The organism is Actinoplanes sp. NPDC089786, assembly GCF_040684855.1.
In the GTDB taxonomy this organism is placed as follows: domain Bacteria; phylum Actinomycetota; class Actinomycetes; order Mycobacteriales; family Micromonosporaceae; genus Actinoplanes.
The window spans coordinates 57,672-114,628 of record NZ_JBFBGU010000026.1; the positions used below are offsets into that span (position 1 = coordinate 57,672).

The following is a 56,957-nucleotide window of genomic DNA, read 5'->3' on the forward strand; positions in this document are numbered from 1 at the left end:
GACGGCCACCGCCGACGCCGCCGCGCCGGATGCCGTCCCGACGCCGGCCGAGGAGCGCAAGCCGGCGAGCCGCGGATCCGACCCGTTACGCGAGCTTCAGTCCCTGGTCGGTCTGGACGGCGTGAAGCAGGAGGTCACGTCACTGATCAACCTGAACAAGATGTCCAAGCGGCGCCAGGAGGCCGGCCTGTCCGCTCCGCCGATGGCCAGGCACCTGGTCTTCGCCGGCGCGCCCGGCACCGGCAAGACCACCATCGCCCGGCTGTACGGCAAGATCCTCGCCGAGCTGGGCGTGCTGAAGAAGGGACACCTCATCGAGGTGGCCCGGGCGGACCTGGTCGCCCAGATCATCGGCGGCACCGCGATCAAGACCACCGACGCGTTCAACTCGGCCCTGGGCGGCGTGCTCTTCATCGACGAGGCGTACACGCTGAGCAACAGCAGTGGCGGGAACGGCCCGGACTTCGGCCGCGAGGCCATCGACACGCTGGTCAAGCTGATGGAGGATCACCGCGAGGACGTGGTGGTCATCGCGGCCGGCTACTCCGCGGACATGGAGCGCTTCCTGCAGGCCAACCCGGGCCTCGAGTCCCGCTTCAGCCGGACCATCGAGTTCAGCAACTACAGCCCGTCCGAGCTGGTGACGATCGTGGAGAACCAGTGCGATCGGCACGACTACCAGCTGGACGCGGCCGCGGCGGCGGCGTTGCTGACCTACTTCGACCGGATCCCGAAGGACGGCACCTTCGGCAACGGCCGCGAGGCGCGCAAGGTGTTCGAGCGGATGGCCGACATGCAGGCGTCCCGGTTGGCCTCGGCGCCGGGCGTGAGCACCGCCGAACTCGCCCTGCTCACCGCCGAGGACCTGCCGGTGGCGGTCGGCAGGGCGACGTAGAGGACATGGGGAATCACCGGTGCGCCGACAAGGCCGTGCACAACCTGCTCGGTCTTCACATTCTCGGCCGGCTCGCCCCGGCCGACCAGGCACGAACCCGGCGCCATCTGGACGAGTGCACAGCCTGCTCCGCGGACGTCGTCGAGCTGGCCGGGATCACGTCCTACCTGAACCTGCTGTCGCCCGATGACATCGCTGAGATCCTGGCCGCGGACGCCGCGCTCCGGAACGGATGAATCGCGGCGGCCGGCCGCACAGGCCTGAGCCGCACGGGCTCAGGACAGCGGGCCGGCCACCGCGGCCGCCGGTGACGGGAACCGGCGGCCGCGTCACGGGCGTGTCAGGTCATGGCAGCGGAACCAGGGTCAAATTCATCCGTTCCGCGTACGCGTTGAGCCACTTCTCCACGGGTGGGCTCGACGGTGCCACCCAGGGCTCGTCGCCGCTCTTCGGCACGACCAGCGGGCCGACGGCCAGGCTGTGCATGAAGTCGCCGGTCTCGATCGCCCGGGCGGTGTTGAACGGGAACAGCCAGCACCACTCGTGCTCGATCGGGCTGTCCGGATCGAGCAGGGCCAGCGGGTGCCCGCCCTCCTCGATCTGCCGGAGTGTCGCGGTGGCCTGGGCGCGTGCCGCGTCGACGTCCATGACGGTCCTCTCCCTGTGTGTGTTGGCGTGCATGTCGGGCGGCCGGTAGGGAAGCCGCCGGCCGATCCAGGAACAGCCCGGTGAGCGGGTCGTAGTAACGCGAGCGGTCGTACTGCAGGCCGGTCTCCGCGTCGTGGTAACGGCCTCCGGCCCACAGCGCGGCGGTGTCCGGGTCGGTCGCGCCGGGCCGCACGGCACGCAAGGCGCCGTCCACGATCTGGGCGACCGGGCCGGCCAGCTTCGGGTGGTACTCCCACGTCGAGGTGATGGCCTCGCCGCCGCGCTTGCGCCGGTTCTGTTCGACGAGCCGGTCGCCGGACCAGACGAACTCGATCTCCTCCAGTACCGTGCCTTTCGCGCCGTGCCGTTGTTTGGCCAACCGCCGGCCGAACGCGTCGTACCGATAGCTCCAGCGATCACCGCCCGGTGTTGTGACGCCGATCAGCCGATCGCGGTGATCCCAGGTCAACATCCATTCGCCGGCCCCGTCGGTCCGGGTGACCGGCCGGCCAAGGGCGTCGAGCGTGTAGCGTGCCCCTCCACTGTCCGGCCCGTTCGCTTGGTCGGTCGCACCGTGCACGGACGTCAACCAGTCGACGTCGATGCTCTGACCCGCCGCCGCCAGCACCACGGGCCGGCCGGAATCGTCGTAGGTCCATTCTGTCCTGGCCCCGGATGGGCAGGTGCGGGCGCTGAGCAGGCCGAACCGGTCGCCGTAGGAGGTGGTGACGGTCCGGCCGTTCACCGTCTCCGCGATGACGCGGCCGAGCGCGTCCCGCTCGAGCCGGATCTCCGAGTCGGCATCGGTGGCCGCCACGACGCGACCGGCACCGTCGTACTCCAGCCGGGTCGCGGCGTCGCCCGTGCGTCGTTCGACGATCTGACCCAGCAGGTCGTAGCTGTAGACGGTGACCGCACCGGCCGCGTCGGTGTGCCGCACGACCTGACCAGCGGCGTCATAGCCGTAACGCTGGGTGCGGCCACCGAAATCGGTCTCCTCGACCAACCGGCCGTTCGGGTCGTACGTGTACCGCCACGTCTCGCCCTCCGGGTTGGTGATCGAGGTGAGGCGCAGCTCGGTGTCGTAGCCGTACACGGTGCGGTTGCCCTCGTCGTCGATCATGGCCGTAACCAGGTCGAACGCGCCGTACTCGCGCACGGTCCGGCGCCCGTCGGCGTCGACGGACTCGACCAGGTTGCCCTCCCCGTCGTAGTGGTACTCCTCGAAGCCGCCGTCCGGGTTCTCCCGCCAGGCCAGCTCGCCCCCGATCGTCCAGCCGAGATCGGTGAAGCCCTCGTTGTTCTCGATGACGACGACGCGGCCGAGGCTGTCGTACTCGTAGCGGGTGTGGCCGTCACCCGACCTCATCGAGATGACCTGCCGCGCCGCATTGCGAACCGTGGCCGCCGGGCCGGCCTGGAGGACGGTCCACGGACCGTTCGCGGCGAGCCGCTCGGACCGCACCACCTCACCGGTGGCATCCGTCTCGGCCCGCAGCAGACCGTCGGCGTCGAACTCCCGGGTGCGGGTGGCCCCGGCTTCGGCGGCGGTGACCTGGAGACCCTCAAGAGCGAGGCCGGTGAGATGCGGTTGTCCGCGGTGACACCGGCGCCGCCGTCGACGGCGGTGTCCGTGCTCGTGTCGGTGCGGCCGTCGGCGCCGTCGCCGGCGCCGTCGTCGGTGCCGTCCAGGAAGGACGAGAGGTTCGGGCCGGCCTCGCCGTCGGTCGGCGCGTCGGCATTGCCGTCGTCGGCGGTCGGGGGCGAGGCGTCGGGTAGGTCGCCAGGCCCGCTGGTGTCGATGAACACGACGAGGCCGTCGGGTCCGAAGGGTGGGATGACTCTTTGGTCGCGTGCTTGGGGGTCGGTGAAGGCGATCTTGCCGTCGGGGTTCTTGGTGACGGTGATCATGTGGAAGGGGTCGCCGGCCTGGTTGTTGCCGGTGCGGTAGGCGACGATGCCGGTGCTGCCGGGGGTGAGGGCGCCGATCTGGTTGAGTGGTCCGCGCCAGCCTTCGAAGGCGAGGACTTCTCGGCCGGGGTAGGAGCGTTCGACGTCGCCGAGGGTCCGTGGTGTGGAGGTGGGTGGGATGTCGAGGAGTCGGCCGGAGCGTTGGTTCTCGTCCAGTGATTCGGCGTAGCGGGTGCTGTCCGGGTTGGTCGTGTCGTGTCGCGCGGCACCGAACATGGCAGCCAGATCGGGACCGCTGCGGACCATGTCCAACATCGGAATGTTGACGATCGCGGTATAGGTCTGCATGCTCGACCCGGCGCCGTAATAGTCCTGCGGAGGGTCGTTCAACCCCAGTTGCTGATCCAGGGGCACACCCTGGCGCTCGAGGATCTGCTGGGTCAGCCAGGCCAGACTCTGGTTCCCGCTGAAGCTGTGATTCATGTACGGGAAGATGACCGGATTGAGCCGCTCGTTCATCAACAGCAGCTGCATCACCAGGTTGATGTTGAGTCGCGCGTTGGCGTCCGTGAAGAAGTGTCCGATGTGCAGCTTGCGGACGGTTTCCGCGATCAGCCAGATCCGATCGGCGTCCGTCGTCGTGTGCCGGATGTCGCGATAGTAGTCGTCGAAGATCGTGTTGATGAGTGCCGGCGCTTCGGTGGCCGTGTAGTTGCTTTCGTACTGATAATCCGTTTGATCGCCATACGTGATGCGGTTCTGCGGATCGGCGGACTCGACGTCCGACCTTGCCACCAGGGGCCGCCCGGCGACCGAGGTGTTCGGCACGCTCGACGAAGGCGTCGCATACATGGGAGCGGCGGTGGAGTAGACGTCGTTGCCCTCGGGATCGGGCTCGCCCGTCCACTCGTGCGGAATCGGGGTGTAGCGAACAACCGCCTCGTGCATCGCGGCGTAGACGTTCGCGTTGAGACGTCTCACCGGCCGCGACGTGAACAGATACTCGTCGTACGCCTCGACCATGCTTTGCTGGTAACCGGGCTCCTGGTCGTTGTCGTACATGTCACCCGGGTCGGCCGACTCCGCCGCGATGTGGTGGTGGTCCGGATCGATGTAGAGCATCCACCACTGGTTCTGAGGAATTGCCCGGCTCGATCGACTCGATGTTCCGGCCTGTGACGACGATCCGGATCCGCGGCCTCGCCGGTGTCCTCGTCCGTGCCGGGGCATGCCGCCGGCGACGTTGCGGTTGCTGGTGGTGAGGATTGTGCGGGGTGTGTCGCCCTGGGCGCCGGCGTTGTTGACCTCGGAGAGCTGGGGGCCGACCGGTTGGCCCTTGTCGTACGCCTGCCATCTGCCGCCGGGGACGGGTTTGACGACGAGGTTGGCGTAGTCGCCGTTCTGCAGCCGGAAGGGCTTCAGCTCGTATGGCTCGTAGGCGGTCAGATGCTCGGGCTTGGACTGACCCAGGGGAACGGTCATGTCCGGAGTGAGTTCCAGCTGGGCGCCGAGGTCGAGGAATCCCTCTCCACGCGGCTGTCGATCGGGGAGCGGCTGAAGGACCTGCTGAACGTCCCGCAGCGCGAGATTCTCGGCCGAGGCGGTCTGTCCGAGCGGTGGTAGCGTCCCGTTGCCGTGGCCGGACTCCCAGTTCATGGCGTGCAGGGAGGTGGGGGCGGCCGGCCGGCCGCCCGGCGACTGTCCCGGAGTCTGTGGTCCGTGCGGCGACGGCGGGAGAGGCACGGCCGGGAGCTGAGAGGGGCCGTCCTGGAAGCTGGGACGCTGCTGTCCGATCGGATCCAGCGGGTTCAAGGACGGCTGGGCGGGCTTGCAGGCGGCAAGCCCGAGCGGATCGGCGAGCGTGAGCGGGTCGCTGACGTAGGCACCGGGGTCGAGTCCGCTGGCGAGGCCGAGCGGGTCGGGACTGAGGTAACGAGCGATGGCCGGGTCGTAGTACCGGAAGCGGTTGTAGTGCAGGCCGGTCTCACGGTCGAGATACTGACCCGGGAAGCGCAGAGGGGTGGCCCCGGCGTCGCTGGTCCGGCCCCACAGATCGCCTCGTGCCCACCAGCTCAGCCGGCCGTCGGTCTCGACCAGATGCGTTGGCGTCCCGATCACGTCGGTGACGATCGTGCGAAGGCCGTCCTTGTCGGTCTGTGCCACCGGGGCGGTCCCGTCCGGCCGGTATTCCCACGTGACCGTCCCGTCCGCGCCGGTCTCCTCGAGGAGGAGGTCACCGCTCCAGGCGAACCGCACGTCTTCGACAACCGTGCCGTCGTCGGCCAGACGATGCTTGGTGACGCGGCGGCCGAAACCGTCGTAGCCATACCGCCACCGATCCCCGGCGAGGGTGACCGCCTGCACGAGGCGGTTCTCCGCGTCCCACGTGAAGAGCCAGCGGCCGGTGGTGTCGATGCGGGCGGTCAGGCGGCCCTTTTCGTCGTACTCGAAGCGTGCGTCCGCGATCGCAGCAGTAGGGTGCCGTCGAATTCCCACGCGTTGCCGCCGGCGCCGGTCAGCTTGCCGGTGTTGTCGTATTCGTAACGCTCCAGCGGCGCCCCGTCGAGATCGTGCGGTTGCCGGTGTCGTACCCGTAGCGCTGGGTACGCCCGTCGAAGTCCGTCTCGGTGGCGAGCCGGCCGGCCTCGTCGTAGGAGTAGCGCCACACCAGGCCGGCCGCGTTCGTGATCGCCACCAGCCGGCCGTCCGCGTCGTACTCGGCCGGCCCGTCCGCGTCGATGATCTCCACCCGATTCCCTCCGCCACCGTCCGGCAACACCACCGATCAACGTGGCACAGCGGAACGCGACGGCAGGGAGGGCGGGCGACGCGTACCCCGTCTCGCGGGTTATCCCTCGCGGGCCGGCCATCGGTGGCCATGCGCCGGTGTCACGTCACGGCACAGGGCTGACCGTCACCCTGCCTGTTACTCGTCCGGAGGCTTTCCCGATGTGAGCCCGCGCTGTCATGCGACAGGAGGGAAGATCTTTAAAACGCTGTCTGTGGGTACGGGGGGTGGTATGCCGTTGCCGACAGGACGAGGAGGCAGGTGACGCTATGACCGCATTGCTGGCCGTTGTCATGGTGATCGCGCTAGGCACCTGGATTCCGCTGGCTCAGCTCGTGCCCGGGACCCCGGAACGGTCCCGGATCTTCTATCTAGCCCTCGGCAACGTCGTCTTCGCCGGCCTGGCCCTGCTGGTGAGCGGGGCCGGCATCACCTTCGGCTGGCGCACGTTTTGGCTGCCGCTGGCCGGCGGCATGGTTTGGGCGGCAGGCAACTACTGCGTCTTCCGGGCGTCGAGGACGATCGGGCTCGCCGTCGCCGCCGGCATCTGGACGCCGCTCAACATCGTTGTCGCGTTCGGCTGGGGTGCATTGCTGTTCGGCGAGCTCGATGGATTCTCCGGAGCACGGTTCGCCGTGCTGGGCGGCGCCTTCCTGGTCGTTGTCGCCGGAGTACTGCTGATCGCCGGCTCCCGGAACGACTCTTCCAAGCCACGTCCGATTGCGGCGCGGGTCGGCCTGCTGTGGGCCGTCGGGGCCGGAATCCTCTGGGGTAGCTACTTCGTGCCGGCCCAGTGGGCTGCTGTTCCGTCCCAGGTGAGCAACTTCCCGCTCGCGCTGGGGATTCTGGTCGGAGCCGTGGCCTTGGCCTTCCCGGCCGGCGAGCCGGTCAAGCTGGGCCTGCGCGCCGCGAGCGCTCAGGTCGGTGCCGGCGGCCTCTTCGGCCTCGGCAACCTCCTCCTGCTCGCCCTGGTGGCCCGGGTGGGCACCGGCACGGGCTTCACCATCGCCCAGCTCAGCCTTGCGGTCAACGCCGCCATCGGCATCTGGGTCTTACACGTCCCCGAACCGGGCACCCGCCAGGCCCGAAGGGTACTGACCGGCATCGCGGTCGCCGGGATAGGAGGCTGCGTCATCGCCGCGATGCGTTAGCTCGTCGATGACCCATCACGCTTGACGCTTCGTGACGGACCGCTGCATAACGACGATCGTTAACTGACCTGCGGGCTGTCACTGTGAATGGAGGCGGCGAACTCGGTGAGCAGTTCGATGAGCTGCTTTCTCTGGCCCTCTTTGGCCTGCAGGCGGTTGATGAAAACGAAAGCTGACATGGTCTTTTCTCCCTGCTGCGAGGAAGGACTCGGCCGAGCCAGGCGAGCGACGGTCCACGAAGGAGCCTGAGTCGTGGGCGATCCGACGTATCGCGTGCCGGGCTGATGGCCCGTCCTCATCTGGTTTACATGTTAACCAGATCTTAGGGCCGGTGTTCGGGTGGCTGGCCCTGGAGTGACCTTCCTCACGGAAGCTTTCAAGTGGCCTCTGCGACCGGGGTTGAGCACCGTGAGGTAGATCGGCTCACGGCACAGCCTCCCCAGCACGACGGGGCTTCGTCGAGCTCGTTTCTAGCTCCGGGAATCACGGGAAACTGCCGGAATCGCGTGTCGGTCCAGCCGGCCGGTGCTTTGATGACGTTGTGCCGCTTCGGCGTCGACTCGGCGCATTGAGTCGTCGCCGGACGGCCATACGGGCAGTTTCAGGGGTGGGTAATGTCGATAGGTGCTGGTGAGGCGCCAGCCGACGGCCGCCGGCTCACTGACGGTGCCGCGCAGGTGCTTTACGAGAATGAACGTACGGTTGTGACCCGTGTTGTGCTGCCGGCCGGAAATACGGTGGTCCGTAAAGAGGCGCTGGGCCCGGACGGCGAGCTCCGGATGTGTCATGAGCGGGCGATGTTGCGGCGGCTGGCCGGGCTGGAGCAGGTGGCGAAGCTCGTCGACGACGGAGCCGCGGATGATGACGCGATCCAGCTCGTTGACCTGGATGGCGTAGCACTGGATTCGCTCCTGGGGCCCGAGCCGCTGGGTCTGGCTGAGTTGCTGACCCTCGCGGTCGACCTGGCTGAGGTACTCGCGGCGGTCCACGGCCGCGGTGTTGTGCACAAGGACGTCAATCCCAGCAACATCCTGCTGGCGGGAATGCCCCGCCGGCCTTCGCTGATCGATTTCGATCTTGCGACCACCTTCGCCGAGGAGCGCCCGGGGTTCCTGCACCCGGACCAGATTGCGGGGACACTGGTTTACCTTGCTCCGGAGCAGACGGGTCGTACCGGCCGATCGGTGGACCACCGAGCCGATCTCTACTCGTTGGGCGCGACGCTGTACGAGTTGGCGACGGGCGTACCCCCGTTTGGGTCCGAGGATCCGCTGCGCTTGATACATGATCATTTGGTCCGGAATCCGGTTCGGCCGGACCAGGTCAATCCCGCCCTGCCGGCCGGCCTGTCGGATCTTCTGCTGCGATTACTGGACAAGGAGCCTGACCGTCGCTATCAGAGTGCGGCCGGCCTGGCGCATGATCTGGTCCGTATGCGTGACGAGTTCGGTCGCGGTGAGCAGAGCGGGTTCCCGCTGGGCGAGCGAGATTTCCCGCTGCGGCTCGCGGCGCCGTCAGGGTTGGTCGGGCGAGATGCCGAGATCGCCACCTTGGGGGAGGCGTTCGAGGACGCGCTGATCGGCAACTGTCGCGGTGTACTGGTGAGCGGTGTTCCCGGCGTGGGCAAGAGCAGCCTGATCGACGAGTTGCGGCCGATAGCGTCCGCCTGTGGCGGCTGGTTCGTATCGGGAAAGTTCGACCAGTACCGCGATGATCCTGAATCTGACGGATTGCAGCAGTCTCTCCGCCGGCTGTGCCAGTTACTTCTGGCGGAGCCGGAGAGTGATGTTCTCGCCCTGAGAGCCAGTTTTGATGCGGCATTGGGGGCCAATGTCGCGTTGCTTGCCGCGACCGTGCCGGAGTTCGCGTTGCTCGTGGGGCACGACGCCGCGACGGCCCCCGCCGCGTCGAACGTCCGGGCGAATCGCGATCAGATGGTGCAGGCGGTCTTGGACTTTCTGTATGCGGTGGCCGCTTCCGGCCAGCCGGTAGCGCTGGTCCTGGACGATCTGCAGTGGGCCGGCCCGGCGGCGACCGCGCTGGTCGACGCGGTGTTCACCGAACCCGAACGTGGCGGGCTGCTGTTGGTGGGCGCTTATCGTGACGGCGAGGTCGACGTCACGCATCCGTTGACGACGATGCTGTCGCGCTTGAAGCAGCCTGGCACCGCGGTGAGACACATACGGTTGCACAACCTGCCCGTCGATGATCTCGGCGCCTTGTTGACCGAGATGCTCCGGCTGGCGCCGGAGAGGGCAGCCGAACTCGCCCAGGTCGTGGCCGCGCGTACCGGTGGGAATCCGTACGACAGTCTGGAACTGCTGAACGCCTTGCGCCGTGAGGGAGCCTTGATTCCCGGAGCAGAGGGTTGGCTGTGGGACCCGGCCGCGGTGCAGCGGCATCTCGGTCAAGCCGATGTGGTGGAGCTGCTGAGCGCCCGGATCAACGCTCTCCCGGCCGAAACCGGCGCCGCTCTGGAGACCATGGCCTGCCTCGGCGGAGACATGGCACCGGACCTGCTCGCTGCGGCGTGCGGTCGGTCCGGTGAGGCCCTGTCCGCGACGTTGCTGCCGGCGCTCGAGGACGGCCTGCTCATGATGGAGCAGAGCAGTGGTGCGGTGCGATTTCGTCACGACCGGGTTCAACAGGCGGCTTCGGCCCGCCTCGCCCCGCGGCTGCGCCCGGGGTTCCGGGTTCAGCTTGGCCGCCGACTTGCCGCCGTACCGCAACTACGCGGCATCGCGGCCAAACAGTACCTGCCCGCGATCGACCTGGTGATCGACCATGAGGAACGCCGACGGGTGGTCGGACTGTTCCGCGAGACGGCGCTCGATCTGCGAATACACCAACCGGCGATGGCTGAGCGTCTGTTGAGGGCCGCGGTGTCATTGCTGGGGACAGACCCCGTCGGCGTGGACGATCGCTCGCTGGCGACGGTCGAGACCGAGTGGCATGCGGCATTGTTCGTCCTTGGCGACCTCGACCAGGCCGACGACGTCTACCGATCGATTGAACAGCACTGTGTTGATCCGCTGGAGCGCGTCGCCGCAGCCGGCGTGCAGATCGCCAGCCTGAGCAATCGCAACCGTCATGCCGAGGCGTTGGAGCTGGGCATGAACCTGCTCGCGCGCTTGGGGTTGCCGGTCCCTGGGCCGGACGAGATGGGCGCCACGATCGGGCGTGGTGTGGCCGCGCTGACCGCGTGGGCCGCCGACGACGCCAGGGCTGACGACCGGCACAGGCCGGAGACGAAGGACCCCATCGTCTTGGCAATTAGTGCCCTGATGAACAGCGTCAAGCAACCGGCGTTCCTCGGAAGCCCGTCGATCCTGGCCTGGCTTCTGGTGGAGGCGCAGCGCTTGTGGGTTGCGCACGGACCCTGCGAGGCGCTGACGTCCGTTCTCAGCGGCGCCGGCTTCATCACGGCCTCAGCTGGACAGGACTACCGCACCGGATATTCCGTCGGGCGCTATCTGATCGCGATGAGCGAGACCCATGGCTACGAAATAGGCGGCGCCCAAGCCAGGTTGATGTCCGTGGCGAACGCGGCGCACTGGTTCGAGCCGTTGGAGGACGTACTGCGCGACGCACGCCGAACGCGTGCGAACATGGTCCGCCTCGGTGACCTGCAGTCTGCCGGCATTACCTATACCTTGACCATTCTGGCCATGTTCGACAGCATGCCGACTCTGGCCGAACTGCTCGCCGAGGTGGAGGCCGGGCTGGCGTTCAGCCATCGAACCGGCAACCAGTCGGTGGCCGAGTTGCTGACGATGGCGCAGCAGGTGATACAGCCGCTACACGGAGATGACGACAGCCTTGTTCGGACGGTTCCAGCCGAACCGCCCGCCGAGATCGAGGCCAATGGCGCCGCCCGGGCGACGTTCCATCTCTATGCGGCGATCGTGTCCGTCATTGCCGGAGATTTTTCGCGTCTGGACCAGCACGTCGCCGTAACGTCGAAGGCGATGCCGATGTTTCCGGGCATGTATCCCAACGCGGTCTATCACCTGTTACACGGCTTGGCCTTGGCGAATCGAGTGGTGGGCGCGGCGTCGACCGAACGGACCGCCCTGCTGGCCGAACTGGACGCCAGCCGGCAATGGCTTGCCGCACGGGCGATGGACGCACCGGCCAATTTCACTCACCTGTCCCGGCTCCTCGACGCGGAGCGGGCCGGGGCGGTCGGTGACACGTTAGGTGCCATTTCGGCATTCGACGCGGCCCTTCGCGAGCCGGGCACTCACCCGCGACCGTGGCATCGAGCATTGATCGGAGAACGGGCCGGACTGTTCCACCTCGCCCACGGGCTGGAACACACGGGGCGGGCACTGCTCGCCGAGGCGCGACAGGGCTATGCCGCGTGGGGCGCGGTGGCGAAGGCCCGCAGCCTCGATCGGCAGTACCCGTTCCTGGCCCAGCGACCCGCGAACCGGCCCGAGCCGCAACGCGGGCGGACCATCGAGACGCGGCGCAGCAGCGGTTTTTCCAGCGAGTCCGTCGACCTGCTCGGCGTGCTGGACGCGTCGCGTGCGCTCAGCTCCGAGACCGACCTCCGGGGGCTCCGGGCGCGTGTCAGTGACGTGCTCAGCGCGATGACCGGAGCGACCTCCGTACAGGTCGTCTCGCGCGACGACGATTCCCGGAACTGGTACATGGCCGACCCCGTCGGGGAACCGAGCGCCACCGAGCCGGTCGCCGGACAGGCAACCTCCTCTTCCGGGAAGGCGGCCGAAGAGGGCACCGCACGGCCTCTGTTGCCGATGTCATTGGTGCGCTACGCCGAACGTACTCGCGAACCTTTGCTGGTCGAGGATGCGACACGAGATGGTCGTTTTTCGCGTGACCCCTACCTGCAGGACGCCGCCTGTTGCTCCGTGATGGTGGTGCCTATATTGGCGCAGGGCGAGCCACGGGCCATGTTGCTCCTGGAGAACCGGCTCACCCGCAGCGCCTTCACCACCGCGCGTCTGGACGCGGTGCGCCTGATCGCTGGGCAACTCTCGGTATCGATTGAGAACGCCCTGCTCTACGCCCGCCTGGAACGCAAGGTAGCCGAGAGGACCGAGGAACTCGCCCGGGCCAATGAGCGCCTCGAACGGATGTCCCACACCGACGCCCTGACCGGCCTGCCCAACCGTCGCCGCCTGGACGACATTCTGGAAGCCGAATGGCAGCGCGCGCTGCGGGACAAGTCACCGCTGGCTGTCGCCATGATCGACATCGACCAGTTCAAACTGTACAACGACCACTATGGCCATCCCGCCGGCGATCGTTGCCTGCACCAGGTCGCCTCCACTCTGGCCGGCAGCGTCCGGTGTACCGATCACGTTGCCCGCTATGGTGGCGAAGAATTCTGCATCGTCATGCCGGGCGCCACCCTCTGCGGCGCGGTCGCGGCTGCGGAAAGGACACGGATCGCTGTGGAAGAGCTCGCTGAACCACACACGGTTTCGACCCATGGCACCGTCACTATCAGCATCGGAATCGCGTTGGCGAGACCGGACGGTTACCAGACACCGGGCGATCTTGTCCGCCGCGCCGATCAATTCCTTTATCAAGCCAAAGAGAACGGGCGCAATCGGACCGTCAGCGAAAACGGGCCGGGTTAGGCCGCGCGGACCTCGCTCGCATCCACGAGCTTGTCGACGACGTCCTCGGCGTGGGCATGGGCGTCGTACGCAGGGAAAGTTGGTCCCATGCCCGAGCAATGGAGACGCCGTGGAGGCTTTGTGGAGACGCCCGGCCGAGACTAACGGCACTTGACCCGTACGCATGTCGCAGGAGGGCCCGATGTACCACGACGAAGAGACTCCGCTTTCGGACGCCGACTTCGTGCCGGTGCCCGATCGCGGCAGCCGGCGTGTGGGGATGCTGGCCACGCTGCGCAGCCCAGGGGCCGCTGGGAGGGTGCAGCGGGGCTTCGACGACAGGCGGCCCGGCTGGCTGGATGACCCCGCATTCGTACCGGCCGACGTTACCCCGCGTGGGCTCGCCGGGTCCCACGGTGCGGTCCTGGACGTCAACCGGCCCGAGCTCGGCGCGAACTTCGACTCGCCCGAGTTCGGCGCCCGTAGCGACCACGCCGACTGGGACGACGAGATCGACGAGCCGTTCGACCACCGGAGGGGGATGGGTCGCGGTACTCGACCGCGTGGCCGCGGCCGTCGTTCTCTGTCCAGCCGGGTTCTGTCGGGGCGATGACGTGGTCCGGGCGTTCTTAGCCCCCTGACCCGTAGCACCAGCGATCTCCATGTTGGCGGCCTCGCCGCCCGCGGAGCAGGTCACGCGGCCGTCCGTCTAGGGAAGTGCGGCGATCTGCCGGGTCGTGCACGTGAGGGTTCGGGCTGGGTTCAGAGCCGTGCCCGGGCACGGAGACGCAGGTTCTCCGGAAAGACGCCGAAGGCCATGCGCTCTCGGACGGGGCCGGCCGAGTGGTCCTCTTCGAGATCGAACCCGCGGGCCAGCACCGAGGTCGCGATCGTCGCTTCGATCAGGGCCAGGTTGCGGCCCGGGCAGAACCGAGGTCCGTTGCCGAACGGTGCGAACGGCAGCGCCTCGGCCGGCAGCTGCCCGTCAAGCCAGCGCTGCGGGCGGAAAGCCTCCGGGTCGGGGAAACGCTCGGTGTCGCGGAGGGCGCCGTAGCTGAGCAGCGCGAAGATGGTCAGTCCCTCCGGGAGGAACAGCTTGGTGCCGTCGCGAGTGGTCAGGGTCAGATCCCGCGTCGGCTCGACGACCTGGTACGGCGCGACCGGGCGGAGCCGGAGTGCCTCGTTGACCGTCGCCTCGGCGTACTTGAGCCGGCCGATCGTTGCCGGGTCGGTGGGCAGTTGCTGATCGCCGAGCACTTCGTCAGCCTCGGCGCGGACCTTCGCCGCGATGTCGGGATTCGCCGCCAGGTAATGCAGGGCCCATGCGGCTGCCGCCGAGGTGGTGTCTTCGCCGGCGAAGAGCATGGTCAGCACGTTGCCGAAGACCTCCTTCTCGGTGATCTGCGGTTCGTCTTCCAGCGGCTGGACCAGCGCCTCCAGGAAGTTCGCCGGTTCCGCACCGGTCGCCATGCGAACCCGGGCCTTGGCGTAGCTTTGCAGCACCACCGCCTCAATCTCCCGGACCGTCTCGTCTAGCCGGCGATCCTGCGGCAGCTTGACGTACCGCCAGTACGGTACGGGCGCGCCAAGCCGTCGGCCGAATGCCGGGAACAGGGTCGGAGTCCGGCTGTGCAGGCCGTCGCCGGTGCTCTCCAGCGAGTTCAGATCGTGGCCCATGGCCAGCCCGGCCGTGACGTCGAGGGTGTAGCGCATCATCAGGTCCAGCACGTCGATCGGCCCTGCGGTGGCCGCGGCGCTCTCCCACTGCCGAACCAGTCGCCCGGTCACCTTGGTGATCGTGGTGAAGTACTGACGCAGGTACGCGGCGTTGAGGCTGCGCGTCGCCACCTTGCGCAGCCGCCGCCACCGTTCACCTTCGGCGGTGAACACTCCGTGCGGAGCTATCTCATCGATCACGGTCGCCATCACGGCGCTGCGCCGGAAGTCATCGGGCCGGCGGCGCAGCACCACATCGATGATCGCCGGATCGGCGGTGGCCACCGCGTCCAAGCCGGGCAGGCGAAACCGGTAGGTGAGGCCGTACGTGTCCGCCCACGACTCCAGCACCCGATGCGAAACGTTCCCGCGGACGAATTCCGGTAAGTTGCCGACCAAGGGCAGGGGGCGGGGTCCACTCAGGGCGCTCACAGTCACGGGCATCTCGTAAGCTTCCCGAACACGGGACAGAAGATGCCCATTCATGTGCCTGATCGGTCTCAGATGTGTCCGTATGGACCGACCGGCGGTCCCTCCACGAGCATCACACATCACATCTGGGTCGATGCAACCATGCTGCCGCCCAGAGTCGTCAACGGGACATGACCTTTATCGATCCCGTGCCGACAGTTGTGGTTACTCCGTGAGTCGGCGCGGTGCAGTGATCGCCGGCGTCGCCCTCGCCGTAGTGTCCGGTCTGACGGTCCCGGCCACCGCGGCGAATGCGACGGCCGAGACCGTCCCGGCGACGACCATCGGGCCTGCGGCGGTGCCGCCGGTGCAGCCCGCGAACCCCGTCGACCCGGGGATCCCTGGCCGTTTCGGCACCTTCGAGGGCGAGTACGACCTGCCCGAAGTTTCCATACCGGAGTTGGCGAAGCCGGTCGAGATGCGGGCGTTGGTGATCGCGCCGAAGGGTGTGCGCACGAAGCGACCGATGGTCGTGTTCCTGCATGGCCGGCAGGACGCCTGCTACACGCCCGGCGAGGACGAGTACGTGGCTGGCTGGCCGTGCCCGCACGGTTCCTTGCCGGTTCCCAGCCATCGTGGTTTCCGGTCCATGCAGCAGTTGCTCGCCTCGCAGGGATATCTGACCGTGTCGATCGCGGCGAACGGTGTCAACGCCCAGGACGGGCTCGACGACTTCGGGGCGCAGGCCCGGTCCTCGCTGATCCGGTTGCACCTCGGTAAGTGGGCCGACTGGGCCGGCGGGGGCGCCAACCAGACCCCGGCCGTTGTCCGCCAGGCGCCGCCGGCCGACCTGTCCCGGGTGATGGTGATCGGTCACTCGCGCGGCGGCGAGGGCGCGAACCGGGCGGTGATGGACAGCCTCACACCGCCGCCACCGAGCGTCGACGGATATCGGGGCAAGGTTCGCTGGACAATCCGCGGCCTGGTCGGCATCGGGCCCACCAACGGCGGGCAGAACCCGGTCCCCGACGTGCCCTCCATGATCATGCTGGGTGGCTGCGACGGCGACGCCACCCTGACAGGGCAGATCTACGTGGACGCCACCCGCGGGGTGAGCAGCGGCCGGGCCCTGCACAGCGCCCTGTACGTGATCGGCGCGAACCACAACTTCTACAACAGTGAGTGGACTCCGGGGCAGTCGGCTGCGCCGTCCGACGACGACTGGTGGGACGCCGACGATCCGGTCTGCGGACCGGGGCGGCCGACGCGGTTGACCGCGGGACAGCAGCAACAGGTCGGTGCCACCTACGTCGCGGCCGCGGCAAGGGTGTTTCTCGAGGATGACGACGCGGTACTGCCGCTGATCGACGGCTCGGGTGTCTCCGCGCCGTCGGCCGGCCCGGCCCGCGTGCTGAGCCATGCCATCGGAGCGGCCCGGACACCGGTGATCATCCCTGACCCGGCGGTGCTGCGAGTGGATGGGGCGCGGCTGTGCGAGCAGGTCAACGACAACGACGAGAGCAAGGCCTGCCTGCCGTACCGGGCGGAGGACGGTTTCGGGTCGCCGCACTTCACCGGGTTCAACTACATGAACGTCGAGCCCGGCCGGTGGGCGGTCCGGATAGACCCCGGCAAGCTGGCCGTGCTGACTCCGGAACACGCCGCCGAGGTTGGCGGTGAGCTGGCGATGCGGTTGATCGTGCCGCCGAACACCACGGGCAACAGGTTCGGGATCGCGGTCATCGACCGCTCCGGACGCCGTGCGGACCTGGGCGAGGTGCGCGTCGACGGCCTGCCCGGTACCACGAACACGTTCAGCCACTGGGCGCGTGAGGTCCGCGTACCCCTGCGGGATGTGTCGTCGATCGCCAAGTTGGAGATCCATCCACGCGGATCAGCCACCGGCTGGTTGCTCGACGCGTGGGGCCGTCGGCCGGGCACGCCGGACCCGCAGACCCGGGGGCTGCCGCGGATCGACGTGGGCTCCGCCCGGGTGAAGGAGGGCGACTCCGGAACCACCACGATTGACCTGAAGCTCACGGTGACCGGCTCTGGTGCGGGTCAGGTGCGGGTGTTCATCAACAACATGGCCTCCACGGTGCTGACGGTCAAGCCGGGCGACCGGCGGCTGACCGTTCCGTTCAGCGTGCCCGCCAACACCCGGTTCGGGGATGACACCCTCGTGTTGCTCCATGCCAAGGCGGTCCGCGGACTCGTCGTCGGCAACTACTTCGCCACGTCGGTGATCGAGAACGACGACCCGGCCCCGACGGTCGTGGTGGACCCGGCCTCCGAAGTCACCGAGGGCGCGACCATGCGCTGGCAGATCAAGCTTTCCGAGCCGGCCGACGCGTACGCCTGCCTGGAGGGGACGGTAGTCGCGCCGGACGGCGCCCCCGAGCTGTCGACGACCGACGTGGACCCGCACTGGCTGACCGACCAGGACATCACCCCAGAGCCGTCGCGTCCGCTTTCGAAGGCCGGCGCGTACGCGTCCGCCTGCGTGGAACCGGGCCAGCTCACCGGTGATCTGGAAATTCCCACGGTCACCGACGATGTCACCGAGGCTCCCGAGGACATCCGAGTCGAAGCGAAGATCCACCTCGGCTCCCGTACGTTCACGCAAACCCTGACCGGCCACGTCACCGACCCGCACCCCAGCGCTGGAACCGACTGATCCGCGACAGCTCGACCGGTGCGAGATCTGGCCCGGATCGACGTGGGCCGGAAGTCCGGGGGCTTTGGGGAAGTGGCCGAGGGTAAGTTCGTGCATCGCCTGCGGCGGATCGATCGCCGAACGAAGGGGGCCGGCCGGTACGCCGTCAGGCAGATCCGCTGACCGTTCCTCAGACATTTGGACGGGTCTGTCCAGCGGTCATGCCCATCCCGGAGGCAGCCGTGGGTTGCTCACGGCACGTCGCTCAGGCGGCTTCAGCGCCACGACCACGTCGTCACAGCAACTTGACGCTTCGTGCCACCCCATTTCATAGTTACGATCATTCGCAATGTTGATCACGTCTGCTCGGGAGCCCAGCAGGCGGGCGTCAGCGTGACCGATGCCGCCAGCCCACGCCATCACAAGGGGCTGCGCTCGCTCGGGTCCGAGACGATCGACTACCGCGACCGGACCGGGCCGGCCGTATCCGGGGCTGGCCCCCGACGGGGTGGGCGCCGTGTTCGACCAGCTCGTTTCGACAAAGGAGATTCATGGTCAAGATGATCGTGGCCGCACCGCCGATCCCCGGCGAGTTCGGGCCGTTGCTGCGGCTCGCCCGCGCGCTGGCCGCCCGCGGACACCGGATAACCTTCCTCACCGGCAGTGCGTATCGAGAGCAGGTGGAAAGCGCCGGCCTCCATTTTGCGTCGCTCGGGGGAGCAGCGGATTACGACTTCCAGCAGTTCGTCAGCGAGCGAGCGACAGCCGGTCTCGCGCCGGGCCCGGAGCAGCTCAACTTCGACTGGATCCACAACTTCGTCAATCCGATGCCGGAACAACATGCTGCCCTGCAAAGGCTGCTCGAGCAGGATCCCGACCAGTATCTGATCAGCAACGTGTTCTTTCTGGGCGCGGTGCCGGTCAAGTACGGCGTGCCCGGCCGGCTCCCGGTTCGCTGGGTCGGGGTCAGCGTCGTCGGGCTGGCCGTCAGCAGCGACGACTCCTCGTTCTTCGGTCCTGTGCCGGTGGAAGCCGGCCATGACCCGAAGGCGGCCAACCGCGCGGCCAACGCGCAGTTCAACGAGGCGTTCGCGCCGACTCGCGAACGCCTGAACGCGGTCTTGCGTGAGATGGGGGCCGCCACCGAGGTGCAAGGGTTCGTCGACTTCGTCTACACCGTTCCGGACGCGACGGCAGTGCTCACCGTGCCGGGGTTCGAGTTCCACCGCAGTGACCTTCCCCGTACGATCGAATTGGTCGGTGCTTTCCCGGCGGAGCCCGCCCGGCGTTGGGATCACCCGTACTGGTGGCCCGTGCTCGACGGATCCAGGCCGGTCGTGGTTGTCACCCAAGGCACGTTGGCCAATGACGACCTGTCGCAGCTGGTAGGACCGGCGTTGATCGGGCTGGCTGACCTCGACGTGACCGTCGTAGCGGCACTCGGCGGAGCCGATCCGGAGGCATTGGCACTCGACGTGCCGGCGAATGCCCGGGTGGCCACCTACGTACCCTTCGGCGAGCTCCTGCCGAAAGCAGACCTGTTGATCACCAACGGTGGCGCGAGTGGCATCCACGAGGCACTGTCGAGCGGCCTGCCGGTGATCATCGCGGGGGAGACCGAGGACAAGCCCGCCAACGCGGCTCGCCTGGCCTATCACGGGCTCGGTATCGACCTGGGCACCGCGACGCCGACCCCGCAGGCCATCGCCGAGGCTACCGCCTCGCTGCTTGCCGATGCCCAGGTCAAGCAGAACGTGGACCAACTGGCGAAGGTTTACGCGGAGCATGACCCGGTCGCCGAGATCGAGCGCCTGGTGCTCAGTTGACAGGTCCGGGTGGTGGCCGACTCATCTTGGCCGGCTTCTCACGGTGCCGTACTTACGATCACTCCGCGAATGACCGTCACTATGTATCGGTGCGACACGCAGCGTGAAGGCGTAGGAATCTTGACGCGCTAGTGAAGGCCGACGCGGAGGTGTAGGTGCTCAGCCCCTTGCAATAGCAGGTCACAGCCTTGATCAAGGACATGGGGCCGGGCCGAGGTGAGGCATGCGAGTCGGTCGAGGGCTCCCGTCCGACCGCGTCGCGGACCGCCTCGTACTGCCCGAACGGACCCCCGGCCGAGGGCGACCGGGCAGACCGCACCGCCGGGCGCCGCAGAGAACGATCGCTGAACCACCTTGCCGACCTCATCCGCATCCTCGCCGTCACCGTCGATCTCACTGGCGTCCCGGTCCCGGCCGTCAGGCGCTGCTTATGCTGCCTCACCTGCGCAACGGCGACACGTTCACCCGCCTGGCCGCCGGCTTCGAGATCGGCGTGGCCACCGCGCCCATGCCCGCATCCGCGCCCGCGGCGAACGCGCTGTCGCGACCTTGACGACGTGGAAGCTCCTGACGTCACCGTGGTGACCAGTTGAGCCAGTGATCATGGTGTGTGACAGTTTGCGGGTGAGCGGAGATTTCTCGACGCAAGCGGATGAAGCCCGGCGTATCGCCGAAGATGTCCTCTGGCCAGACGCTGCTGAGGTCGACGCCGCAGATCGAGTGCCGGAGAGTCATTTCGCTGCTCTTGATGCGGCCGGCCTGACCGGGCTGGTCGGCCTTCCGGATCTTCCGCCTGGGTCGGCGGTCATCATCACGCAAGCCCTTGCTACCGGATGCCTGGCCACCGCGTTCATGTGGCTTCAACATCAGGGCGCCCTTCTCGGCGTGGCGCGCAGCGCGACCCCGATCCGGACCCGATGGATCGGTCCCTTGTCGAGCGGTGCGGTACGAGCCGGTCTAGCCACCACGGGTCTGCAAGCTCCGGCTCCGCTCACCGCCGAACGCCATGGCGCTGGCTGGGTGCTGACGGGACGAGCCCCGTGGGTGACCGGCTGGGGTTCCGTCGCAGTGCTCCGCATCGCCGCTCTCGACGGCGAGGTGGTGCGTGACTTCTTGATCGATGCCCTTCCGGCAGCAACGCTTGCCGCACGTCCGATGGATCTCATCGCCGCGCAAGCGAGCCGCACTGCGGAGCTGACCCTCGACCGGCACGTCGTGCCCGCCGATCGTGAGCTGTCCGAAACGTCGCTGGAGGACTGGCGCATGTCATCCGAGCGAAGGGTCAACGGCACCGGAGCGCTTGCCCTCGGGGTGGCGCGACGCGCCGCCGGTCTCGCCCGGTCGGACGCGCTCCTGGCCGAGATCGACGCAGCGGCGGGCATCCTGATATCTGCTTCCGAGGACGACCTTCCCGCGGTAAGGGCGGAGTGTGCGCATCTTGCCATCCGCGCCGCGGACTCTCTCGCGCTCGCCGCCGGCAGCCGTTCCGTCCTCCGTGGCAACGACGTCGAACGTCTCGGGCGGGAAGCGCGGTTCTGTCTGGTCGCCGGCGCGTCGCCGCGGACACGACGAGCACTGCTCGCCACGTTCAGCGGTGGCGGGGTCGATCCGCACTGACTCGTCAGAGCCATGCGAATGTCCGGCGCGGCACACCAGGCGAGCGTGCCGACGCACAGGTTGAGCCCGTGATCGGGGCTGCGGTGCAGGTCCACCAAAGCCGTACCTGCTCCCGTCGGCTGACCCTCAGCCTGGCGCAAGTCGTGAACCGTTGAGCCTCGTGCCGCGTTCTTCAAGCGAACCATCACCACGACACGGTGCGAGAGCCGGAATCCGGCGTCCACCTGGGAAGGAGCGCGCTTTGCCTTTTGTGGAGTCGAACGGCATCAGCCTCTGTTACGAGGCTATCGGCGACGCCGCCGATCCGGTCATGCTTCTGATCATGGGAGTAGGCGAGCAGCTCATCGCCTGGCCCGACGGATTCTGCGAGATCCTCGCCGGCCACGGTTTCCGGGTCATCAGGTTCGACAACCGTGACGTCGGGTGGTCGGACTGGTTCGATGAGGCCGGCGACGTCGATCTGGCCGGCCTGGCCGCGGGTGACCTGTCGACCGTGGTCGGGGTGTCCATGGGTGGCGGTATTGCACAGCAGATGGCCATCGAAAACCCCGAGCTCGTGGCCAAGCCTTGCGTCGATCATGGCGACCACGAGCGATGGCAAGGCCGGAGGGAGCTCCATCAAAGCCGCTTATCCGGTCAGCTCGAGCGACCTCGGTAAACACATTCCGCGTGGCTCGGTGCGCGTGACGACGAGGTGGCAGTGTCGGCGCTGCTTGATCGGGCGATCAGGTGCGGGTGGAGGCGAGCAACTGGACCGCGCTGTCGACCTCCAGGTCGATCAGCCGCTGTATCTCGATGGAACGGTTGTCGACCATGCCGGTGAGCTCCAGGCTGACGATCCCGTGCACCCGCGTCCAGATGACGATGGCGGCGCGGGCGATCCGGGGGGCGGTGCCCGGCCGGTCCATCGCGCGGGCCCACACGCGCAACTGCCCATCGAGCGTACGGTCGCCGCTGGTGCTGACCGCTGCGGCGTCGGCCACTTCGGTCAGCAGGTCGACGAGTTGCGTCATGGCCATGTTGAGTGGGCTGTCGGCGACGACCTCCGCGGGGATCTCCCCGGGCGGCTCGCCGAACAGCATCCCGTAGCGGCGGCGGTATTGCAGCGCCCAGGCACGGTAAGCGACGACCAACTGGCGTACGCGTGACCGCGGGGTCCGCCGCCGGCTGTTCATACCCTCGGCCATCGCCGCCACGAGTTGCTCGTACGAACGGGTAATCAGGTGCGCCACCAAGGCGTCGCGCGAGGGAAAGTAACGGTAAACCGCGGGCGCGGACATCGCCATGCTGCGCGCGAGTGCCGCGATGGACAACGCGTTTGCGCCGTCCTCGTCGATGATGGCGAAAGACGCATCCTCGATTTCCTGCAAGGTCGATACCCGCAGTCGCTCACGCCTGCTCATCGTCCGCGGTTCATCAGTCACGCCGGCATTCTAACCAACGATTTACTGACATGAGTGCCGGGTCCTATTTGCGCGAGTGACGCAACTGGCGAGGTCACGGCCTTGTCACCCCACCACGGCGTCACCGTGGCGGCGGGCGTCGGCCGGCACGGAAGGCCGGACGGCAGGATGACGCCGACCTTCGTTCGAGCCGTATCCAGAATGTTCAATCGGTGTGGGCGGCACTTCCGGAGAACCTTGTCGTAGCCACGTATACGGCTTTGACAGCACCTGAATACGCCGTTTTTGAATTGTTTCAAATGGTGGATGCGGTGGCTCTCCGGGCATTCCCAGATGTGTTCGGTGGCGGAGCGGCTCCGTGCGGCCCGGCCACGGGTGGCGTGGACCGGCAGCCGAGAAGTATGCGATGAGGCAGACTCGTCGGCGACGTGTTGACACCCGGCATTGCCCCGCAACTTAGTTTCGTTCGATCGCATAACGACGGTCCCTCGAGAGCCGAGGAGTTGGTGACGACCTTCGACGGCGCGGTCTACCAGCATCGTCACGCCATCGAGTGCGGTATCACGTCGATGTCATAGGGCATCGCCGGCCCATGTGCCGGCGGAACCGGGAGGCCGGCCGGGCACACCCCAAGTTGGCATCGCGGGCGATGTGCACTCGCGGCAGGACAGCACCGGCGGAAGGTGTCGCTTCTACCGGGATCTCCGCAGCACGGCATGGAGGTCGGGCCGGCCGGCGGCACCCGCGCCCTCGAGCTGAGTCATCTCCGGTCGTTGCCTGTGCCTTGGCGCGATCCGCGACCGCGCATCGGCGGCCGTGACCAGCTGAGGAAGCTGTCCCGTTGGTGGTTCACCACTCCGACTTCTCGACGAGTGCCCACTCGTGGTCGTCCCCGTCGACGCAGCCCACCAGGGTGAGGCCGGCGCCGGCGGCGCCGTCACCGATACCGAAGACGTCGAGGCACATCGCCGAGGTCGCGTTGACCAGCCGGTAATACTGGCGCCCGTGCGAGGTGAGGCGGGGCACGAGCCGGAAGAGCTGGTTGTCCTGCCCGAAGCAGCCGTTCTCGACGACCGCCGTGCCTGGGGCGACCGTGCCCGTACCGGGCACGTCAAGGCACAAGCCGTCGTCGACGTTATTTATCCAGTAGAGCTGGTTGCCGTTCGCGTCGGCGCCGTGCCGCACGAACGTCCACTCCTGGTTGTCGTCGTCGGTCTTTCTGCACGGGGACTGGCCCACCGGCTGCTCCGCGCTGCCGCCACCGGTGCCGGGCAGGTCCACGCACATGCCGGTCTTGTAGTTGTGGACGAAGTACGGGCCGTAGCCGGCCACGCCGTTACTGCCGGCCGACTTGACCGGTGGCTGGTTCCTGCGTCCGGGAGGGCTGGCGCCGGTGGCCTTCGGCGAGGACTTGCCGCCCCGCGGCGCGGTGGCGGCGGGCGGCCGCTCGGTGCGGGGCGCCGGAGCGCGGTCGTGGGTCGGCGTCGGGGACGCCTGAGGCGGGGCCGGACTGCTGGCCTGATGGAACGGGCCGACGTTCTGCGTGGCGGCGGAGTCGGTGAGGTTCGCGTAGGAGTTCCGGCTGGCGAGGAACGCGCCACCGCCGGCCAGCGCCAACGACATCACCAGGGCGGCGGCTCCCATGAGCGCGGTCGGCCGTCGCCGTCTGCTTCCAGACTGCGGATCCCGGGCGGGAACGCGGGTGTCCGGTACGGTGCCGCCTCGTTCGGGTTGAGGGCCGAGAACGGGGTTGGAACCGCCCGCGAGCAGCCGGTCGAGGAGTTCCCGGGCCGTTGGTCGCTGCGCCGGGTCGGTCAGCAGGGCTTGCTCGACGAGCGTACGCAGCGGACCGTCCTCGATGCCGTCCAGCATGGGCGGCTGGGTGAGTATCCGCGCCATGGTGGCCATGGGTGAGTCGGCCTCGAAGGGTGCCCGTCCGGTGCGAGCGAACGCGATGACACAGCCCCAGGCGAAGATGTCCGAGGCCGAGGTGAGGGGGACGCCCGGCGCGCCGAAGCGTTCCGGTGCCATGTAGTTGACCGAGCCGAAGATCTGACCGGTACGGGTGAGCTGAACCGCCGACGCTTCCATGGCTCGCGCGATCCCGAAGTCGATTACCTTGGGGCTGCCGGGTGCGAGCAGAACGTTACTCGGTTTGAGGTCGCGGTGGATGACTCCCGCGTCGTGGATCGCCGCCAGCGCCGTGGCTACGCCGATGGCCACGGCGTGCACGTTCGCCGAGGTCAGCGGCCCCTTGCTCTGGACTTCCTGGGTGAGGGAAGGTCCGTCGACATATTCGACGACGAGATAGGGCAGGGGCGCTTCCGGGTCGGCGTCCAGGACCGCCGCCGTGCAGAACGGTGGCACCTGCCGGGCCCGTTCGACCTCGCCGCGGAATCGGCTGCGGAAGTCCGCGTCACGGGCCAGCTCGGCGTGCACCAGCTTCACCGCGACCAGCAGGCCGGAGCCGGTGCGGGCCAGGAAGACGACGCCCATGCCGCCGGCGCCCAACCGGCCGACCACTTCGTACGGACCGATGTGCCGAGGGTCGTCCGGTTGCAGCGGTTCGTGCTGTGCGCTGACGTGCTCGATCACAATTCACTCCGTGGCCGGGTGCCGTCCTGGGCGAGGACCGCGAGGGGAGACACTACAACCCCACCGCACGAAGTGCCCTGAACTGAAGCGCCGAGACAAGAAATGCTGCCCCAGCGGTCCCCGCACGGGCTCGTGAGGCAGCTTGGTGGGCCAGCGCCACGGTGGTCACCGGCCGACGAGGGACATGTGCTGCTCGTTGTAGCGGTTGCCCTGCACTCCGATGCGGTCGGCGAGCGCGTTGAGGTCGGCGAGGTCGTCGGCGGACATCGGCACCTGCGTCGCGGCGGCGTTCTCCCGGACCCGTTCCAGGCCGCCGGGTGCCGGGGATGGGCACAATCGCCGGAGACTGGGCGAGCAACCAGGCGAGGGCGAGCTCTGGGACATGCCCATGGCGCCCAGACCGATGGCCGAGACCTGTAGGCCCTGGCCGAGGGTTCGCGTGTGGATGGTGTCTCCTTCGATGTGTACGGGCGGAGCGAGCAGGTGCATCTCGGCGAAGAACCGTTCGTCGCCGGGCCGGAGCCGAGTCGTCCGGCACGTCGGGTGGCGCGGATGCCGCCGAGTCGATCCTCTCGGAAGTTCGCGGAGGTCAGCGGTTGGTGAGTCGCTCGGCGGCGGGGCCGGTCTGGTGGGTGGCGGCCCAGGAGGCGAGCAGGCGCAAAGCGTCTTCGGTACGGGAGGCGGGCTCGGCGGCGTACAGGGTCATGGTGAGGTCGGGGTCGGCGCGCAGGTCCATGCTCTCGTAGGCGAGTTCGAGGTCGCCGACGGCGTGGTGGTGGAAGGTCTTGACGCCGGTGCCGTGGGTACGCACGTTGTGGGCGCCCCAGCGGCGGCGGAAGTCGTCGCTGCGGGTGGACAGCTCACCGACGAGGTCGTGCAGACCCTTGTCGTGGGGGTCTTTGCCGGCCGCGGTGCGCAGGTTCGCGACGGTCATGTCGGCGGCCACCTCGTAGTTGGGGAAGAAGCGGCGCGCGGCGCTGTCGAGGAACGTGAACCGGCCGAAGTTCGGCGGCCGGGTCGGGTCGGCGTAGACGTCGCTGTACATGGCCCGGCCGAGGTGGTTGGCGGCGAGCAGGTCCTGGCGGTTGTTGACGATGATGGCCGGGGCGGTGGTGATGGCGTCCAGCGACCATTGCAGGCTGGGCCGGATCTGCCACTGCCGTGGCCGGCGGGTCGGGCGCAGGACCGCGTTGCTGCCGTCGGCCTCGTGCGCCAGGCGCATCAGGTGGGCGCGTTCGGCGTCGTCGAGCCGCAGCGTACGGGCGATCGCGTCGAGGACGCCGGGGGAGACCCCGGCCAGGGTGCCGCGTTCGAGCTTGGCGTAGTACTCCACGCTCATCCCGGCCAGGGCGGCGACCTCGCTGCGGCGCAGCCCTGGCACACGGCGCTGCCCGGAGGAGGGCAGACCGGCCTGCTCGGGGCTGATCTTGGCGCGGCGCGTGATGAGGAACTCGCGGACCACGGCTCGATTGTCCATACCATCGACGGTACGACGAGCCCGGCCGCGGTGGGATGCCCTGCCAGTACACCCATCGTCGGTGACTTCCTCCCCGGGCCGGGCTGGGATGTGCTGACCGAGTGCTTTCGATGACGTCCGTACCCGCTCCGCCCGTCGCCCGTCGCGAGGTCGCGCTGACCTCCGGGCTGATCGCCACCGTGATCTTCCTGACCGCGATCGCGCCGCTGGCCACCGACATGTACGTGCCGGCGTTCCCACGGGTCGCCGGTGACCTGTCGGCGTCGGCGACGCAGGTGCAGCTGACCCTGACCGCCTTCTTCGTCGGCATGGCCCTGGGACAGTTGATCGGCGGTCCGGTGTCGGATCAACGCGGCCGGCGCCGGCCGCTGCTGGCCGCGCTGGTGCTGATGACGGTCGCCTCGATCGTGTGTGCCCTCACCCCGTCGATCGGGATCATGATGGTGGCCCGGCTGGTGCAGGGTTTCACCGGCGGCTGGGCGATGGTGATCGGGCGGGCGATCATCGTGGATCTGGCCACCGGCGCCCGCCTCGTGCGGGTGCTGAACGTCATCGCCGGGGTCGGCGGGGTCGCCCCGATCGCCGGACCGCTGCTCGGCGCGGTCATCCTGCAGCTGTCGCACTGGCGGCTGTCGTTCTGGACCGTCGCCGCCTTGAGCATGGCGATGCTGGTCGCGGTGCTGGTGGCCGTCCCGGAGTCCCTGCACCCGGACAAGCGGCACAGCGGCGGACTGCGGGCCTTCGCCGTCGCCGGGCGCCAGGTCCTGGCCAACCGCCGCTACGTCGGCTATCTACTGGTCACCGGGTCGGCCATGGCGGCGTTGTTCGCCTACGTCGCCACGTCGGCGTTCGTACTGCAGTCGATGAACGGCATGTCACCGATCGCCTATTCGGCCGACTTCGCGGCCAACGCCGCCGGCATGACCGTGGCTGCGCTGGTCGCCGCCCGGCTGGCCGGCCGGGTCGCCGCCCGCAAGGTCATTCTGGCCGGGCAGGTGGCCGCGCTCGCGGCCGGCGTCGCGATGCTCGCCGGCGCGGTGTGGTTCGGCACGCCGTTGCTGCTCGCGGTCGGCTGTTTCTTCGTGCTGATGACCGCCCAGGGCCTGATGATCGCCAACGGCGGCGCCCTGGCGTCGGCCGAGGTCCCGGAGCACCCCGGTACGGGCTCGGCGGTCCTGGGGTTCGTCCAGTGGGTCGCCGTCGGGACCATCGCCCCGATCGCCGGGCTCGGCGGTGAGCAGACCGCGGTGCCGATGGCGCTGATCATGGTCGGTGGTGCCGTCCTGTCCATGGTGGGGCTGCTCGTGCTGGCCCGCGGCGAGGCAGAGCCGGAAGTCGCTCCCCGCTGATGAGCAGCAATGCGAAAACGAGGGCAAGAGCCGCCTTTTGTGGAGAACCTGGTGGACGCCGTCGTCCCGCGTGGGAGAGCCGGCCGGTCCTAAACCTGGTTGCCGTGCCCTGCCGGTACGCCTATCAGCAGAAACTTCTCCGCTCGACACCGGCGCGGTTGGCTGGAGGTGCAGAAAAACGATCAGCGAGGAGATTCATCATGCGTGGTGTTGTCATGCACGGGCCGGGCGATGTCCGGGTCGAGGACCGTCCGGACCCGCGGATCGAGCAGCCCACCGACGCGATCATCAAGGTGTCGGCGGCCTGCGTGTGCGGTTCGGACCTGTGGCCGTACCGGGGGATCGAGAAGCTCGACGGCGTGACGCCGATGGGCCACGAGTACGTCGGCATCGTCGAGGCCGTCGGCAGCGGGGTTCGCACTCTCAAGCCGGGGCAGTTCGTCGTCGGCTCGTTCTGGGCCTCCGACAATACGTGCGAGATCTGCCGGGCCGGTTACCAGTCCGGCTGTGTCCACCGGGTCCTGATGGGCACCGTCGGCACCCAGTCGCAGTACGCGCGGATTCCTCTTGCGGACGGCACCCTGGTCGCCACCCCGGAAGTGCCGCCGGCTGACCTGGTCCCCAGCTATCTGGCTGCCTCGGACGTGCTCGGCACCGGCTGGTTCGCCGCGGTCGCCGCCGAGGCCGCACCGGGCAAGACCGTCGCGATCGTCGGTGACGGCGCTGTCGGCCTGCTCGCGGTGCTCGCCGCCAAGCAGCTCGGCGCCGAGCGGATCATCGCGATGAGCCGGCACGAGTCGCGGCAGAAGCTGGCCCGTGAGTTCGGTGCTACCGACATCGTCACCGAACGCGGCGACGAGGGCATCGCGAAGATCAAGGAGCTGACCGGCGGGCTGGGCGCCCAGTCGGTGGTCGAGGCTGTCGGCACGCAGGAGTCGATGATGCAGGCCCTCCACTCGGCCCGGCCCGGTGGGCACGTCGGCTTCGTCGGCGTGACCCACGACGTGGCCCTGCCCGGTCTGGAGCTGTTCGGCGCGTTGGTGCACCTGCACGGCGGTCCGGCCCCGGTACGCCGGTTCCTGCCGGACCTGATGGAACTGATCGGGGCCCGCACCATCGACCCGGGCCGGGTCTTCGACCTCGACCTGCCCCTCGACCGGGCCGCCGAGGGCTATCAGGCCATGGACGAGCGCCGCGCCGTCAAGACCCTGCTGCGCCCGTAACCGATGCGGACCGCCGCCCGACCGGGCGCGAGCCGGGCCGAATGGTTCCGGGCCCACACCGAACCGCGGTGACGCCTGCCGCATCCCGCGTGTCCGCCGCCTGATCAGCTCCCGCCGCGGGCGGGCGGTGCGGCGGTCGTGCGCCGGGTGACCAGGGCGGGGGAGAGTTTCACCTGGGCGGTGGGCTTCGTGTGGTCGGCGATCCGGTCGAGCAGCATCCGGGCGGCGTTGACGCCCATCTGATGTCCGGCCTGGTCGACGGTGGTCAGCGAGATGGGTCCGAAGGCGGCGAACATGGTGTTGTCGTATCCGGCCAGGGAGATGTCGTCCGGGGCCGAGAGCCCGGCTTCGGTCAGGGCGTCGAAGACTCCCATGGCGACGATGTCGGCTCCGGCGAAGATGGCCGTGGGCCGGATGTCGCGGGCCAGTAGCTGCCGGGCGCCGAGGTAGCCGCCCTCCTGGGTGTAGGTGGTGGACACCACGTCGATCCCGTCGGCGAGGCCGTGGGCGTTCATGGCGTGGCGGTAGCCGTCGGCGCGCTGGGCGTTGGGCATCTCGACGAGGCGTACCGGATCCTTCTCGAGGTGTTCGATGTGGGCGATGTGCCGGTGGCCCAGTTCGGCGAGGTGGGCGACCACCAGGCCGGCGCCGGCGAAGTCGTCGTCGGTGACGGTGTCGTAGTCGCCGGAGTGGCCGTGCCGGCCGACCACGACGGTCGGCGTGGTCCGGGCGACGGCCTGCAGACGCCGGCGGGACGAGATCGGCGCGATGAGGATGAGGCCGTCCATGCTCCGGTCGATCATGGCGTCGGTCAGACGTTCCTCGCCGGCCTCGTCGTTGCAGCACTGGGCCATCAGCAGCTGGTAGTCACTGCCGTTGAGGTGTTCGGTCACGCCGTCAAGGACGTCGGCGAAGAAGGGGTTGCGGATCTCGGGCAGCAGCACGCCGATCGTGTACGTCTGACCGCGCATGCCCCGGGCGGCGGCCGACGGTCGGTAGCCCAGCTCCTCGATCGCCGACCGGACCTTCAGCTGCATCTGCGGGCTGGCTCCGTAGGCGTTGCGGAGCACCTTGGACACCGCGGTGGTGGACACGCCGGCATGCCGAGCCACGTCGACGATGGTCACGCGTCGCGCGGGGTTCGCCTGTCTCGGCACTCAAGCTCCTCGAATAGGAAACGTTGCCCGCTGTACGGAAGGCATGGCGTGGAGGGATCTTCCGCTCTCGCCACCAGGTAGGTCAAGCCTTTCGCCTCGCACGACAGCTCGGCAGGGCGAGGAGCCTCTTGACGGGTTTGGTACCGGCTCGTAGTGTCGGCGAAACATTTGGAGAACGTTACCCACGCCACTCCCGTCGCCGCGCTCTCGCGGCGGCTCCACCACCGCCTCGTCGTGCACACCCGATCCGAGGCGGCTCGATGAAACGATTCAAGCAAGTGGGGTCCTGTGTCAGTTGATCTCAAGACTCGACCGCCCGGCCGGACTGTGGTTGCGCTCGGGGCCACCCGCCGACGGGCCACCGCGCCGTGGTGGTTCACCTTGCCGGCCCTGCTGTTGTTCACCTTCGTGGTGCTGGTTCCCAGTGGCCGGGGCATCTACTACGCCTTCACCGATTGGGACGGCCTCGACCCGGACCTCGCCGTCGTCGGCCTGCGCAATTTCACCGATCTCGCCGGTGACGCCGACGCGCGGCAGACGATCTGGCACACCCTGCTCATCGCGGTGGCCATCACGGTGATCCAGAACGGGATCGGCCTGCTGCTGGCACTGGGCGTCAACAGCCTGATCAAGACCCGCAACTTCCTGCGGGTGCTGCTGTTCGCCCCGGCCGTGGTCACGCCCATCGTGACGGCGTACCTGTGGCGCAATCTGCTCAGCCCGGACGGCGCCGTCAACAGCCTGCTCGGCGCGGTCGGTCTCGGCTCGTGGCGCCAGGACTGGCTGGGCGACCCGGATCTGGCCCTGTGGATGGTCGTGCTGGTCGTGGTGTGGCAGTTCGCCGGCTACTCGATGGTGATCTTCCTGGCCGGGCTGCAGTCCATCCCGAAGGAGATCTACGAGGCCGCCGCCATCGACGGCACCGGCGCGGTGCGGCGCTTCTGGTCGATCGTGCGGCCGTTGCTGGCGCCGGCCATCACGATCAACCTGATGCTGTCGATCATCGGCGGGATCAAGCTTTTCGACCAGGTGTACGCGCTGACCGGCGGCGGCCCCGGACACGCCACCGACACCATCTCCACCCTGATCTACAAGGACGCCTTCACCCTCGGCGAGTTCGGCTACAGCGTCGCCCTGGCCGTGGTGCTGACGATCATCGTGGCGGTCGTGTCCGCCGGCCAGTACACCGTCCTCAACCGCAACGAGAGGGCGGCGTCATGAACCGCTACACCCGGCGCACCTTCGCGCTCGAAGCCGTCATGATCGCCGTCGGTGCCGCTTTCGCCTTCCCGGTGTACGTACTGGTCAACCTGGCCATCCGGCCCACCTCGGACACCTCGTCGCCGATCCGGCCCACCGGCGATCCCACGTTCGCCAACTTCACCGGGGCGTGGCGCGAGGCCGGCCTGGGCGGCGCGCTGATCAACAGCGTGCTGGTCACCGCGGTCAGCGTCGTCATCGTCCTGGCCGTCTCGGCGCTGGCCGCCTACCCGCTCGCGCGCAGCATCGCCCGCTGGTCCCGCGGCACCTTCCTGCTGATCATGCTGGGACTGATCCTGCCATTCCAGCTCTCCTCCCTGCCGCTCTATCAGACCGTCCGTGACCTGGGCCTGCTCGGCTCGGTGTGGTCGCTGGTGCTGTTCTACGCCGGACTGCAGGTCCCCTTCACCACGTTCCTGTACGTCGGCTTCCTGCGCGCCCTGCCCCGGGACTTCGAGGACGCGGCGTCGATCGACGGTGCCGGCCCGCTGGCCAGCTTCCGCTACGTCGTGTTCCCGATGCTCAAGCCGATCACGGTCACCGCCCTGGTGCTCAACGCGGTCGCCGTCTGGAACGACTTCTTCACCCCGCTGCTCTACCTCAGCGGCAGCAACCAGCAGACCCTGCCCGTGGCGGTGGCCGGGTTCGTCGGGCAGTACGTCTCCGACTGGAACCTCATCTTCGCCGCGCTGCTGATCAGCATCGTGCCGGTCCTGGCGGTCTACCTCGCGCTGCAGCGCAGCATCATCAACGGCTTCGCCGGAGGGCTCAAGGGATGACGCCGTACGCGCTGACGACCGAACAACGCACCGAGCCGCTCGGAATCGACGACACCCGCCCCGGCTCTCGCGGAAGCTCAGCAGCCACCGGGCGACCCCGCGGCTGACGTCCGGCCGCTTCACCTTCACCTCAACCTCCTATCTCCAACGCGGGAGCAATCATGAAGACACGTAGATTCGCCGCTGTCGTTTCCGCCCTGACGGCGGTGACACTGGTCGCGGCCTGCAGCAGCGGCACCAACGCCAACTCCTCCTCCGGCGGCGGCGACAACAAGACCCTCACGCTCGCCTCCGTCGACCAGGGGTCCATCGAGGACGTCGTCAAGGCGTTCGAGGCCGCCAACCCCGGCGTCAAGGTCACCCTCACCACCGCCGGCGCCGACCAGTACCAGCAGCAGATCCGCACCCAGCTGTCCTCCGGCACCGCCCCGGACGTGATGACCGTCTGGCCCGGCAACGGCAACCCCGGCGCCACCTATGTCCTGGCCAAGCCCGGCTACCTGCTCGACCTGTCCGACCAGCCCTGGGCCGCGAAACTGCCGGACGCCTTCAAGACCGTTGCCCAGTACGACGGCAAGACCTACAACGCGCTGTTCGGGCTCAACGGCATCGGCGCGGTCTACAACGACGCGGCCCTGAAGAAGTCCGGCCTGACCGCCCCGACCACCTGGACCCAGCTGCTGAAGTTCTGCGGCGACGCGGCCGGCCAGGGCACCCCGGCGTTCGCCCTGGGCATCCAGGACAACTGGGTCACCCAGTTGGTGCTGTACGCGCTGGCCGCCGACGTCGTCTTCGGCCCCGACAAGGACTTCAACACCAAGCTGGCGGCCGGCCAGGCCACCTTCGCCGGTTCGCAGTGGACCACGGCCATGGCCAAGTACCAGCAGATGGCCACGGCGGGCTGCTTCCAGAAGAACCCGCTGGGCACCAGCTACGAGGCCAGCCAGACCCTGGCCGCCACCGGTAAGACGCTCGGCATCATCCAGGGCAACTGGATCGTCGGGCTGCTCAAGGGCAAGAACCCGAGCGGCACCTTCACCATGAAGGCCCTGCCCGGCACCGACGACCCGGCCACGTTCCTCATGCCGGCCGCGGCGGGCGCCGGCTACGGCGTGAACGCCAAGGCCAAGAACAAAGACCTGGCGCTCAAGTTCATCACGTATGTGATGTCGCCGGCCGGCATGAAGGTGTTCAACGAGAAGCAGGGCAGTCTGCCGACCCTGCCCGACGCCGGCACCACCGTCGACCCCGGCCTGGCCGAGCTGAGCACGTTCGTCAAGGACAACCGGACCGTGCCGTTCATGGACCAGCTCTGGCCCAACGCCAAGGTCCAGCAGACCATGCTCAGCGGCCTGCAGGAGGTCTTCAGCAACCAGGCCAAGCCCGACGAGGTCCTCAAGGACATGGACGCCGAATACAAGAAGGGCTCGTAGGCGGCGACGACTTCGCCCGGCACCCCAAACCCAGCGCCCACGCCTTCGCTGGCTCCGCCGGCTCGACACCCTTGCTCCCGTCCGCTGAAAGGAAAACACGTGCGCCGAACACTCGCTGTCGCCGCGATCGTGGCCCTCGGCCTCGCCGCGTCCCCGGCCGCCGCCACCGCGACACCGGTCCGCTCCTGGCCGTCCTACGTCCTCGGCCCCCACGCCGACCAGGTCACCCCGAAACGCGCCGAAGCCCGCGGCACGGTGTCCCACGCCGGGTCACTGGTGCACCCGCACGGCAGGCCGACGACCCTGACCACGATCGCCGGCCGGACACCGGCCTCGGTCGTGCTCGACTTCGGCCAGGACATCGCCGGCACTCCGTACCTGGACATCTCCCAGGTCAGCGGAACCGCCACGCTGAACCTGGTCACCGGCGAAGCCCGGGAGTTCCTGCGCCGCCCCGCCGCGACGACCCTCGCCGCTCCCGCCGCCACCGGCGCCCAGCAGGTCACCGTCGCGTCCGCCACCGGGCTGGAGGTCGGCAACACCATCACCCTCGGCGCGCAGACCCGCACCATCGTCGGGTTCGACGCCGCCACGCGCATCGTCGACCTCGACCGGCCCCTGGAGCAGGACGTCGCCGCCGCCACCGCGGTCACCACCGCGCCGGGCGCGCCCGCCTCCGACGAGTCCCGCGGCCTGGCCGGGGTCGGCGGGCCCGACAACCTGCAGGTCACCGCGCCCGGCCGGGTCGCCGCCGGGTTCCACGGCGGGTTCCGGTTCATCCTGCTCACCCTCACCACCCCGGGCACCGTGCAGGTGTCCGGGCTCGGTGTCGACTTCCAGGCGTACCGGGCCACCGCCCGTGACTACCGTGGCTGGTTCCTGTCCAGCGACGAGCAGCTCAACCGGATGTGGTACGCCGGCGCGTACACGCTGCAGCTCAACATGAAACCGGCCGGGCTCAACGGCCTGCCCGACGCGCGCATCTACGACGGCGCCAAGCGCGACCGCAGCATCTGGACCGGCGACCTGCTCGTCCAGGGACCCACCATCATCAACACCCTCGGCGACGTCGGCGCCGACTACCTGCGATCCTCGCTGGACGCGTTGTTCGCCACCCAGCGCGCCGACGGTGCCCTGCCCGGCTCGCCGGACTTCGCCAAGCGGACCTCACCGGCCGGGTCCCCACTGTTCTACTCCAACAACTACTCCGGGTACGGCGCCCGCGCGGCCATCGACTACTTCCGCTACACCGGCGACCGGGAGTACATCCTCGGCCTGCTGCCGAATCTGCGCCGTGAACTGGCCTACAACGCCACGTTCCTGACCGCCGACAACCTGGTGGCCTCCAACGACCGCGACTACTGGCAGGCCACCCAGACCGGCGCGGTCACCAAGTACAGCATCGACTACTACATCCTGCTGCGCGAGATGGCCTGGCTCGAACGCACCGTCGGCTCGGCCACCGACGCGGCCGGCTACGACGCCACGGCCGACGCCATCAAGACCGCCGTCAACGCCAAGCTCTGGAATCCCACCCTCGGCGCGTACGGGCAGAGCACTGACCACCCCGACGTGCTCGTCGAGGACGCCAACGCCCTGGCCCTGCAGTACGGCTTCGTCCCGGCCGGCCGGCGGGCCGGTGTGCTGCGGGCATTGAAGACCCTGTGGACGCCGTACGGTGCGATCCTCGGCCCCGGTCTGCAGGATCCGACCGGGCACACCATCGAGCCGTTCGGCAACGGCATGGAGACCGCCGGCCGGTTCGCCGTCGACGACGTCGACGGGGCTCTGGCCCTGATGCGCCGCACCTGGGGACCGATGGTCGATCCGGGTAACCCGCTCTACACCGGTGGGCTGTGGGAGTTCAAGAACAGCAGTGGCGGGGTCAACCGGCCCACGGCCAGCCTGGCCCACGGCTGGGCCGCGTCGCCCACCGTCCAGCTCACCCAGCAGATCCTCGGCGTGCAGCCGGTCGGCGCGGGCTACACAACGTGGACCATCCAGCCGCGTCCCGGCCGGGTGGCCTGGGCCCAGGGCGTCGTGCCCACCCGGCACGGCGACATCAGCGCCCGCTGGACCTCGGGCAACCACCGCTTCAACCTGCACGTCTCCACACCGGGGAACACCAGCGGCACCGTGGCCGTGCCCGCCGGCAAGCGCAGCACCGTGCTGGTCGACGGCCGCCCTGTACGGCCGCGGATCACTGACGGCTACGCCCAGCTGAGTCTGCGCGGTGGCCGCCACACGATCACGGTCCAGCGCTGACCGCGCCGAGGGGCGGCTCGCCGCCCCTCGGGCCCCGGCCCCGCTTCGCGAAGGAGATCTGAGCGTGAACACCCCGATGACCCGCAGGACCCTGATCGGCGGTTCGCTCGCTGCGGCCGCCGGCCTGAGCCTGCCGCTGCCGGCCCAGGCGCACGGCGGCCGGCGGACCGACGAGGCGGCCACCCGGTACGGCAAGGTCCGCGGCCGCCGCGAGGACGGCATCGTCAAGTTCCTCGGCGTGCCCTACGCCACGCCCCCGCTCGGCCGACTGCGCTTCAAGGCCCCGAAGCCGCCGCAGCGGTGGTCCGGCGTCCGCGACACCGTGGGCTTCCCGAACCCGGCGTTCCAGGCGGCCGGCGCCGAGATGGGACCGACCGGCAACGGCCGGATGCCGGCGCCCTCGGAGGACTGCCTGTACCTCAACATCTGGACCCCCGCCGCCGACCATCGGCGCCGGCCGGTGATGTTCTACAACCACGGCGGCGGCTACATGATCGGCTCCGGGTCCGCCACCGGTCAGGACGGCACCCACCTGGCCCAGCTCTACGACGTGGTCGTAGTCGAGTCCAACCATCGCCTGGGCCTGCTCGGCTACCTGTTCCTGGGCGATCTCGCCCGCGGCGACTACGCCGCCAACCAGGGCATGCTGGACATCCTCGCCGCCCTGCGCTGGACCAGCGACAACATCGACAACTTCGGCGGCGACCCGGACAACATCATGGTCTGGGGCGAAAGCGGTGGCGGCGCCAAGACCGCCGCCGTCTACACCATGCCGTCGGCGGCCCGCCTGTTCCACAAGGCTTCCATCGAAAGCGCCGCGCCGCTGCGTTTCCCCACCCGCGACGGCGCCACCGCCCGCGCCGAACGCACACTCTCGCTGCTCGGACTGACCACGGCGGACATCCCCGGGCTGCACGAAATCCCGGCCGCACGCCTGCTCGAGATTCAGCAATCCGAGGCCGCCAACGGCGTCGCACCCTGGGGTGACCCGCCGCCGCTGCCGGGCTTCGGCGCCTTCGTCGACGGCCACATCATCCCGCGCCACCCCTTCGCCGACGGCGCCGCGCCCTGGTCGGCCGGCAAGCCACTGATGGTCGGCACCTGCCGCGACGAAACGGTGTTCTTCAGCCTCTTCGGCCCACCCGACATCTTCCGCATCGACGACGCCGGCCTGCGCAGCGCCCTGAGCGGCACTTATCACGGCGCTGAGCTCGACCGGATCATCGCGACGTTCCGCCGGTCACGGCCCGGCGCCACTCCGGCTCAGCTCTATTTCGCGATCACCACCTCGCCGATCTGGCGCGACGCGATCAAGATCGCCGAGGCCAAGGCGGCGCAGCACGCCGCGCCCGTGTTCATGTACCAGCTCGCCTACCCCGACCCGACGGTGGTGCCCGGCACGAACTTCCCGCTCGGCTCACCGCACGCCTCCGACATCCCACTCAAGTTCGCCAACACCCCCACTGACGCCCGGCCGGGCCAGCGGGCGACCGCGCGGCACATGAGCGCGCTATGGGCAGGCTTCGCCCGTCATGGCCGTCCGACCGCGCCGGGCGTGCCGCGCTGGCCCGCCTATACCCCGGAAGACCGAGCCACGATGTGGATCGACCCCGACAGCAGGATCGTCAAGGACCCCGACCGGATCGAGAGGCTCTTCTGGAACAACCGGGCCTGAACCGAAGCCTCAGCAGTTCCCCCCCGCCGTCACCGCTGCCCGGCGCATCACCGACGTGCTCGTGGAGTCCGCGACCGACGCCGTGATCGGGATACAGAAGGACGACGGTTCCAACGCCCTCATCTACGGCAATCTGGAGTAGGTGGTGGCCGCCGGTTCCGGCTTCACCATTCGCCCGGTGGCGAAGAAGTCGTAGAGCCACGCGACAGGCGCCGGCATCGTGCGCGGCTTTTCCGCCGTGGCCGTGGTCCCGGCCGAACTCCAGGGGCGTTCACGTCGGCGAATCATCAATGAGTGAACGGCCGAGATGGTTCTCCAGTGGGGCGCCGGCGACCAGGGCCAGCCGCATTTTGGTCTCGTCCTCGCTGTCGGTGGCGGCGGTGAGGATGACGATCTTGAGTTCGGCGTCACCGTCGGAGAGCACGTCGCAGTCGACGGCGATCGCGCCGACCGTCGGGTGGTAGATGATCTTCTGGTCCTCACGGTGGGCGGCGACCACGCCGGCCGACCAGAGCTCGGCGAAGCGGCGGCTGCCGCGCTGGAGATCGCCGATGAGGTCGCTGAGGAGACGGTCGTCCGGGAACCGGCCGGTTGCGCGGCGCAGATCGGACACGACGGCGGCCTCGGTCATGTCGCGGGACGACGTGATCACCGGCCATTGCGAAAGGCGTGGGGCGGCGCCGTCGACCGGGAAGGTGTCGCGGGCGAAGTTGCGCAGTGCCGGCGGGACCGTGGACGGGTCGCCGAGCAACGTCGCCCAGCCGCGGTTCCACTGGATCAGCTGCCAATGGGCCGCGAACACGGCGATGGCGGCGGTGTCGCCGAGCCGCCTGAGCAGGCGCTGCAGTCCCGGCGGGAGGTGATCGCTGATCGCGGCCGGCGCGACGATCCCGGCCAGCCGGTAGAGGTGGTCGCGCTCAGCCGCGGACAGTTGCAGCGCCCGCGCCAGGGCGGCGACGACCTGCGCCGACGGGGTGCGGAACCGGCCCTGTTCGAGGCGTACGACGTAATCGACCGAGATGCCGGCCAGGTCAGCGAGCTCCTCACGGCGCAGCCCGGCCGCCCGCCGTGCGCGGCCGCCGGGCAGGCCCAGCTCGGCCGGAGAGAGGCGGTCCCGCCAGGCGCGGATGGTGGTGCCGAGATCCGATGCCATGATGCCGATTATGACCAAGGGCCGGTTGCCGAGGGTGGTAACAGCCTTCCCTGGCTGGGCCGCCGCGGCCGCCGAACCATGGACGAATGACGATCACCTTCATCACCGGGGCCAACAAGGGCCTCGGCTACGAAACCGCCCGCCGCCTCATCGAGCAGGGGCACACCGTCGTGCTGGGAGCCCGCGACTCGGACCGGGGCGCTGAGGCCGCCGACAAGCTGGGCGCCCGATTCGTGCAGATCGACGTGACCGACGACGAGTCGGTCGCCGCGGCCGTCACGGACGTCGAACAGCACGAGGGCCTCGTCGATGTGCTGATCAACAATGCCGGCGTTCAGGGCAGGTTCGGCACGACCGACGTCGCCGACCTGCGCGAGGTCCTCGAGGTGAACGTGATCGGCGTCGTTCGCACGACCGAGGCGTTCCTGCCGCTGCTGAAGCGCTCGACCGCCCCGGTCATCGTCAATGTGAGCAGCGACATGGGCTCGCTCGCCGCCACCCACGACCCGGCGCGGCCCGAGTCGAAGGTCATTTTCCCGGCCTACACCGCGTCGAAGGCGGCACTGACCATGCTGACCACTCAGTACGCCAAGGCCATGCCGGAGATCCGGATCAACGCGGCCGACCCGGGCTACACCGCCACGGATTTCAACAACCACTCCGGCCCCCAGAGCGTCACCGAAGGCACCGACGCTGTTGTCGCACTGGCCACCGAGGGGCCTGGCGCCGGTTCCGGACGGTACGTCAACCGGAACGGCTCAGTCGCGTTCTAGCCACTTCGACTTGGTGCGTGCTATCCGGACGTAATGGCCACGGCTCGTCGCAGGTAGGCGTTGTCGTGGAGTTCGGTGAGCATGAACTCTGCAAGGTCGGCGCGAGAGATCCTGGCGGCGAAGGAGAGCCGGAGGTCGGTTCCGGTGCGGTACTGGCCGGTGCGGGGTCCGTTGGTAAGCATGGGGGCGCGTACCACGGTCCAGTCGGTGTCGCTGTTGTTGACGAGAGCCTCCATCTTTTCCTTGTCCTGGAGAACGGCCCGTTCGAGCAGCCACGATGTGGCGACGTAGGCGGTGCGGTGGCGGCTGTCCGCAACGCCGTAGTTGCTCAGGATGATGAGCCGGCGGGGGCCGTTGTGGGCTGAGGCGGACAGCACTGTGCGGATGCCTTCCGTGCAGGCGTCGGGGCCGCGCCGTCGTTTGCCCAGGGTGCTGACGATCGCGTCGGCGCCCTGCAGCGTCCGGGCTACTGCCGCGGGGTCGCGTACGTCGCCGCCGACGACGCGAACCTGAGCGTGGGGGCGGACCCGGGCCGGGTCGCGGGCGAGCGCGTTGATGTGGTGACCGCTTTGAAGGGCCTGCTCGACCACGACACGGCCGGCGCGGCCGGTGGCACCGAAGATGGCCAGACGCAAGGGAACTCCTCGATCACCTAAACGGCACGCGTGTGCCGTTTAGGTGTTACTGTGCCCGCGTAGCACCGAGAGGTCAACCCTGGAGGCACGTCATGCTGATCGTCGCCGGAACCGGCTACGTCGATCCCGCCCATCGCGACGCCCTGTTGGAGGGCCTCGCGCCGGCCCTGCGCCGGACGCGAACCGCACCCGGATGCCTGGACTACGTGGTGGCGGCCGACCCCATCGAGTCCGGCCGGGTCAACATCTTCGAGCGGTGGGAGTCCGAAGCGGACCTCAACGCCCACCTGTCCGGCAACGCGCAGACCGCGCCGTCCATGGCGCACGTCCGCAGCGTGGAGGTCGTGCGATACGACATCAGCGGCTCCAGCCCTCTCCCAAGCTGACTGGACCGGCGGCTCGAAAGCGGACGAAGCCGCCGGCCCGGCAGGACTTACGATCACAGCGATGCCACCGTCAGACCGAACTCCGGAAACCACCCGCGCCGACGCCTCAACGGCGCCGCCCCGGCCCCAACGCGCCGACGGCCGGCGCAACCAGGCCCGCGTCCTGGAAGAAGCCTTCGCGGCCTTCGCCGCTCACGGCGCCGCAGTTCCGATTCGCGAGATCGCACGCCGCGCCGGCGTCAGTACCGGCACCGTCACCCGGCACTTCCCGACGAAGGAGGCACTCTTCCGGGCGGTCGCACTCCACCGGATCGAACATCTCGTCCGCAGCGCGGAGGACATCGCCGCCCAGGAACCGCCGACAACAGCGTTCTTCACCTTCTTCGCGTTCCTGGTACGCCAGAGCGCAGCCGATCACGCCGTCGGTGACGCCCTCACCGGCGCCGGCTTCGACCTCCGGGCCGCCGCGTCGACCGCCATCCGCGACTTCGGCACGGCCATGACCGGTCTGCTCACCCAGGCGCAGCAGGCCGGAACGGTCCGCGATGATGTCGACACCGCCGATATCAAAGCCCTCATCGCCGGCTGCATCACCCGTGACGACGACGGCGCCGCCCAACAACGCATGATCGAGATCGTCTGCGACGGTCTCCACCCCCGCCCGACCTAGTCGCGGCCATCGTGGCTAACCGGGCTCGCCCATCAATGTCGGCACCCGGCGGTTAGAAAATCTATGTCTGAGCCACTAGACATCCTCGCCGCCGTCGGCTAACTTATTTCTGGTCGAGAACGTGGCAACATCAAAGACGTAGACGAGAACCGCCCGACTGAGGCGAAGGAGCCGGCCCGACAACGCCCCGGCTCAGGCACATCGCGGTTGGATGTGCCCGGTGGGTGCAGGTGACAGTGAAGTTTGGCAGTTCCCGGGGTTGATTGTTCATGTCTCGGGGTGTTTCAGGTGGCGGGGCCGATGTTAGTTCCTGGGCTCCGCGCAGGTAAGAAGAGGGCTCGTCGTACGTGTCCGGGGCCATGAAGTCGCGTGGGTTCCGACACCGGCGGACAGCACGAAGGATGGGAAGTCAGAGGAAAGGGAGGGTCTCACACCATTGGATCGCCCGTTGCCAGCCGCATTTCCGGGCTGGGCGCGGACACCGTAGTTCTCCATCGAACGAGAGGTGGTCTCCGGTCACGCTTACGCGATCCTCGCACCCGAACCCCGAATACCGGGCTGGTGTGGATATGACAATCCGACGTTTCAGTCGGTAGATGGTGTTTAAAGTCCCGTAACCCTTGGGCCCCGGCGCTTCACAGCGCCGGGGCCCTCGTGTTGGGGAGGTGCATGGCACACCCAGCGAGGTGCTCGATGACGGGAACCATCCCGCCCGCACGAGGGACGGGCCGCTGAGACGCCGAGCGGTCAGGCGTCGCAGTTGTCGCCGGCCAGCCGGTCCGAGCGCTGCCGGATGTCGTCCGGCGTGAGGGGTCCAACGGCCCTGACCAACGCGGACCCGCGGGCGCAGACTTTCGGCACGAACACCTGCCGGAGGTACGCGATGAGGACACAGAACCGTGCCGGTGCGGTCGCTCTGCGGGCGTGGAACAGCGTTCCGGCGGGGCGGCTACCACCGCCGTCGGCAGCTGTTGACCGTACGGCCGGCTGATGGTGGGACCGTTCGTCGGCCTGCCGCTGCCGCTGCTCCCGGCGCAGATCCTCTGGATCAACCTGATCACCCACGGCCTGCCCGGCCTCGCCCTGGGCAGCGAACCCGTCGACCCGGACGCCATGCGGCGCCCGCCCCGGCCTCCGTCGGAGACGGTGCTCGGCGCCGGGCTGTGGAAACGCATCATCCGCGTCGGAACGGTCATCGCCGCGGTCACCATCGGCGTCGGAGTCTGGGCGCACGCCACCGATCGGCCGTGGCAGACCCTGACGTTCCTCGCTCTCGGCGCGACCCAGCTCGCCGTCGCTCTCGGATCCCGGGCGCGTCCGGGCACGCGGGCCAACCCGATGCTGTTCGCCGCCGTCGGCGTCGCCCTCATCCTGCAACTTGCCGGCATCTACCTGCCGATCCTGCAGGGACTGCTGGGCACCGAATCACCGGCTCTTGTTGACCTGCTGATCGTCGGTGCGGTATCCAGCCTCGGCTTCGCGGCGATCCGGCTCGACCGCCTCATCCACCCGGCGAAACGGCCGGATCGACGACGCTGACCCGGCGAACCGGAGCGGTGAAGACCAGCGGTCGGCGATCGCGCGATCAGCGCCGGGGCGGGTCGTCACTCGACTGGGCCGTTCCGGTGGGTTTCGGCCTGCTGCTGCTCGCCGCTGACGAGACCCGCAAAGCGTTGGCGCGCGCACGGATGCGGCACGGAGAGTCCCGGTCCGGACGGGCCGTTCGGCACTGACTGTCTCCGCGGGCGCGGCGTTCTACTGAGGTGACAGATGCCGGAGATGCGATGACCCGCGCTGGTGCGAGCCGGCTGAACCCGAACCCCACATCAACCATCCGGAGGTAACCCATGACCGGCCAGGCAACTCGCGAGGACCGGTACATCGTCGTCGGCGTCGACAGCTCACACGGCTCCAAGGCCGCATTGGGCTGGAGGCCCGGCTGACCGGTGCGGCCATCGAAGCAGTCGCCGCCTGGCAGCAGCCGGCGGCCTACGAATACTCCTACGGTGCGGTCCCGTCACCCGGCGACACCATCGCCGCCACCGCCGAGAAGATCCTCACCGAAACCGTCGCGGAGGCCGTCGGAACGGGCGGCCAACCCCACCACGCGCCGTGCCCCGTGATCGTCGTACCGGACAACAAGCCCCGGACCATGCCGTGATCAGGACGGCGCGCGTCTCCGCCCTGATCGCGTCGATGACCGTCGTCGCCGCGGCTGCCGTCTTGCGGAGGCGGCAGTTGCGGTGGGGGCCACCCATGCCGAGACCACCGAACCCTTGGCCGGTGATGAGCTGGTCGCGGAACCGGACCTCACGGCCACCAGGGCGATCACGATCCACGCCGGTGTCGACGCCGTGTGGCCCTGGATCGTGCAGCTCGGCCAGGGGAGGGGCGGCTTCTACAGCCACGACAGCCTGGAGAACCTCATCGGCTGCGACATCCACAGCGCACTGCAGATCAACCCCGACTGGCAACATCTCGACGTTGGTGACGCCGTCCGGCTCGCACCCGAGCTCGCCCTGACGGTCGCCGTCGCCAAACCGCCCCGGACGCTGGTCCTGAAGGGCGGTGCACTGCCCGGGACAACTATCGCCGTTTATCTGGGTCGATGGCTCGACGACGCCCGCAAGCTCGCGGAGCGGATAGCGGCGCAGCCACCGCGGCCGGTGTGGCTGTTCTCCGGCGGACCGATCGGTGACCCGCCCAAGCCGGCCGAGGAACCCGCCGAGATTCGGGACCAAAGACTCTGCGCGTCGGCGGCCACGACGACGAGAGTCAAGGGGATGCCGGATTCTGCGGGGTCGCAGCCTCCGATGCCGGCGCGGTCAAGGTCCTGCTGCACCTATGCCAGGCGTATCTCGAGGGCACGTACAGCGAGGTCTACCCGAAGATCTCGCAGGGACTCGACGGGCTGACTGCCCTCGTCCGGCAGTTCTCCACCCCGGGTGGGGTGCCCAGCCACGTCAGCGTGCAGATGCCCGGCAGCATCCACGAAGGCGGCGAGCTCGGATACGCCCTCGCCCACGCCGCCGGGGCAGCGTTCGACCATCCGGATCTCACCGTGGCCTGCGTCGTCGGGGACGGGGAGGCCGAGACCGGGCCGCTGGCCGGATCGTGGAAGATCCCCGCGTTCCTCAACCCGCGCCGCGACGGAGCGGTCCTGCCGATCCTGCACCTCAACGGTACAAGATCTCCGGGCCCACGGTCCTCGGCCGGGCCGACGACGCCGATGTCATCGGCCTGCTGGCCGCTCAGGGCTGGGACCCGGTCGTGGTGGCCGGCGACGACCCGGCGGTCGTGTTCACCGACCTGCAGCGCGAGCTGTCGGCGGCGCACGCCCGGATCCGCGCCATCCAGCGGCAGGCCCGCACACCGGGGGCGGTCGACGACCACCCGCACGGCTTCAGCGATCAGCAATTCGAGGCCATGTTCACCACTGACACCGACGTGGTGTTCGCGTTCCACGGCTACCCGCGGGCCATCCACGAGCTGCTGCACTGACGGGCGCACCCGGGCCGGTTCCACGTGCGCGGCTTCAACGAACAGGGCACCACCACGACACCGTTCGACATGGTCGTACTGAACCGGATGAGCCGTTACCACCTGGTCCTCGAAGCGCTCCGGCGCTCCCGCCGCGTACCGGAAAAGGGTCTTGATCTGGCCCGGCACTGTTCCGAGATGCTGGACCGGCACCACGACTACATCCGGGAGAACTTCGAGGACATGCCGGAGGTCCGTGACTGGACGTGGACGTCATGATGCGCTGCGGAGCCGGCGTGACCAGGTCGAAGACCTACTCAAGCGAGAGGGTGACGCAACTTGTTGGGTCCGATGGTTTCGTATCCGTGGAAGTGGGCGTTGAGGACCAGTCCGGCCTTGGTGATCAGGGCGTCCTCGGAGAAGGGTTTGTCAAGGAGTGCGACGCCGCGGTCGAGTCTGCCCTGGGAGGCCAGGACGGGTTGGGCGTAGCCAGACATGTAGAGCACTTCGATGTCCGGCTGGAACTCGCGGATGCGTTCGGCGACTTCCTTGCCGAGCATTTTGGGCATGACCACGTCGGTGACGAGCAGGTGGATGTCGCCGTCGTGCCCGGCGGCAAGGGCGAGGGCGTCGGGGCCGTTCGCGGCGGTGAGGACCTTGTAGCCGTTGCGGGTGAGGATCCGTTCGGTGACCTGCCGCAGTGCTTCCTGGTCCTCGACGACGAGGATGGTCTCTCCGGCCGGGGTGCGCCGGTAGGAGTCGGGGTCCTCGAGCGCGGTGGCGGCCTGGTCGGTGATCGGCAGGGTGATGGTAAAAGTGGTCCCGGCGCCGGCTTCGGACTGGATGCCGATGGCGCCCTCGGCCTGGGTGACGATTCCGTACACGGTGGCCAGGCCCAGCCCGGTGCCGCCGTTGTGGCTCTTGGTGGTGAAGAACGGCTCGAAGACGTGGTTGAGCACGTCGGCGGGTATGCCGGTGCCGGTGTCGCTGACCCGCAGCTGCACGTGGTGGCCGGGTCGCGCTGGTGACCCGGCGGCGACCGAGTCGTCGTCGACGACGATATTGGTGGTGTCGATACGCAGGGTGCCGCCGTGGGGCATGGCGTCGCGGGCGTTGATCGCGAGGTTGAGCAGGATCTGTTCGATCTGCCCGGGGTCGGCCAGGATCGGCCACAGGTCCGGGGCCAGGGTGGTGGTCAGCTCCACGTCCTCGCCGAGGGTCCGGCGTAGCAGTTCTTCCACCCGGCTGACGTTGTCGTTGAGGTGTAGCACCTGCGGCCGGATCACGTCCTGGCGGGCGAAGGCGAGGAGTTGGTGGGTCAGTTCGGCGGCGCGTTCGGCGGCCTGTTGGATCTGCCCGACGTCGCGCTGGGTTTGTTGGAGCTGCTCCCATACGGGTGCCGAGGTGAGCTCTTCGGCGACGAAGGCGGCGTAGTTGAGGATCACCGCGAGCAGGTTGTTGAAGTCGTGGGCGACCCCGCCGGCCAGGCGTCCGAGTACCTCCAGACGCTGGGTCTGCTGCATCTGGGCGTCGAGGGTGGCCTGGTCGGTGCGGGCCTGCGGCCCGCGATCGACGGTTTCCGCGGGTGGGTACGCCTCCGCGGGCGGTGTGTCCTGTTCGCGGCACACCAGCACCGCGCCCGCTTGGTCGCCGGCGGTGTCGATGACGGCGGACGCGGTCAGCGATACCGCGATCACGCGGTCGTCTTTGCCGAGCCACGCCGTGTCGTACTGCTCGGTCTGCCCGCCCCGTAACACGCGGCGCAAGATTTCCGCATCACCGGTTCGCCGGTCCGGCGCGACGAGGTCGTCGAGGTGACGGCCGATGATCTGTTCGGCCGGGCGGCCGTACAGTGCTGCCGCCGCCGGGTTGCAACTGTTGACGACATCTGGCGGCGTCACGCCGATGACCGCGTCGTGCGTACACGCCACGATCGCCGCCAGTTCCGTGCGCCCGACGTGGTGCGCCGCCTCAGCAACCTCGACCATGTCGCCCTCCAGAGCCGATATCCAGGACATTGGTTGGGGTGACGGCGTCACCCCAACAACGATCCGGTCGGAGAGCGGCAGGGTCTGGGCATCTGCTCCGGCTATTGATCTTCAGAATACCGCTCCGGCGAACCCTTCTCACGACGTTCGCCAAGCCCGGTCACGCGTGTGGCACATCCTCATCCGGACGCTCATCCGCGCGCACCACGGATCGTCGTGGACGTGCGCCGAACGCAGAGGCTGTGGGGTGCGGGCAGCGGGCCGGGCTCCGGGGCGACCGTCTGGACGTCCGCTATCCCTGGGTGGTGATGGTTTCGGCGGCGTCACGGCGGGGGACGGGCGGCAGGGGGACCCGTGATACGGGATATCCGAGCCGGACGACGAGGTAGGGCTCGCCGAGATCTGACAGCAGGCCGCGGAGCAGCCGGCGGGGCCAGGTCACTTCGACGGCTTCGCTGAGCAGTGCGGTGGCGAGCCCTTCCGCGGTGGCCAGCAACAGCAGCGTGGACATGGCCTCACCGCCGCGCAGGAGATCGGTGGGCTGATCGCCGTTGCCGTACACGATGACGTACGCGGCGCCCTTGTCCACACCGTCGCCGGCGCTCAGGCCGGCGGTGGCGCCAACGGGGGTGAAGTCGCGGACAGCGACTCGTCGTGGCGTGGGCTCCACCGCGGTCGTGGGTGGCACGCCGTCGCCGCGCCACTGAGGACGGTTGGTCCAGCGGTTGAGCTCCGCCCGGTACGTGGGATCGTCGTGTTCGATGCCGGCCGCCCGCTCGGTGGCGATGGCCAGCATCGCCACCTGGTCCTGGGGCACCTCGTGCAGGTAAGCCCCCTCGAATTCGACGAGGCGGCGCAACCGGGTGATCATCGCCTCGGACACCTGTCGGTCGCCGAAGGCACGCCGGTCGGTGCGGCGGCGGGGGATCGCGGCGGCCATCCGCTGCGTCTCGGGATTGGGCGGTACGGCGGCCCCGAGCTGGATGCGAGCCAGCAGTTCAGGGTGAGCCGGGTCGGGCATCCGGTCGACGGTGACGGCGTAGCCGGCTGCCGCCAGCGCGGTACGGGCGTGGTGCAGCGCCGCGCCGCAGCTGATCAGCAGCAACCGTCCGTCGGGGTCGGTGGCGTCGAGCTGCCGCTCCGGGTCCGAGGACAGCTCCAAGATGTCGCCGGTGACACGCCAGTGCCACGGTTGGGTGTTGAACACCGACGGTGCGGGCAGCGATGCGCGCGCGGCGGCTTCGAGGACGGCAGTCGTCTCGGAGCTGGTCAGGCGCTGGGGTGAGGCGGTCACAGGAAACCTCCGGTTTGTCTACTGCTCAGGGTGCGGGGACAGGCCGGCTGTGTTCAGGGCCGAAAGACCCGACTTGGCCACCCGCCGGGTCGCGGGCAGTTGTGACTCCTGCACGTGGTTCAGGAGATGACGGTCTGTGCCGGGTCGCGGCGGGGGGTGGGGCTGCCGGGCTGCCCGTAGCCGATGCGGAGGGCCATCTGCGGTGTGCCGAATCGGCTGCCCAGTGATCGGCTCAGTTGCTCGCGGGCGCCCGTCACTTCGATGGGTTGGGAGATCATCGAAGCGGCGAGGCCGGCATCGGTGACGGTGAGCAGCACCCGCTGCAGGGCCTGGCCGGCGTTGATCTGGTCAGCGGCGGTGTCACCGGTCGAGCCGAGGATCGCGATCAGCGGTTCCGGTTCGAAGTCTCGTCCCGGGGCGCGCGGGCGGTCGCCGTAGGCGCGCTGGGGGAGTAGATCCTGGGGTTCGCCGACCCGGGCGGCCGCGGCGACGGGCACCCCGTCGCCGGAGGCTTCGGTACGGATCCACTCGGACAGTCGCTCCTGGTAGGCGGGGTCGCGGCGCAGCACCCGGTCGGCGCTCCGCGCGATCTCGGCGAAGCCGGTGAGCGCGGTCATCCCGACGAGCAGCTCCAGCCAGGCGCCCTCGGCCCGGGCGGCGTCGACGAGCCGGGCCCGGACGTCGGCCGGGACCGGATCGGGCCAGAACGGTTCCCGGCTGCTGCGCCGTCGGCCGATCGCGGCGAAAAGGTCACTTTCGGGGTACGTCGCGGGCCGCGGCGGTCCCGGTCGCAGGCCGGCGATGACCGTGGGGTCAGCCGGATCGGGCCGTAGCCGTACCTCGGCGGGGCTGCCGTGGGCGAGCAGGGCGAGGCGGGCGTTGAACACCGCGGCGCCGCAGGCGATCCGTACCGCCCAGCCGATCCGGTCGGCCAGGGCCAGGTGATCGCGGGGGTCAGCCATCACCTCGATCGCGCCGTCGTGCAGCCGGAATCGCCAGGGTTGGCTGTTGTGCAGTGACGGCGCCCGGATGCCGGCTGCGGCGGCGATGTGCAGCTCCGCCGGGCCGTAGGACCGTGGTGTCATGGAGGCCACCCCTGTTCACCGCTGCCCTCGTCGGCGACACGGATCATGATTGCGGGAGATCGCGGGTCGTGACGACAACGGCGCGAGTTCTGTCTGTTGACCAGGGTGCCGCTCAGCAGGCGATTGCGTCAGGGCCGAAGGACCCGGGCCGTAGGGTCAGCCGTTCAGGGGAACTCGCCAGTCGACGACGGTGCCGCCGCCCTCGTTGCGGCTCACTTCGAAGGTCCCGCCGAGGTCGCCGGCCCGGTCCAGCAGGTTGACCAGCCCGCCGCGGGCGAGCGTGGCATCAGCGCCGACTCCGTCGTCCTGCACGATGACAGCGATCTGCCCGCCGGCTGCCCGCACCGACACCCGCACGGTGCTCGCGTTGGCGTGCCGGGCCACATTGGACAGGGCTTCGCGTACCACCGCCAGGATCTCCGGGACGATGTCGTCCGGTACGGCGCTGTCCACCGGCCCGGAGGTGTCCAGGACGGGCCGGAACCCGAGCACGCCGGCCGCCGCGTCGACGGTGTCGCGCAACTCGGTGCGCAGGGAGACCCCGATGGGGGTGCGGAGCTCGAAGATCGAGCGGCGGATGTCGCGGATGGTCGCGTCGAGGGCGTCGACCGCGTGGTTGATCCGCTTGGCGACCTCCGGCCGGGTGGTGTGCGGCACGGTGCTCTGCAGCTCCATGCCGGTGGCGAACAGCCGCTGGATGACCACGTCGTGCAGGTCCCGGGCGATCCTCTCCCGGTCCTCCAGCACCACGAGTTGCTCGCGTTCCTCCTGGGCCCGGGCGCGTTCCAGGGCGAGGGCGGCCTGGTCGGCGAAGCTCGACAGCAGCGCCACATCGTCGTTGCGGGCGTCGTGCCCGGCCCCGTGGCCGACGATCAGCACACCGTGCAGGACGTCCGAGCGGCCCAGCGGGGCGACCATGGCCGGCCCGCCGGGCACCGGGACAGGCCACGGTGCCGCCTTGGAGAGGTCGTCGAGCAGCATGCGGTGCGGCGTCGACACCGCGTCGAGGAAGGTCGTGTCGGCCGCGGTCAGGACGGCGCCGAGCAGTCCCGCTGTCACGGTGTCGGGGCCGTCGACCGCCTCGACGGTGAACTGGCCGGCCACGTCGTCGTAGAGCAACACCAGCACCAGGTCGGCATCCGCGACCTCACGGGCGCGGCGGGCGATCAGGCGCAGCGCCTCGGTGCGGCGTACTTTGCCGAGCAGCACCGAGGTGATCTCGGCGGCCGCGGCGAGCCAGCGTTCCCGGCGGGTCGCCAGGGCGAACAGCCGGGCATTGTCGATGGCGACACCCGCGGCCGCGGCGAGCGCGGCGACGATCTCCTCGTCATCGTCGGTGAATTCCGCGGCGCCCTGCTTCTCGGACAGGTACAGGTTGCCGTAGACCTGGTCCCGGATGCGGATCGGAGCGCCGAGGAAGCTGTGCATCGGTGGGTGGTTGGGCGGGAAACCGTACGATCGCGGGTGCTGGGTGATGTCCGGCATGCGGACCGGGTGGGGGTCGGTGATCAGCAGACCGAGGACCCCGCGGCCGCGCGGCAGGTCACCGATCGCCGCATGCAGCTCGGGGTCGATGCCATGGGTGATGAAATCGGACAGCTGACGGTCGGACCCGACGATCCCCAGAGCCGCGTACCGGGCGCCGGCGAGCTCACACGCCGCGGCGACGATCCGCTGCAGCACGGTCCGCAGGTCGAGGTCGCCGCCGATGCCGACCACGGCGTCCAGCAGTGCACGGAGTCGTTCGCGGCTGGCCACGACCTCACCGACGCGGTCCAGCATCTCGCGCAGGAGCTCATCGAGGCGGACCCGCGACAGCGGGCTCAGACCGAGCGACGGCGCATCGCGGTGCTGCTCGCCCAGCTCACCGGCCATGCACTCATGCTATCGGTCGTAGCCGCCGGTGCCCGTTTCTGATTGACAGGACCTTCGGCCCTACGTCGACGTCCGGACCGGCGGTAAGAATGAGCAATGATCCGTGTCTTCCTGCTCGACGACCACGAGGTCGTCCGCCGCGGCCTGACCGACCTGCTGCACGCCGCCGGAGACATTGAGGTCATCGGCGAGTCCGGCTCGGCGCAGGAGGCCACCCGGCGGATCCCCGCGCTGCGGCCGGACGTCGCTGTGCTCGACGCGCGGCTGCCTGACGGCAACGGCATCGACGTGTGCCGCGACGTCCGCGCGGTCGACTCCACGATCAAGGGCCTGATCCTGACCTCGTACGAGGACGACGAGGCCCTGTTCGCCGCGATCATGGCCGGCGCCTCCGGGTACGTCCTCAAGCAGATCCGCGGCAACGACCTCGTCGACGCCGTCCGCCGGGTGGCGGCCGGGCAGTCCCTGCTCGATCCGGCCGTGACCCAGCGGGTCCTCGAACGCATCCGCAACGGCGTCGAGCAGCCCCGCGAGCTGGCCTCCCTCACCGATCAGGAACGCAGGATCCTCGAGTACGTCGCCGAGGGCCTGACCAACCGTGAGATCGCCGCGAAGATGTTCCTGGCGGAGAAGACAGTGAAGAACTACGTCTCCAGCCTGCTGGCCAAACTCGGCCTGGAACGGCGTACCCAGGCCGCGGTCCTGGCCACCCGGTTGATCGCCGAGCACCCCCGCTCCGCAGGCACGGCGGGACTTTAGTCCCGTCGAGTCGGGTCGGGCAGCCCGGGCGTCGGAGGGGTTACGGGGACGAGAGTCCTGGGTGTCAACCGCTAGAAGGAGCCCTCATGAGCGTTCAGAAGATCAACCCCCCTGCATCGCACGCCTTGGAGCATGTCGAGGCGCCGGGGGCGATGCTGACGACCGGCGCCGCGAAGGCTCTGGCGGTTCTGCGGATCTCTCTCGGTTTCGTATTCCTGTGGGCGTTCCTCGACAAGACGTTCGGGCTCGGCTTCTCGACCCCGTCGGAGCGGGCCTGGATCAACGGTGGCTCGCCGACCAAGGGTTTCCTGTCCTCGGTCGACGTCGGTCCGTTCCAGTCGATGTTCCACACGATGGCCGGCACCTGGTACGCCAACGGCCTGTTCATGCTCTCCATGCTCGCCATCGGGGTCGCCCTGATCGCCGGGATCGGCCTGCGGATCGCCGCCGGCGCCGGAGTGCTCGTCATGGCCCTGATGTGGCTCGCCGAGTTCCCGCTCGACCGCACCACCGCCGACGGCAAGCCCTCCGGATCGTCCAACCCGATCACCGACTACCACTTCGTGTACGGCGTCGGCCTGGTCGTGATCGCCCTGACCTACGCCGGGCACACCTGGGGCCTCGGTCGCCGGTGGGCGCAGCTGCCCATCGTCCAGAAGAACCGCTGGCTGATCTGACCAACGCGCCATGGCCGGCTTCTTCCCGCGGGAAGGAGCCGGCGAACGGCTGAGTGTCTGCTGTCCCTGGTGGCCCTCGGATTCCGGTCGTCTTCCCGGCCCCGCTGATGAGCACCATCGGCGAACTCGGCTCATTCCTCGCCCGGGAGAACGCCGCCGCGCCCGCTCAGCCGTAGGTCACGACGCGGACGCCGCCGCCGTCGCGTTTGGCCGCGTACATCGCGGCGTCGGCGGAGCGCAGCAGATCGCTGATCACCTGATCGATGCTGCCGTCGGCCGCCGTCGCCGGCGCGGACAGCATCAGGATCCCGATCGACGCCCCGATCGTGACCGCACCCCCGTCGACGGCGATCGGCTCGGCGATCGACCGCTCGATCCGGGCGGCGAGCGACGACGTGGTTTCGTCCTCCAGTCCGGGACAGAGCACCACGAACTCGTCCCCGCCGAGGCGAGCCACCGTGTCCGACTCGCGCACCGAGGTGCTGAGCCGGGCGGCGACGGTCTGCAGGACCAGGTCGCCGCTGTGATGGCCACGCTGGTCGTTGATCGCCTTGAAGCCGTCGAGGTCGATGAAGAACAGCGCGGAACGGGTACGCAGGGCACCCCGGAGGTCGTCCATCAGGCGGGCCCGATTGGCGATGCCCGTCAGCTGGTCGTGCGTCACCTCGTGGCGCAGGGCACGCTCGGTCCGTTCCAGCGCGGTCACGGAGCGGCGCAGGCGCGCGAGGATGAGAGCGATCATGACCAGCAGCGCCAGCGCGGCCGGTACGGCGTCCCAGCCGTCACGTGGCATGACGAAGACACTCAGGCTCACCCCGGACAGGGCCGCCCCGAGCAGAATCATCCGCCAGCCCGTCATGCTGACGGCGAGCGTCGTACGGGGCACGGCGGGGGACACGGCGTCCCGGCTCGGGTGCAGTGCCGCGGCGGTCAGCACCGCGTTGACCACGAGGTAGCCGGGGTGGTGCCAGAAGGCGTCCAGCCCGGCCGCCACCATCGGCAGCACGGCGTATACCACGTCGAGGACCAAGGTCAGGCCGAAACCGAGCAGGGCAAGGCGCTCCGCGGCGGACAGCGCCCCCGGAGCGAGCACCAGGGTGAGCCCGAGCGCCAGAATGACCACGTCGCCCAGCGGGAAGGAGAACGCGGCGATCAGCGCCCACCGGTTCCCGGGCGGCGTCGCCGCCAGCGCGGGCCTGATCAGTGCGTACCAGGCGAGGACCGTCGCCGCGGCGGTCACCACCGCCACATCCTGGAGGACGGCGCGACGGACGGCCCTCGGCAGCCCGCGCCGCTCGATGAAGCGCATGGTGGCAACGGTGACCGGGAGGTAGAAGAACAGCCAGAAGAACTGCGCCACGTCGGCCGCCACCGGCACGACGTCCAGCAGCACACCGGTCTGGAAAATGGCCGCTCCGGCCACCGCGCAGCCGACCGCGGCGATCCAGGGCGTCCAGACGCGGCGCCGGCCGGGCCCGAGTGAGCGGGCGGCGGCAACAAGCCCGGCGGCGAGCACAGCCAGGCCCGCGAGCATCGCCACCGGCGCCGCCCGGCCGGACGGCGTCGCGGCGACCCCGCCTGCGATCACGCAGACGGCGATCACGGTCCGCCATGCCACCGGCCCGGGCTGCCTCATGTCCCCTCTATCGACAGCATCATCGCGGCACCTGAGCCCCTCGCCGAACTACCCGGAGTCGTTCCTCACCGCCGGCGGGCGCCCGTCGCGCGACCTGAGGCGCCGGCCGGCGCCACTTCGCGGCGGCGTTCCGTACGGAAATGGGTGTCTCGCCTGTCGCCTTTCGCAAGTTGCGGCGAGAAGCGCGCAATAAATCGCGCCTCCACCCACCACCACCTGGGCAAGTTGCGCATCGTCAGATCAACTTCGAACGACCTGCGGAGATCATTGTGAGCAGCAGGACCATCATCATCACCGGGGCGTCGAGCGGGTTCGGCGCCATGAGCGCGCGCGCCCTGGTCGACGCCGGCCATCGGGTGTTCGGCGGCATGCGCGACATCGAGGGACGCAACAAGCAGGCCGCGGCCGACTTCGAGGGGTACGCGCCGAACGCCGTCAGCCTCGAGATGGACGTGTCCGACCAGCATTCGGTGGATGCCGCCGTCGAGCGCGTGCTGCGCGAGGCGGGTCGCATCGACGTCGTCGTGCACAACGCCGGCCACATGACCCTCGGCCCGGTCGAGGCGTTCACGGTCGAGCAGATCGCCGCCGTCTACGACACCAACGTGCTGTCCACCCAGCGGGTCAACCGGGCGGTCCTGCCGCACCTGCGCGGCCAGGGCGACGGCCTGCTGGTCTGGGTCGGCTCGTCCAGCGCCCGCGGCGGCACCCCGCCCTACCTGGGACCTTACTTCGCCGCGAAGGCCGCCGAGGACGCCCTCGCGGTCAGCATCGCGGCGGAGGTCGCCCGCTTCGGGATCGACACCACGATCGTGGTTCCCGGTTCGTTCACCACGGGTACCAACCACTACGCCCACGCCGGCCACCCGGAGGACACCGCGGTCGTGGAGTCCTACCAGGAGAGGTACGCCGGCGTGATGGACGACCTGCTCGGCAAGCAGGCGCGGCTCTCACCCGACGACGCCGACCCGCAGGAGGTGGCAAGGGAGATCGTGCGGGTCGTCGACCTGCCGCGGGGCCGGCGGCCGTTCCGGGTCTACATCGACCCGGCCCAGGACGGCGCCGAGGAGGTTTTCCGTATGGGCGACCGCGTGCGGCGCGAGTTCTATCGGACCGTGGGCTACGAGGACCTGCTCGGGCCCGGCGCCTGAATTCCTGACCCTGTCTGTTCCCGATCATGAAAGGCACCCACATGACCAAGCTCGCCCTGATCACCGGCGGCAACCGCGGCCTCGGCCGGGCCACCGCGGTCAAGCTCCTCGACGCCGGCTTCCAGGTCATCTACACCTACCGCGACAACCCGGGTGAGAAGATCGACGCGGTGGCGCTGCCGCTGACCGTCGGCGACCTGGAGTCGTACGACGGCTTCGTGACCGAGTTGCGTACCGTGCTGCGCGAGCAGTTCGGCCGCGAGGACTTCGACATCCTGATCAACAACGCCGGGGTCGGGCTGGGCTCGACGATCGCGGACGCCACGGTCGAAGACTTCGACCGGATGATGAACGTACACCTGCGCGGCATGGTGTTCCTGACCCAGAAGCTGCTGCCGCTGGTCGCCGACGGCGGCAAGATCGTCAACCTCTCCACCGGCCTGGCCCGGTTCACCGGCGAGGGGCTCTACGCGATCTACGGCGCCCTGAAGAGCGCGGTCGAAACCTTCACCCGGTACCTCGCCCGCGAGGTCGGCCCGCGCGGGATCACCGCGAACACGATCGCGCCCGGCGCCACCGCGACCGAGTTCGGCGGCGGCGGTCTGCAGGACGAGAACGTTCAGAAGCACCTGGCCGCGGCCAACGTGATGGGCCGGATGGGGCAGCCCGAGGACATCGCCGGCGCGATCGTCGCGCTGGTCGGCGAGGGCACCCAGTGGATCACCGCGCAGCGCATCGAGGTCTCCGGCGGCATGCTCATCTGAACCACCCGCCGCCGAAGCCGCGGCCGGGTGCCCCACCCGGCTGCGGCTTACCCGCCGCCAGGATCGCTCGGTGCCTCAGGTGGCCCGGTGGAGGTCGCCCCGGGTGACGCGGAGTTCGACGACGCCCGGGTCGCCCTCGACGGTCTTGCTGATCTGGTCCCCGCCACTGTAGGTGTCGTTGGACAGGAAGCCGGTGCCGTCGATCCGGATGTAACCGGCGCCCATCAGCTCCTCGGCCAGGCCGGCGACCACGTCCGGCCGCACGTCGGTGCCGGGCATCTGCACGGCGGTGACGGTCCCGGCCTCGTCGCCGTCCCGGTCGACGACGGTCATTCCCACGTTCACCGTCGCGATGGGCAACGGCTCGGTCGGCGTCTCAGGATGCATGTCCTGGCGAGTGCCCCGGGCGCCGCTCACGAAACCCGCCGTTGTCGGCATGTCGCACGCGGTCGGCCTGATGCCCGTCGCGCCGGACCACCTCGACGCGCCAGCGGCCGTCCGGCGTGGCGAGGGCACCGGTCAGGTCCGGCGGGGTGTCCGCTGGAGGCGGGGCCGCGCGTCGCGCCGCGCCGGGGGAGTGGTCCGGACGGAGCCCCCGGCCACGATGCGTGCCGCAGCCGGCCGTCGGGTGTCCTTAACCGGACTACCGCCGAGTGAGCCAAGTGCCGTCACTCCGCGTGACCCTGTCGCGCCGGGTCAGCATCCGGATTTGCCGATGAGAGGGTGTCCACTAGCACGCCGGTCGACCGTGGAGTCAACCCCGTTGATCCCGAGGGATGTGGAGTTTTTCCAGAGCTCGCCGAAC

General features: G+C 69.1%; 42 protein-coding genes and 4 pseudogenes (1 of these 46 only partly in view). 28 read left to right on the plus strand and 18 right to left on the minus strand.

Going from position 1 to position 56,957, the window contains the following annotated elements; translation table 11 throughout:
• Both AB0O15_RS41320 and AB0O15_RS41325 read left to right on the plus strand, forming a co-directional pair.
• Positions 1-895, plus strand: partial view of a right-handed parallel beta-helix repeat-containing protein gene (locus AB0O15_RS41320; RefSeq protein WP_364331302.1) — the 3' end only. 1,526 nt of this gene lie to the left of the window's left edge; 895 of the gene's 2,421 nt are visible here — the last part of the coding sequence; its start codon lies off the left edge, out of view; it ends in the stop codon at positions 893-895.
• A 5-nt stretch (positions 896-900) separates the two neighbouring features.
• The gene (locus AB0O15_RS41325; RefSeq protein ID WP_364331305.1) at positions 901-1,131 is read left to right on the plus strand and encodes a zf-HC2 domain-containing protein; all 231 of its coding nucleotides are present in this window, start codon (positions 901-903) and stop codon (positions 1,129-1,131) included.
• Positions 1,132-1,240: 109 nt separating this feature from the next.
• On the opposite strand, the gene AB0O15_RS41330 is transcribed toward AB0O15_RS41325, so the two are convergent.
• From AB0O15_RS41330 to AB0O15_RS41345, 4 genes and pseudogenes are all read right to left on the minus strand, one after another.
• Positions 1,241-1,576 carry a YrhB family protein gene (locus tag AB0O15_RS41330; protein WP_364331420.1) on the minus strand — a complete coding sequence of 112 codons (336 nt, stop codon included), beginning with the start codon at positions 1,574-1,576 and terminating at the stop codon, positions 1,241-1,243.
• Positions 1,577-1,904: 328 nt separating this feature from the next.
• A pseudogene (locus AB0O15_RS41335) lies at positions 1,905-2,912 on the minus strand (hypothetical protein); the annotation flags it as partial.
• Positions 2,909-5,950: an RHS repeat-associated core domain-containing protein gene (locus tag AB0O15_RS41340; RefSeq protein ID WP_364331308.1), complete on the minus strand. Its 3,042-nt coding sequence runs from the start codon at positions 5,948-5,950 to the stop codon at positions 2,909-2,911. The gene AB0O15_RS41340 and the pseudogene AB0O15_RS41335, both read right to left, overlap by 4 nt.
• Before the next feature lie 19 nt (positions 5,951-5,969).
• Entirely contained in the window at positions 5,970-6,203 is a 234-nt protein-coding gene (locus AB0O15_RS41345; protein WP_364331311.1) for an RHS repeat domain-containing protein, read from the minus strand.
• 308 nt (positions 6,204-6,511) lie between these two features.
• On the opposite strand from AB0O15_RS41345, the gene AB0O15_RS41350 reads away from it, so the two are divergent.
• The 3 genes from AB0O15_RS41350 (at position 6,512) to AB0O15_RS41360 (ending at position 13,597) form a co-directional block, all read left to right on the plus strand.
• Positions 6,512-7,393, plus strand: a complete 882-nt coding sequence (locus AB0O15_RS41350) for a GRP family sugar transporter (RefSeq protein WP_364331314.1) — start codon at positions 6,512-6,514, stop codon at positions 7,391-7,393.
• Between the two features lie 677 nt (positions 7,394-8,070).
• Positions 8,071-13,005: a diguanylate cyclase gene (locus AB0O15_RS41355; RefSeq protein WP_364331317.1), complete on the plus strand. Its 4,935-nt coding sequence runs from the start codon at positions 8,071-8,073 to the stop codon at positions 13,003-13,005.
• A gap of 181 nt (positions 13,006-13,186) precedes the next feature.
• Positions 13,187-13,597: a hypothetical protein gene (locus tag AB0O15_RS41360; protein ID WP_364331320.1), complete on the plus strand. Its 411-nt coding sequence runs from the start codon at positions 13,187-13,189 to the stop codon at positions 13,595-13,597.
• Between the two features lie 149 nt (positions 13,598-13,746).
• Here the strand turns inward: AB0O15_RS41360 and AB0O15_RS41365 are convergent, their stop codons facing one another.
• Positions 13,747-15,252, minus strand: coding sequence for a cytochrome P450 (locus AB0O15_RS41365; RefSeq protein ID WP_364331323.1), 1,506 nt, complete (start codon positions 15,250-15,252; stop codon positions 13,747-13,749).
• On the opposite strand from AB0O15_RS41365, the gene AB0O15_RS41370 reads away from it, so the two are divergent.
• The 5 genes and pseudogenes from AB0O15_RS41370 (at position 15,185) to AB0O15_RS41390 (ending at position 21,868) form a co-directional block, all read left to right on the plus strand.
• Positions 15,185-17,788, plus strand: coding sequence for a hypothetical protein (locus AB0O15_RS41370; RefSeq protein WP_364331326.1), 2,604 nt, complete (start codon positions 15,185-15,187; stop codon positions 17,786-17,788). The two genes, AB0O15_RS41365 and AB0O15_RS41370, sit on opposite strands and share 68 nt — an antisense overlap.
• Positions 17,789-18,318: 530 nt before the next feature.
• Positions 18,319-19,593, plus strand: coding sequence for a nucleotide disphospho-sugar-binding domain-containing protein (locus AB0O15_RS41375; protein ID WP_364331328.1), 1,275 nt, complete (start codon positions 18,319-18,321; stop codon positions 19,591-19,593).
• A gap of 344 nt (positions 19,594-19,937) precedes the next feature.
• Positions 19,938-20,098: pseudogene (locus tag AB0O15_RS41380) on the plus strand (transposase family protein); the annotation flags it as partial.
• A 119-nt stretch (positions 20,099-20,217) separates the two neighbouring features.
• Positions 20,218-21,210: an acyl-CoA dehydrogenase family protein gene (locus AB0O15_RS41385; protein ID WP_364331330.1), complete on the plus strand. Its 993-nt coding sequence runs from the start codon at positions 20,218-20,220 to the stop codon at positions 21,208-21,210.
• 241 nt (positions 21,211-21,451) lie between these two features.
• Positions 21,452-21,868, plus strand: coding sequence for an alpha/beta hydrolase (locus AB0O15_RS41390; protein WP_364331333.1), 417 nt, complete (start codon positions 21,452-21,454; stop codon positions 21,866-21,868).
• A gap of 67 nt (positions 21,869-21,935) precedes the next feature.
• Here the strand turns inward: AB0O15_RS41390 and AB0O15_RS41395 are convergent, their stop codons facing one another.
• The 4 genes from AB0O15_RS41395 to AB0O15_RS41410 form a co-directional block, all read right to left on the minus strand.
• On the minus strand, positions 21,936-22,634 hold the full coding sequence (locus AB0O15_RS41395; RefSeq protein WP_364331336.1) for a TetR/AcrR family transcriptional regulator: 699 nt from the start codon (positions 22,632-22,634) through the stop codon (positions 21,936-21,938).
• Positions 22,635-23,462: 828 nt separating this feature from the next.
• A complete protein-coding gene (locus AB0O15_RS41400; RefSeq protein WP_364331338.1) occupies positions 23,463-25,208 on the minus strand; it encodes an RICIN domain-containing protein in 1,746 nt (581 codons plus the stop codon).
• A gap of 165 nt (positions 25,209-25,373) precedes the next feature.
• Positions 25,374-25,544 (minus strand): hypothetical protein, encoded by a 171-nt coding sequence (locus AB0O15_RS41405; protein ID WP_364331341.1) that lies wholly within the window; start codon positions 25,542-25,544, stop codon positions 25,374-25,376.
• A gap of 253 nt (positions 25,545-25,797) precedes the next feature.
• Positions 25,798-26,685: a helix-turn-helix transcriptional regulator gene (locus AB0O15_RS41410; RefSeq protein WP_364331344.1), complete on the minus strand. Its 888-nt coding sequence runs from the start codon at positions 26,683-26,685 to the stop codon at positions 25,798-25,800.
• A 110-nt stretch (positions 26,686-26,795) separates the two neighbouring features.
• On the opposite strand from AB0O15_RS41410, the gene AB0O15_RS41415 reads away from it, so the two are divergent.
• Together AB0O15_RS41415 and AB0O15_RS41420 are read left to right on the plus strand one after the other, a co-directional pair.
• A complete protein-coding gene (locus AB0O15_RS41415; protein ID WP_364331347.1) occupies positions 26,796-28,034 on the plus strand; it encodes a multidrug effflux MFS transporter in 1,239 nt (412 codons plus the stop codon).
• Between the two features lie 200 nt (positions 28,035-28,234).
• On the plus strand, positions 28,235-29,257 hold the full coding sequence (locus tag AB0O15_RS41420) for a zinc-dependent alcohol dehydrogenase family protein (protein ID WP_364331350.1): 1,023 nt from the start codon (positions 28,235-28,237) through the stop codon (positions 29,255-29,257).
• 104 nt (positions 29,258-29,361) lie between these two features.
• On the opposite strand, the gene AB0O15_RS41425 is transcribed toward AB0O15_RS41420, so the two are convergent.
• Positions 29,362-30,414 (minus strand): LacI family DNA-binding transcriptional regulator, encoded by a 1,053-nt coding sequence (locus AB0O15_RS41425; protein ID WP_364331353.1) that lies wholly within the window; start codon positions 30,412-30,414, stop codon positions 29,362-29,364.
• Positions 30,415-30,795: 381 nt separating this feature from the next.
• Here AB0O15_RS41425 and AB0O15_RS41430 point away from each other — a divergent pair, with 381 nt between their 5' ends.
• The 5 genes from AB0O15_RS41430 (at position 30,796) to AB0O15_RS41450 (ending at position 37,826) form a co-directional block, all read left to right on the plus strand.
• Positions 30,796-31,635, plus strand: coding sequence for a sugar ABC transporter permease (locus tag AB0O15_RS41430; RefSeq protein ID WP_364331356.1), 840 nt, complete (start codon positions 30,796-30,798; stop codon positions 31,633-31,635).
• Positions 31,632-32,453 carry a carbohydrate ABC transporter permease gene (locus AB0O15_RS41435; protein WP_364331358.1) on the plus strand — a complete coding sequence of 274 codons (822 nt, stop codon included), beginning with the start codon at positions 31,632-31,634 and terminating at the stop codon, positions 32,451-32,453. Before AB0O15_RS41430 ends, AB0O15_RS41435 begins: the two co-directional genes overlap by 4 nt.
• A gap of 161 nt (positions 32,454-32,614) precedes the next feature.
• The gene (locus AB0O15_RS41440; RefSeq protein WP_364331361.1) at positions 32,615-33,886 is read left to right on the plus strand and encodes an extracellular solute-binding protein; all 1,272 of its coding nucleotides are present in this window, start codon (positions 32,615-32,617) and stop codon (positions 33,884-33,886) included.
• 99 nt (positions 33,887-33,985) lie between these two features.
• Positions 33,986-36,151 (plus strand): alpha-L-rhamnosidase C-terminal domain-containing protein, encoded by a 2,166-nt coding sequence (locus tag AB0O15_RS41445; RefSeq protein WP_364331363.1) that lies wholly within the window; start codon positions 33,986-33,988, stop codon positions 36,149-36,151.
• Positions 36,152-36,215: 64 nt separating this feature from the next.
• Positions 36,216-37,826 carry a carboxylesterase family protein gene (locus AB0O15_RS41450; protein ID WP_364331366.1) on the plus strand — a complete coding sequence of 537 codons (1,611 nt, stop codon included), beginning with the start codon at positions 36,216-36,218 and terminating at the stop codon, positions 37,824-37,826.
• Positions 37,827-38,097: 271 nt separating this feature from the next.
• Here the strand turns inward: AB0O15_RS41450 and AB0O15_RS41455 are convergent, their stop codons facing one another.
• Complete coding sequence (locus AB0O15_RS41455; RefSeq protein WP_364331369.1) at positions 38,098-38,979, minus strand: helix-turn-helix transcriptional regulator; 882 nt, start codon at positions 38,977-38,979, stop codon at positions 38,098-38,100.
• A gap of 86 nt (positions 38,980-39,065) precedes the next feature.
• Between AB0O15_RS41455 and AB0O15_RS41460 the strand changes: the two genes are divergently transcribed.
• A complete protein-coding gene (locus AB0O15_RS41460) occupies positions 39,066-39,752 on the plus strand; it encodes an SDR family NAD(P)-dependent oxidoreductase (RefSeq protein WP_364331372.1) in 687 nt (228 codons plus the stop codon).
• A 20-nt stretch (positions 39,753-39,772) separates the two neighbouring features.
• Here the strand turns inward: AB0O15_RS41460 and AB0O15_RS41465 are convergent, their stop codons facing one another.
• Positions 39,773-40,387, minus strand: a complete 615-nt coding sequence (locus tag AB0O15_RS41465) for an NAD(P)H-binding protein (protein ID WP_364331375.1) — start codon at positions 40,385-40,387, stop codon at positions 39,773-39,775.
• Between the two features lie 92 nt (positions 40,388-40,479).
• Here AB0O15_RS41465 and AB0O15_RS41470 point away from each other — a divergent pair, with 92 nt between their 5' ends.
• The 6 genes and pseudogenes from AB0O15_RS41470 to AB0O15_RS41495 all read left to right on the plus strand — a co-directional run.
• On the plus strand, positions 40,480-40,773 hold the full coding sequence (locus AB0O15_RS41470) for a putative quinol monooxygenase (RefSeq protein WP_364331378.1): 294 nt from the start codon (positions 40,480-40,482) through the stop codon (positions 40,771-40,773).
• 61 nt (positions 40,774-40,834) lie between these two features.
• Positions 40,835-41,443 (plus strand): helix-turn-helix domain-containing protein, encoded by a 609-nt coding sequence (locus AB0O15_RS41475; protein ID WP_364331380.1) that lies wholly within the window; start codon positions 40,835-40,837, stop codon positions 41,441-41,443.
• A gap of 990 nt (positions 41,444-42,433) precedes the next feature.
• Positions 42,434-42,982, plus strand: coding sequence for a cation-translocating P-type ATPase C-terminal domain-containing protein (locus AB0O15_RS41480; RefSeq protein WP_364331383.1), 549 nt, complete (start codon positions 42,434-42,436; stop codon positions 42,980-42,982).
• Between the two features lie 704 nt (positions 42,983-43,686).
• Positions 43,687-44,358 (plus strand): hypothetical protein, encoded by a 672-nt coding sequence (locus AB0O15_RS41485; RefSeq protein ID WP_364331385.1) that lies wholly within the window; start codon positions 43,687-43,689, stop codon positions 44,356-44,358.
• Positions 44,298-44,830: pseudogene (locus AB0O15_RS41490) on the plus strand (phosphoketolase); the annotation flags it as partial. The gene AB0O15_RS41485 and the pseudogene AB0O15_RS41490, both read left to right, overlap by 61 nt.
• A gap of 57 nt (positions 44,831-44,887) precedes the next feature.
• Positions 44,888-45,202, plus strand: a pseudogene (locus AB0O15_RS41495) (phosphoketolase); the annotation flags it as partial.
• A gap of 38 nt (positions 45,203-45,240) precedes the next feature.
• On the opposite strand, the gene AB0O15_RS41500 reads toward AB0O15_RS41495, so the two are convergent.
• The 4 genes from AB0O15_RS41500 to AB0O15_RS41515 all read right to left on the minus strand — a co-directional run bounded on the left by AB0O15_RS41500 (position 45,241) and on the right by AB0O15_RS41515 (position 51,165).
• Entirely contained in the window at positions 45,241-46,911 is a 1,671-nt protein-coding gene (locus AB0O15_RS41500) for an ATP-binding protein (protein WP_364331388.1), read from the minus strand.
• 292 nt (positions 46,912-47,203) lie between these two features.
• Positions 47,204-48,205, minus strand: a complete 1,002-nt coding sequence (locus AB0O15_RS41505; RefSeq protein WP_364331391.1) for a nitroreductase — start codon at positions 48,203-48,205, stop codon at positions 47,204-47,206.
• Positions 48,206-48,324: 119 nt separating this feature from the next.
• A complete protein-coding gene (locus tag AB0O15_RS41510; protein WP_364331394.1) occupies positions 48,325-49,290 on the minus strand; it encodes a nitroreductase family protein in 966 nt (321 codons plus the stop codon).
• Positions 49,291-49,446: 156 nt separating this feature from the next.
• Complete coding sequence (locus AB0O15_RS41515) at positions 49,447-51,165, minus strand: GAF domain-containing sensor histidine kinase (protein WP_364331397.1); 1,719 nt, start codon at positions 51,163-51,165, stop codon at positions 49,447-49,449.
• A 96-nt stretch (positions 51,166-51,261) separates the two neighbouring features.
• On the opposite strand from AB0O15_RS41515, the gene AB0O15_RS41520 reads away from it, so the two are divergent.
• Together AB0O15_RS41520 and AB0O15_RS41525 are read left to right on the plus strand one after the other, a co-directional pair.
• Positions 51,262-51,924 (plus strand): response regulator transcription factor, encoded by a 663-nt coding sequence (locus AB0O15_RS41520; RefSeq protein ID WP_364331400.1) that lies wholly within the window; start codon positions 51,262-51,264, stop codon positions 51,922-51,924.
• An 86-nt stretch (positions 51,925-52,010) separates the two neighbouring features.
• Positions 52,011-52,601, plus strand: coding sequence for a hypothetical protein (locus tag AB0O15_RS41525; RefSeq protein WP_364331403.1), 591 nt, complete (start codon positions 52,011-52,013; stop codon positions 52,599-52,601).
• Positions 52,602-52,767: 166 nt separating this feature from the next.
• On the opposite strand, the gene AB0O15_RS41530 is transcribed toward AB0O15_RS41525, so the two are convergent.
• Positions 52,768-54,237 (minus strand): GGDEF domain-containing protein, encoded by a 1,470-nt coding sequence (locus AB0O15_RS41530; protein ID WP_364331406.1) that lies wholly within the window; start codon positions 54,235-54,237, stop codon positions 52,768-52,770.
• Positions 54,238-54,506: 269 nt separating this feature from the next.
• On the opposite strand from AB0O15_RS41530, the gene AB0O15_RS41535 reads away from it, so the two are divergent.
• Together AB0O15_RS41535 and AB0O15_RS41540 are read left to right on the plus strand one after the other, a co-directional pair.
• Positions 54,507-55,388 carry an SDR family oxidoreductase gene (locus AB0O15_RS41535; RefSeq protein WP_364331408.1) on the plus strand — a complete coding sequence of 294 codons (882 nt, stop codon included), beginning with the start codon at positions 54,507-54,509 and terminating at the stop codon, positions 55,386-55,388.
• A gap of 41 nt (positions 55,389-55,429) precedes the next feature.
• Positions 55,430-56,152 (plus strand): SDR family oxidoreductase, encoded by a 723-nt coding sequence (locus AB0O15_RS41540; protein ID WP_364331411.1) that lies wholly within the window; start codon positions 55,430-55,432, stop codon positions 56,150-56,152.
• A gap of 75 nt (positions 56,153-56,227) precedes the next feature.
• On the opposite strand, the gene AB0O15_RS41545 is transcribed toward AB0O15_RS41540, so the two are convergent.
• The gene (locus tag AB0O15_RS41545) at positions 56,228-56,539 is read right to left on the minus strand and encodes a hypothetical protein (RefSeq protein ID WP_364331414.1); all 312 of its coding nucleotides are present in this window, start codon (positions 56,537-56,539) and stop codon (positions 56,228-56,230) included.
• Positions 56,540-56,957 lie beyond the last annotated feature (418 nt).

Excerpts from the sequence above, each read along its gene's own strand:
- AB0O15_RS41325 (WP_364331305.1), top strand. The coding sequence starts at position 901 with ATGGGGAATCACCGGTGCGCCGACAAGGCCGTGCACAACCTGCTCGGT.
- AB0O15_RS41330 (WP_364331420.1), bottom strand. The coding sequence starts at position 1,576 with ATGCACGCCAACACACACAGGGAGAGGACCGTCATGGACGTCGACGCG.
- AB0O15_RS41350 (WP_364331314.1), top strand. The coding sequence starts at position 6,512 with ATGACCGCATTGCTGGCCGTTGTCATGGTGATCGCGCTAGGCACCTGG.
- AB0O15_RS41360 (WP_364331320.1), top strand. The coding sequence starts at position 13,187 with ATGTACCACGACGAAGAGACTCCGCTTTCGGACGCCGACTTCGTGCCG.
- AB0O15_RS41370 (WP_364331326.1), top strand. The coding sequence starts at position 15,185 with ATGTGCCTGATCGGTCTCAGATGTGTCCGTATGGACCGACCGGCGGTC.
- AB0O15_RS41365 (WP_364331323.1), bottom strand. The coding sequence starts at position 15,252 with ATGTGTGATGCTCGTGGAGGGACCGCCGGTCGGTCCATACGGACACAT.
- AB0O15_RS41375 (WP_364331328.1), top strand. The coding sequence starts at position 18,319 with ATGGTCAAGATGATCGTGGCCGCACCGCCGATCCCCGGCGAGTTCGGG.
- AB0O15_RS41410 (WP_364331344.1), bottom strand. The coding sequence starts at position 26,685 with ATGGACAATCGAGCCGTGGTCCGCGAGTTCCTCATCACGCGCCGCGCC.
- AB0O15_RS41415 (WP_364331347.1), top strand. The coding sequence starts at position 26,796 with ATGACGTCCGTACCCGCTCCGCCCGTCGCCCGTCGCGAGGTCGCGCTG.
- AB0O15_RS41420 (WP_364331350.1), top strand. The coding sequence starts at position 28,235 with ATGCGTGGTGTTGTCATGCACGGGCCGGGCGATGTCCGGGTCGAGGAC.
- AB0O15_RS41435 (WP_364331358.1), top strand. The coding sequence starts at position 31,632 with ATGAACCGCTACACCCGGCGCACCTTCGCGCTCGAAGCCGTCATGATC.
- AB0O15_RS41440 (WP_364331361.1), top strand. The coding sequence starts at position 32,615 with ATGAAGACACGTAGATTCGCCGCTGTCGTTTCCGCCCTGACGGCGGTG.
- AB0O15_RS41455 (WP_364331369.1), bottom strand. The coding sequence starts at position 38,979 with ATGGCATCGGATCTCGGCACCACCATCCGCGCCTGGCGGGACCGCCTC.
- AB0O15_RS41460 (WP_364331372.1), top strand. The coding sequence starts at position 39,066 with ATGACGATCACCTTCATCACCGGGGCCAACAAGGGCCTCGGCTACGAA.
- AB0O15_RS41470 (WP_364331378.1), top strand. The coding sequence starts at position 40,480 with ATGCTGATCGTCGCCGGAACCGGCTACGTCGATCCCGCCCATCGCGAC.
- AB0O15_RS41475 (WP_364331380.1), top strand. The coding sequence starts at position 40,835 with ATGCCACCGTCAGACCGAACTCCGGAAACCACCCGCGCCGACGCCTCA.
- AB0O15_RS41480 (WP_364331383.1), top strand. The coding sequence starts at position 42,434 with ATGGTGGGACCGTTCGTCGGCCTGCCGCTGCCGCTGCTCCCGGCGCAG.
- AB0O15_RS41500 (WP_364331388.1), bottom strand. The coding sequence starts at position 46,911 with ATGGTCGAGGTTGCTGAGGCGGCGCACCACGTCGGGCGCACGGAACTG.
- AB0O15_RS41510 (WP_364331394.1), bottom strand. The coding sequence starts at position 49,290 with ATGACACCACGGTCCTACGGCCCGGCGGAGCTGCACATCGCCGCCGCA.
- AB0O15_RS41515 (WP_364331397.1), bottom strand. The coding sequence starts at position 51,165 with ATGGCCGGTGAGCTGGGCGAGCAGCACCGCGATGCGCCGTCGCTCGGT.
- AB0O15_RS41520 (WP_364331400.1), top strand. The coding sequence starts at position 51,262 with ATGATCCGTGTCTTCCTGCTCGACGACCACGAGGTCGTCCGCCGCGGC.
- AB0O15_RS41525 (WP_364331403.1), top strand. The coding sequence starts at position 52,011 with ATGAGCGTTCAGAAGATCAACCCCCCTGCATCGCACGCCTTGGAGCAT.
- AB0O15_RS41530 (WP_364331406.1), bottom strand. The coding sequence starts at position 54,237 with ATGAGGCAGCCCGGGCCGGTGGCATGGCGGACCGTGATCGCCGTCTGC.
- AB0O15_RS41540 (WP_364331411.1), top strand. The coding sequence starts at position 55,430 with ATGACCAAGCTCGCCCTGATCACCGGCGGCAACCGCGGCCTCGGCCGG.
- AB0O15_RS41545 (WP_364331414.1), bottom strand. The coding sequence starts at position 56,539 with ATGCATCCTGAGACGCCGACCGAGCCGTTGCCCATCGCGACGGTGAAC.